The 57,303-nt window shown below is 65.8% G+C and carries 52 protein-coding genes and 2 riboswitches (2 of these 54 only partly in view); of the genes, 14 read left to right on the forward strand and 38 right to left on the reverse strand.

Annotated features, from left to right (window positions below; all coding sequences use genetic code 11):
• Positions 1-734, reverse strand: the 5' portion of a protein-coding gene (locus tag IVB46_RS22895; RefSeq protein ID WP_028147172.1) for a LysR family transcriptional regulator. The gene continues 190 nt to the left of window position 1, outside the view; the window shows 734 of its 924 coding nt (coding positions 1-734); the start codon lies at positions 732-734; its stop codon lies off the left edge, out of view.
• 108 nt (positions 735-842) lie between these two features.
• Between IVB46_RS22895 and IVB46_RS22900 the strand changes: the two genes are divergently transcribed.
• From IVB46_RS22900 to IVB46_RS22950, 11 genes are all read left to right on the forward strand, one after another.
• Positions 843-1,166: a Dabb family protein gene (locus tag IVB46_RS22900; RefSeq protein ID WP_028147171.1), complete on the forward strand. Its 324-nt coding sequence runs from the start codon at positions 843-845 to the stop codon at positions 1,164-1,166.
• Positions 1,163-2,242: a maleylacetate reductase gene (locus tag IVB46_RS22905; RefSeq protein WP_247343520.1), complete on the forward strand. Its 1,080-nt coding sequence runs from the start codon at positions 1,163-1,165 to the stop codon at positions 2,240-2,242. Before IVB46_RS22900 ends, IVB46_RS22905 begins: the two co-directional genes overlap by 4 nt.
• Positions 2,243-2,246: 4 nt before the next feature.
• On the forward strand, positions 2,247-3,620 hold the full coding sequence (locus tag IVB46_RS22910) for an amidohydrolase family protein (RefSeq protein WP_247308811.1): 1,374 nt from the start codon (positions 2,247-2,249) through the stop codon (positions 3,618-3,620).
• Positions 3,621-3,641: 21 nt separating this feature from the next.
• Positions 3,642-4,544, forward strand: a complete 903-nt coding sequence (locus IVB46_RS22915; RefSeq protein ID WP_247343523.1) for an NAD(P)-dependent oxidoreductase — start codon at positions 3,642-3,644, stop codon at positions 4,542-4,544.
• A gap of 14 nt (positions 4,545-4,558) precedes the next feature.
• On the forward strand, positions 4,559-5,443 hold the full coding sequence (locus IVB46_RS22920; RefSeq protein ID WP_247308807.1) for an intradiol ring-cleavage dioxygenase: 885 nt from the start codon (positions 4,559-4,561) through the stop codon (positions 5,441-5,443).
• 52 nt (positions 5,444-5,495) lie between these two features.
• Positions 5,496-6,890, forward strand: coding sequence for an FAD-linked oxidase C-terminal domain-containing protein (locus IVB46_RS22925; protein WP_247308805.1), 1,395 nt, complete (start codon positions 5,496-5,498; stop codon positions 6,888-6,890).
• The gene (locus IVB46_RS22930; RefSeq protein ID WP_247308802.1) at positions 6,887-8,413 is read left to right on the forward strand and encodes a sugar ABC transporter ATP-binding protein; all 1,527 of its coding nucleotides are present in this window, start codon (positions 6,887-6,889) and stop codon (positions 8,411-8,413) included. Before IVB46_RS22925 ends, IVB46_RS22930 begins: the two co-directional genes overlap by 4 nt.
• Entirely contained in the window at positions 8,406-9,356 is a 951-nt protein-coding gene (locus tag IVB46_RS22935; RefSeq protein WP_063984397.1) for an ABC transporter permease, read from the forward strand. Before IVB46_RS22930 ends, IVB46_RS22935 begins: the two co-directional genes overlap by 8 nt.
• Complete coding sequence (locus IVB46_RS22940; protein WP_247308800.1) at positions 9,353-10,330, forward strand: ABC transporter permease; 978 nt, start codon at positions 9,353-9,355, stop codon at positions 10,328-10,330. The genes IVB46_RS22935 and IVB46_RS22940 overlap by 4 nt, the downstream gene beginning before the upstream one ends.
• Positions 10,331-10,372: 42 nt before the next feature.
• On the forward strand, positions 10,373-11,347 hold the full coding sequence (locus IVB46_RS22945) for a sugar ABC transporter substrate-binding protein (RefSeq protein ID WP_247308791.1): 975 nt from the start codon (positions 10,373-10,375) through the stop codon (positions 11,345-11,347).
• Between the two features lie 88 nt (positions 11,348-11,435).
• Positions 11,436-11,723, forward strand: a complete 288-nt coding sequence (locus IVB46_RS22950) for a YciI family protein (RefSeq protein WP_247308789.1) — start codon at positions 11,436-11,438, stop codon at positions 11,721-11,723.
• Between the two features lie 5 nt (positions 11,724-11,728).
• On the opposite strand, the gene IVB46_RS22955 is transcribed toward IVB46_RS22950, so the two are convergent.
• The 13 genes from IVB46_RS22955 to hydA (IVB46_RS23015) form a co-directional block, all read right to left on the reverse strand.
• On the reverse strand, positions 11,729-12,706 hold the full coding sequence (locus IVB46_RS22955) for an oligopeptide/dipeptide ABC transporter ATP-binding protein (protein ID WP_071915428.1): 978 nt from the start codon (positions 12,704-12,706) through the stop codon (positions 11,729-11,731).
• Positions 12,703-13,692, reverse strand: a complete 990-nt coding sequence (locus IVB46_RS22960; RefSeq protein ID WP_063984401.1) for an ABC transporter ATP-binding protein — start codon at positions 13,690-13,692, stop codon at positions 12,703-12,705. The genes IVB46_RS22955 and IVB46_RS22960 overlap by 4 nt, the downstream gene beginning before the upstream one ends.
• Before the next feature lie 19 nt (positions 13,693-13,711).
• Positions 13,712-14,635, reverse strand: a complete 924-nt coding sequence (locus IVB46_RS22965; RefSeq protein WP_135215851.1) for an ABC transporter permease — start codon at positions 14,633-14,635, stop codon at positions 13,712-13,714.
• Positions 14,632-15,573, reverse strand: a complete 942-nt coding sequence (locus IVB46_RS22970; RefSeq protein WP_071915430.1) for an ABC transporter permease — start codon at positions 15,571-15,573, stop codon at positions 14,632-14,634. The genes IVB46_RS22965 and IVB46_RS22970 overlap by 4 nt, the downstream gene beginning before the upstream one ends.
• Positions 15,574-15,590: 17 nt before the next feature.
• A complete protein-coding gene (locus IVB46_RS22975) occupies positions 15,591-17,192 on the reverse strand; it encodes an ABC transporter substrate-binding protein (RefSeq protein WP_247308787.1) in 1,602 nt (533 codons plus the stop codon).
• Positions 17,193-17,333: 141 nt separating this feature from the next.
• Positions 17,334-19,004, reverse strand: a complete 1,671-nt coding sequence (locus IVB46_RS22980; protein WP_247308785.1) for an ABC transporter ATP-binding protein — start codon at positions 19,002-19,004, stop codon at positions 17,334-17,336.
• Entirely contained in the window at positions 19,001-19,849 is an 849-nt protein-coding gene (locus tag IVB46_RS22985; protein WP_008131147.1) for an ABC transporter permease, read from the reverse strand. The genes IVB46_RS22980 and IVB46_RS22985 overlap by 4 nt, the downstream gene beginning before the upstream one ends.
• Positions 19,846-20,880 carry an ABC transporter permease gene (locus tag IVB46_RS22990; RefSeq protein WP_247308783.1) on the reverse strand — a complete coding sequence of 345 codons (1,035 nt, stop codon included), beginning with the start codon at positions 20,878-20,880 and terminating at the stop codon, positions 19,846-19,848. The genes IVB46_RS22985 and IVB46_RS22990 overlap by 4 nt, the downstream gene beginning before the upstream one ends.
• Before the next feature lie 28 nt (positions 20,881-20,908).
• Positions 20,909-22,528, reverse strand: coding sequence for an ABC transporter substrate-binding protein (locus tag IVB46_RS22995; RefSeq protein ID WP_247308781.1), 1,620 nt, complete (start codon positions 22,526-22,528; stop codon positions 20,909-20,911).
• A 107-nt stretch (positions 22,529-22,635) separates the two neighbouring features.
• Positions 22,636-24,072 carry an NAD(P)/FAD-dependent oxidoreductase gene (locus tag IVB46_RS23000; RefSeq protein WP_247308780.1) on the reverse strand — a complete coding sequence of 479 codons (1,437 nt, stop codon included), beginning with the start codon at positions 24,070-24,072 and terminating at the stop codon, positions 22,636-22,638.
• Positions 24,069-24,818, reverse strand: coding sequence for an SDR family oxidoreductase (locus IVB46_RS23005; protein WP_247308779.1), 750 nt, complete (start codon positions 24,816-24,818; stop codon positions 24,069-24,071). The genes IVB46_RS23000 and IVB46_RS23005 overlap by 4 nt, the downstream gene beginning before the upstream one ends.
• A gap of 1 nt (position 24,819) precedes the next feature.
• A complete protein-coding gene (locus IVB46_RS23010; RefSeq protein ID WP_247308778.1) occupies positions 24,820-25,794 on the reverse strand; it encodes an NAD(P)-dependent oxidoreductase in 975 nt (324 codons plus the stop codon).
• Between the two features lie 16 nt (positions 25,795-25,810).
• Positions 25,811-27,280, reverse strand: a complete 1,470-nt coding sequence (gene hydA, locus IVB46_RS23015) for a dihydropyrimidinase (protein ID WP_247343526.1) — start codon at positions 27,278-27,280, stop codon at positions 25,811-25,813.
• A 56-nt stretch (positions 27,281-27,336) separates the two neighbouring features.
• On the opposite strand from hydA (IVB46_RS23015), the gene IVB46_RS23020 reads away from it, so the two are divergent.
• Entirely contained in the window at positions 27,337-27,999 is a 663-nt protein-coding gene (locus IVB46_RS23020; RefSeq protein ID WP_247308776.1) for an aspartate/glutamate racemase family protein, read from the forward strand.
• On the opposite strand, the gene IVB46_RS23025 is transcribed toward IVB46_RS23020, so the two are convergent.
• The 12 genes from IVB46_RS23025 to IVB46_RS23080 form a co-directional block, all read right to left on the reverse strand.
• Positions 27,996-28,673 carry a flavin reductase family protein gene (locus IVB46_RS23025; RefSeq protein ID WP_247343528.1) on the reverse strand — a complete coding sequence of 226 codons (678 nt, stop codon included), beginning with the start codon at positions 28,671-28,673 and terminating at the stop codon, positions 27,996-27,998. The genes IVB46_RS23020 and IVB46_RS23025 overlap by 4 nt on opposite strands.
• A complete protein-coding gene (locus IVB46_RS23030) occupies positions 28,670-29,602 on the reverse strand; it encodes an N-carbamoyl-D-amino-acid hydrolase (protein ID WP_135215861.1) in 933 nt (310 codons plus the stop codon). The genes IVB46_RS23025 and IVB46_RS23030 overlap by 4 nt, the downstream gene beginning before the upstream one ends.
• Positions 29,603-29,717: 115 nt before the next feature.
• The gene (locus IVB46_RS23035) at positions 29,718-31,400 is read right to left on the reverse strand and encodes a long-chain-fatty-acid--CoA ligase (protein ID WP_247308774.1); all 1,683 of its coding nucleotides are present in this window, start codon (positions 31,398-31,400) and stop codon (positions 29,718-29,720) included.
• On the reverse strand, positions 31,397-32,692 hold the full coding sequence (locus IVB46_RS23040) for an aspartate aminotransferase family protein (protein ID WP_247308773.1): 1,296 nt from the start codon (positions 32,690-32,692) through the stop codon (positions 31,397-31,399). The genes IVB46_RS23035 and IVB46_RS23040 overlap by 4 nt, the downstream gene beginning before the upstream one ends.
• Positions 32,693-32,702: 10 nt before the next feature.
• Positions 32,703-34,283: a hydantoinase B/oxoprolinase family protein gene (locus tag IVB46_RS23045; RefSeq protein WP_247308771.1), complete on the reverse strand. Its 1,581-nt coding sequence runs from the start codon at positions 34,281-34,283 to the stop codon at positions 32,703-32,705.
• Positions 34,280-36,289, reverse strand: a complete 2,010-nt coding sequence (locus tag IVB46_RS23050) for a hydantoinase/oxoprolinase family protein (RefSeq protein ID WP_247308769.1) — start codon at positions 36,287-36,289, stop codon at positions 34,280-34,282. The genes IVB46_RS23045 and IVB46_RS23050 overlap by 4 nt, the downstream gene beginning before the upstream one ends.
• Before the next feature lie 425 nt (positions 36,290-36,714).
• Positions 36,715-38,262: a PLP-dependent aminotransferase family protein gene (locus IVB46_RS23055; protein ID WP_247308768.1), complete on the reverse strand. Its 1,548-nt coding sequence runs from the start codon at positions 38,260-38,262 to the stop codon at positions 36,715-36,717.
• A 152-nt stretch (positions 38,263-38,414) separates the two neighbouring features.
• Positions 38,415-39,848, reverse strand: coding sequence for an NAD-dependent succinate-semialdehyde dehydrogenase (locus IVB46_RS23060; RefSeq protein WP_038934240.1), 1,434 nt, complete (start codon positions 39,846-39,848; stop codon positions 38,415-38,417).
• Positions 39,849-40,027: 179 nt separating this feature from the next.
• Positions 40,028-41,437 (reverse strand): dihydropyrimidinase, encoded by a 1,410-nt coding sequence (gene hydA, locus IVB46_RS23065; RefSeq protein WP_247309118.1) that lies wholly within the window; start codon positions 41,435-41,437, stop codon positions 40,028-40,030.
• Positions 41,438-41,448: 11 nt separating this feature from the next.
• The gene (locus IVB46_RS23070; protein WP_247308766.1) at positions 41,449-42,189 is read right to left on the reverse strand and encodes an aspartate/glutamate racemase family protein; all 741 of its coding nucleotides are present in this window, start codon (positions 42,187-42,189) and stop codon (positions 41,449-41,451) included.
• Positions 42,190-42,309: 120 nt separating this feature from the next.
• Positions 42,310-43,731 carry a PepSY domain-containing protein gene (locus tag IVB46_RS23075; RefSeq protein WP_247308764.1) on the reverse strand — a complete coding sequence of 474 codons (1,422 nt, stop codon included), beginning with the start codon at positions 43,729-43,731 and terminating at the stop codon, positions 42,310-42,312.
• Positions 43,732-43,743: 12 nt separating this feature from the next.
• Entirely contained in the window at positions 43,744-46,116 is a 2,373-nt protein-coding gene (locus IVB46_RS23080; protein WP_247308762.1) for a TonB-dependent receptor, read from the reverse strand.
• Positions 46,117-46,230: 114 nt separating this feature from the next.
• Positions 46,231-46,433, reverse strand: a riboswitch (cobalamin riboswitch).
• 71 nt (positions 46,434-46,504) lie between these two features.
• On the opposite strand from IVB46_RS23080, the gene IVB46_RS23085 reads away from it, so the two are divergent.
• Positions 46,505-47,077 (forward strand): histidine phosphatase family protein, encoded by a 573-nt coding sequence (locus tag IVB46_RS23085; RefSeq protein WP_247308760.1) that lies wholly within the window; start codon positions 46,505-46,507, stop codon positions 47,075-47,077.
• A 6-nt stretch (positions 47,078-47,083) separates the two neighbouring features.
• Here IVB46_RS23085 and cobT read toward each other — a convergent pair whose 3' ends face one another.
• The 8 genes from cobT to cbiE all read right to left on the reverse strand — a co-directional run bounded on the left by cobT (position 47,084) and on the right by cbiE (position 54,284).
• The gene (cobT, locus tag IVB46_RS23090) at positions 47,084-48,136 is read right to left on the reverse strand and encodes a nicotinate-nucleotide--dimethylbenzimidazole phosphoribosyltransferase (protein ID WP_247343529.1); all 1,053 of its coding nucleotides are present in this window, start codon (positions 48,134-48,136) and stop codon (positions 47,084-47,086) included.
• Positions 48,137-48,146: 10 nt separating this feature from the next.
• A complete protein-coding gene (gene cobF, locus IVB46_RS23095) occupies positions 48,147-48,896 on the reverse strand; it encodes a precorrin-6A synthase (deacetylating) (protein ID WP_247308756.1) in 750 nt (249 codons plus the stop codon).
• A gap of 46 nt (positions 48,897-48,942) precedes the next feature.
• Entirely contained in the window at positions 48,943-49,620 is a 678-nt protein-coding gene (locus IVB46_RS23100; protein WP_063984424.1) for an energy-coupling factor ABC transporter permease, read from the reverse strand.
• Between the two features lie 36 nt (positions 49,621-49,656).
• A riboswitch (cobalamin riboswitch) is annotated at positions 49,657-49,875 on the reverse strand.
• A 45-nt stretch (positions 49,876-49,920) separates the two neighbouring features.
• Complete coding sequence (cobA, locus tag IVB46_RS23105) at positions 49,921-50,652, reverse strand: uroporphyrinogen-III C-methyltransferase (RefSeq protein WP_247308754.1); 732 nt, start codon at positions 50,650-50,652, stop codon at positions 49,921-49,923.
• On the reverse strand, positions 50,649-51,959 hold the full coding sequence (locus IVB46_RS23110) for a cobyrinate a,c-diamide synthase (protein ID WP_247308753.1): 1,311 nt from the start codon (positions 51,957-51,959) through the stop codon (positions 50,649-50,651). Before IVB46_RS23110 ends, cobA begins: the two co-directional genes overlap by 4 nt.
• Positions 51,959-52,741: a precorrin-4 C(11)-methyltransferase gene (cobM, locus tag IVB46_RS23115; protein WP_247308752.1), complete on the reverse strand. Its 783-nt coding sequence runs from the start codon at positions 52,739-52,741 to the stop codon at positions 51,959-51,961. The genes IVB46_RS23110 and cobM overlap by 1 nt, the downstream gene beginning before the upstream one ends.
• Positions 52,738-53,106, reverse strand: coding sequence for a cobalamin biosynthesis protein (locus IVB46_RS23120; protein ID WP_247308751.1), 369 nt, complete (start codon positions 53,104-53,106; stop codon positions 52,738-52,740). Before IVB46_RS23120 ends, cobM begins: the two co-directional genes overlap by 4 nt.
• Complete coding sequence (cbiE, locus tag IVB46_RS23125; RefSeq protein WP_247308750.1) at positions 53,103-54,284, reverse strand: precorrin-6y C5,15-methyltransferase (decarboxylating) subunit CbiE; 1,182 nt, start codon at positions 54,282-54,284, stop codon at positions 53,103-53,105. Before cbiE ends, IVB46_RS23120 begins: the two co-directional genes overlap by 4 nt.
• Between cbiE and IVB46_RS23130 the strand changes: the two genes are divergently transcribed.
• Entirely contained in the window at positions 54,283-55,029 is a 747-nt protein-coding gene (locus tag IVB46_RS23130) for a cobalt-precorrin-6A reductase (protein ID WP_247308749.1), read from the forward strand. The genes cbiE and IVB46_RS23130 overlap by 2 nt on opposite strands.
• Here IVB46_RS23130 and cobJ read toward each other — a convergent pair.
• The 4 genes in view from cobJ to cobG are tightly spaced (at most 2 nt apart) and all read right to left on the reverse strand, a layout consistent with a single transcriptional unit that may run on beyond the window.
• Positions 55,005-55,739 carry a precorrin-3B C(17)-methyltransferase gene (gene cobJ, locus IVB46_RS23135; protein ID WP_247308748.1) on the reverse strand — a complete coding sequence of 245 codons (735 nt, stop codon included), beginning with the start codon at positions 55,737-55,739 and terminating at the stop codon, positions 55,005-55,007. The genes IVB46_RS23130 and cobJ overlap by 25 nt on opposite strands.
• On the reverse strand, positions 55,736-56,467 hold the full coding sequence (locus IVB46_RS23140) for a precorrin-2 C(20)-methyltransferase (protein ID WP_247308747.1): 732 nt from the start codon (positions 56,465-56,467) through the stop codon (positions 55,736-55,738). The genes cobJ and IVB46_RS23140 overlap by 4 nt, the downstream gene beginning before the upstream one ends.
• 2 nt (positions 56,468-56,469) lie before the next feature.
• Positions 56,470-57,099, reverse strand: a complete 630-nt coding sequence (locus IVB46_RS23145) for a precorrin-8X methylmutase (RefSeq protein ID WP_247308739.1) — start codon at positions 57,097-57,099, stop codon at positions 56,470-56,472.
• On the reverse strand, positions 57,099-57,303 hold the final stretch of the coding sequence (cobG, locus tag IVB46_RS23150; RefSeq protein WP_247308737.1) for a precorrin-3B synthase. It continues 959 nt past the right edge of the window; only the last 205 of its 1,164 coding nucleotides appear in the window; the start codon falls outside the window, past its right edge; it ends in the stop codon at positions 57,099-57,101. The genes IVB46_RS23145 and cobG overlap by 1 nt, the downstream gene beginning before the upstream one ends.

Genomic DNA, 57,303 nt, shown 5'->3' on the forward strand with positions numbered 1-57,303 from the left:
ACGATGTAGAGCGGTTGGATGAGGATGCCGAGCCCTGCCAGCGCCGCGCCGCGAATGACCTGGCCGTCATTGCTGTCGAGCGTCGGCGTGATGCGGACGGTCTGCGCGCCATGGCTTTTGCGCAGGCGCAGCGAATAGGGATCGTTCGCGAGATTGTAGACCAGCATGTTGTGACGCGCGAGATCGGCGGGCTGCTCCGGCTCACCGGCGCTTGCGAGATAGGAGGGCGCGGCGGCAAGCACGCGCCGCATCTGGCCGATGCGGCGGACGATGATGTTCGAATCCGGCTCCTGCTCGCGCGTCCGGATCGCCACGTCGATGCCGGCCTCGATGAAATCGGGATAGCGGTTGGCGGTCGTGATCTGCATGTTGAGCTTCGGATAGCGCGCGCGGAAGGCCGGCAGCATCGGCGCCAGGTAGATCACCGCGAAGGACAGCGAGCTCGTGACCCGCAGCGTGCCCTGCGGCGACAGCGCGCGATCGCTGACGATGTCCTCGGCCTCCGCCAGTTCGCTCAGGACCCGGCTGGAGCGCTCCAGCAGCTCCTGCCCCGCCTCCGTCAACCACAGCCTGCGTGTGTTGCGCTCGATCAGCCTGACCGCAAGGCGCTCCTCGAGCGCGCTGAGATGGCGGCTCGCCGCCGCATTCGACATGCGCAAGGCCTCGGCGGCTTTTGACAGGCTGCCGAGCTCGGCCGTCTTGGAGAACACCTCCAATTGCAGCAGGCGATCCATTTTTCCACTTTTAGAAAAAGAGACTTACAAATATTGACCTTTATTTCCACATCCCGCAAGTCAAAATGGCCAGAACACAAGCAAGATAGCAGGCGAGGAAACTGGGAAATGTCGGGCCCGATCAGGCACATCGTGATGTGGCGGCTGCGCGGGGAGACGCCCGCGGAGCGCTCAGCGGCCCGTTCCAAGGTCAAGACCCTGTTCGAGGGACTGCGGGGCCGGATTGAGGGCCTCACCCATATCGAGGTCGGCGTCGACGTCAGCGATGTCGATTACGCCTGCGACGTGGTGCTGTTCTCCGAATTTGCCGACCAGGCCGCACTCGCCGCCTATGCCACCCACCCCGAACATTTGCGCGTCCGCGAAGCGCTGGGCGACTTGCGGATCGGGCGCTTCCAGGTCGATTATCCCATCAAAGAGACCGGCGCATGATCGGTTCGTTCACCTTTGAAAACCTGCCCTGCCGCGTCGTGTTCGGCAGCGGAACGCTGGCCTCGGCCAAAGCCGAGGTCGAGCGGCTCGGCGGCAAGCGCGCGCTGGTGCTGACGACGCCGCAGCAGGAGGCGCAAGGCAAGAGCCTCGGCGCAGCCCTCGGCCCGCTCTACGCCGGCATCTTTCCCGGCGCGACCATGCACACCCCGGTCGAGGTCACCGAGCGCGCGCTCGCGGCGATGAAGGCATGCGAGGCCGATTGCGTCGTCTCGCTCGGCGGCGGCTCGACCACCGGCCTTGGCAAGGCGCTGGCCTTGCGCACCGGCGTCAACCAGCTCTGCATTCCCACCACCTATGCCGGCTCGGAGATGACGCCGATCGTCGGCCAGACCGAGAACGGCCTGAAGACCACGGTGCGCGACGCAGCCGTGCTGCCCGAGACCGTGATCTACGATGTCGACCTCACCCTGACGGTGCCGGCGAGCCTGGCTGCGACATCCGGCATCAACGCGATCGCACATGCCGTGGAGGCGCTCTATGCGCGCGACACCAATCCCGTGACATCGCTGATGGCGGAGGAAGGCATCCGCGCGATCGCTCGCGCCCTCCCCGCCATTGCGGCCAAAAGCGATGACCGCGAGGCGCGCACCGAAGCACTCTACGGCGCCTGGCTGTGCGGCGTCTGCCTCGGCACCGTCGGCATGGCGCTGCATCACAAGCTCTGCCACACGCTCGGCGGCACCTTCGATCTGCCGCATGCCGAAACCCACACCATCGTGCTTTCGCATGCGCTGGCCTACAACGCACCGGCGGTGCCCGATGCGATGGCGCGGATCTCGCGCGCGATCGGCGCGGCCGATGCGTCTCAAGGGCTCTACGACCTCGCGAAGCGGCTGGGCGCGAAGCTGGCATTGCGCGACATCGGCATGCCCGAGAGCGGCATCGACAAGGCGGCCGATCTCGCCGTCACCAACGCCTACTGGAACCCGCGCCCGCTCGAGCGCAATGCCATCCGCGAGCTGATCGCCCGCGCCTGGGCCGGCGAGCCGCCTGTTACCATCAAAGCGGCGGCTTGAAGCGATGCGGCGCACGCTGATCAAATCCGCTGTCATCATCAGCATGGATGATGCGATTGGCGACCTCAACACCGGCGATGTGCTGGTCGAAGGCAGCCGCATCCTCGACGTGCGCCCATCGATCGACCTCGGCAGCGGCGCTTCCGAAACCGCGATCGTGGACGGCAACGGCCGGATCGTCATCCCCGGCCTGATCAACGCGCATATGCACACCTGGCAAACCGCGTTGCGCGGCTATGCCGCCAATTGGACGCTGCTGGAATATTTCCGCCGCATGCATGCCGGGCTCGCGACCGTGTTCCGGCCCGACGACATCCACATTGCGACCCTCGTCGGTGCGCTGAACCAGATCAATTGCGGCACCACCACGCTGGTCGACTGGTGCCACAACAATCCGACGCCTGATCATACCGATGCCGCCGTGCGCGGCCTGATCGAGAGCGGCATCCGTGCCGCCTTCTTCCACGGCTCGCCCAAGCCAGAGCCGAAGCCCGGCGAGCCGCATTTCTCCGAGATTCCGCATCCGCGCCGCGAGGTCGAGCGGCTGCTGGCCGGTCCCCTTGCCGACCGCGACGGCCTCGTCACGCTCGGGCTTGCCATTCTCGGTCCGCATTATTCGACGCTCGACGTCGCGATGCACGACTTTCGCCTGGCGCGCGAGCTCAACCTGATCGCATCAATGCATCAGGGCGGCGGTCCGGCCAAGACGCCCGGCGGCTGGGAGAAGCTGATCGAGGCCGGCCTCGTCGGCGCCGGCATCAACATCGTTCATGGCAACGATCTGCCCGACGATCTCCTCGACAAGATGGTCGACCTCGGCGTCTCCTTCTCGGTGACGCCGGAGAACGAGATGATCCAGGGCCACGGTTTTCCGATCACCGGACGGCTGCTCAAGCGCGGCGTTCGCCCGACCATCGGGATCGACCTGGAATCCGTGCTGGCCGGCGACCTCTTCTCCGTCGCCCGCGTCGCGCTGTCGATGCAGCGAGCGCTCGACAATGCGGAGTCGCGTCAAGTGAGCGGCACCATTCCGGCAACGACCACGATCCCCGTCCGCGAGGCGCTGCGCTGGATCACGACCGAAGGCGCCCGCATGCTCGGCCGCGATAGTCAGATCGGCTCGCTGACGCCGGGCAAGCTTGCCGACCTCGTCATTATCAACGCGACCGATCTCAATCTTTTCCCGGTGCACGATCCCGTCGCGACGGTCGTGATGCAGACGAGCCTCGCCAATATCGAGGCTGTGATGATCGGAGGCACCTGGAAGAAGCGGGACGGCCGGCTGCTGGTCGAGGGACTGGAGACGAAGAAGGACCTGCTGGCCCAATCCGGCCGGCGGCTGGTGCAGGACATCGAACGACAGGGACGCGCCGCCTGAAGGCGCCAATGGATGAGATCAATGACCGACGCTTCAAGGAATGTCGCTTTCATCGGGATCGGCAAGATGGGCCTGCCGATGTCGGCGCTCGTCGCCAAGGCCGGCTACGCCGTGACCGCATTCGATCAGAGCGCTGCCCGGATCAACGAGGCGCGTGCGCAAGGCATTTCGATTGCCGCTTCGCCGGCCGAGGCCGTGAGCGGCAAGGCGGCGGTCATCACGTCCCTGCCGGATGACGCTGCCTTGCGCGGCGCGCTGCTCGGCCCCGCTGGTCTGATCGCCGCGATGGCGGCTGGATCTGTTCTGATCGAGACCAGCACCGTGAGCGTCGAGGCCTCCACTGAAGTTGCGGCCGTGGCTCAAGCCCGCGGCATCGCCTATCTGCGTTCGCCGGTCTCCGGCAATGCCAGCATCGTTCACACGGGTGCCCTGACCTGCTTCGTCTCCGGGCCGAAGGACGCCTTCGACAACGCAAAGCCGCTGTTCGCAGCCTTCACCCGCGCCCAGACCTATCTCGGGCCGGCCGAGGAAGCCCGCTACGCAAAGCTCTCGGTCAATCTGATGATCGCGGTCTCGGCGGCGATGATGGCCGAGAGCCTGGCGCTGGCGCGCAAGGGCGGCATCGCCTGGCAGGACATTTTGAAGGTGCTCGACGATAGCGCGGTGGCCTCGCCGATGGTGAAGTACAAGACCGCGCCGCTGCGGACACGCGACTTCGAGTCGACTTTCTCGTGCAAGCAGATGGCCAAGGATCTCGATCTCATCCTCGGCGCCGGCCACGCCGTGGGTGTGCCGCTGCAGCTCGCCGCGCAGGTGCGCGAAACCTATGGCTCACTGGTCGCGCAAGGCGACGGCGACACCGACTTCATCGCGACCGTCAAGCACCTGGAACGTCTGTCCGGGCTTGGCGAACCCAAACTCTGATCGCGGAGACAGCTATGCGTAACTTCAACGAGACCACGATCACGGACGCGGTGCTGGAGCGGATCAAGGACGCGACCGATCCGCGCATCAAGGAGGTCAGCGAAGCGCTGGTGCGCCACCTTCATGCCTTCGTCCGCGAGATCCGCCCGACCCAGAAGGAATGGGAATACGGCATCGATTTCCTGACCCGCACCGGGCACATGTGCGACGACAAGCGGCAGGAGTTCATCCTGCTGTCCGACACGCTCGGCGTCTCCATGCTGGTCGACGCGATCAATCATCCGGTGCCGGAAGGCGCGACCGAGACGACGGTGCTCGGCCCGTTCTTCGTCCAGGCCGCGCCGGAGAAGGACAGCGGCGCCGATATCTCCGGCCCGATGGAAGGCGATCCCATGCTGGTCACCGGCTCGGTCTCGACCGTCGACGGACAACCGCTCGCGGGCGCCATCGTCGATGTCTGGCATTCCGACGATGACGGCTATTACGACGTGCAGCAGCTCGACGACATCGGCGATCTCGCGATGCGCGCGCGCTTCCATACCGACGCCAATGGCCGCTTCCATTTCTGGTCGATCAAGCCGGCCGCCTATCCGATCCCGCATGACGGCCCTGTCGGCGAGATGCTGGAGGTGCAGGGCCGCCATCCCTGGCGTCCGGCGCATGTGCATTTCATGATCTCGGCGCCCGGTTTCGAGCAGCTCGTAACCCATGTGTTCGTCGCCGGTGACAAATATCTCGACTCTGACGTGGTGTTCGGCGTCAAGGACAGCCTGATCCGCGAATTCATTGGCCACCCTGCCGGCCGTGCGCCGGATGGTCGCATGGTGGAGCGCGACTATTTCCACCTCAATTACGATTTCGGCCTGAAGCAGGTCGCGAGCAACGCGAGAGCCGCCTAGGCTAAACGAAGGACCAACAAGAGTCCGACAAGGGAGCAGACGGGAGCTAAGGATGGGACCGCGGGTCAGCACGAGCATATTGGCCGATCGCCTCACCGGCATGATCGGCCCGCGCGCGAGCGTCGCGCGCGGCGTGCTCGATCAGCACGGGCAGAGCGAATCGCATTATCGCAATTTTCCGCCGGACATCGTCGTCTTCCCTGAAACCACGCAGGAGGTCGCCGAGATCGTGAAGCTCTGCGCCAGTGCGGGCATGCCGATCGTCCCGTTCGGCGCCGGCACCTCGCTCGAAGGCAATGCGGCCGCGGTCGCCGGCGGCGTCTGCTTCGACTTCGCGCGCATGAACAAGGTGCTAACGGTGCACGACAGCGACATGGATGTCGTCGTGCAGCCCGGCATCACGCGAAAGCAGCTCAATGCGGAGCTGCGCGGCACCGGACTTTTCTTTCCGATCGACCCCGGCGCCGACGCCTCGATCGGCGGCATGACCTCCACCCGTGCGTCCGGCACCATGGCGGTGCGCTACGGCACCATGAAGGACAATGTCATGGCGCTCGAGGTAGTGCTGGCCGACGGGCGCGTGATCCGCACCGCGAAGCGCGCGCGCAAATCGGCCGCCGGTTATGACCTGACGCGGATGTTCGTCGGCGCCGAAGGCACGCTCGGCGTCATCACCGAAGTCACATTGAAGGTGCATCCCGTGCCGCAGGCGATCTCGGCTGCGGTCTGCAGCTTCGACACCCTGCACGATGCCGTGGACACCGCGATCTCCGTGATCCAGTCCGCGATCCCCGTCGCACGCATCGAGCTGCTCGACGACGTCATGATGCGCGGCATCAATGCGTACGCGAAGCTCGGCTATCGCGAGGCCCCCACTTTGTTCTTCGAATTCCACGGCTCCGAGACTTCCGTGGCCGAGCAGGCCGAAGCCGCGCAGGCGATCGCCGCCGACCATGGCGGCCATGGTTTTGCCTGGGCGAAGGCGCAGGAGGACCGCAGCAGGCTCTGGCACGCCCGCGACAACACGCTCTATGCGGGCCTGGGCTTGCGGCCCGGCGCGCGCGCCGTGATCACCGATGTCTGCGTGCCGATCTCGCGGCTGGCGGAATGCCTGACCGAGACCCGGCGCGACGCCGACGAGCACGGTTTTACCGCCCCGATCGTCGGCCATGTCGGCGACGGCAATTTCCACATGCTGATCCTGATCGACCCGGCCAAGCCGGATGAGGCCGAGGGCGCCAAGGCGCTTCAGGCCCGCATGGTCGCCCGGGCCATCGCGATGGACGGCACCTGCACCGGCGAGCATGGCATCGGGCTCGGCAAGATCGATTATCTCACTGACGAACTCGGCGAGGCCGTCGACGTGATGAAGTCGATCAAGACCGCGCTCGATCCTGATGGATTGATGAATCCCGGAAAGATCTTTGCGAGCGGAGTGCACGCATGAGCAGCGCCGCATTGGCCATCGAGCCCGCCTCACCCACGCCGCTGCTGGAGCTGCGCGGCATCAGCAAGGAGTTTCCCGGCGTCAAGGCGCTGGATGATGTTTCCTTTGCCGTCTTCCCCGGCGAAGTCCATATGCTGTTGGGGGAGAACGGCGCCGGCAAGTCGAGCCTGATGAAGGTGCTGTGCGGCGCCTACCGCGCCGACGCCGGCGAGTTCTACTACAAGGGCGACAAGGTCGCGATCTCCTCGACCGCGGATGCGCAGAAGCTCGGCATTGCCGTGATCTTCCAGGAATTCTCGCTCGTCCCCCATCTCGATATCGCCCAGAACATCTTCCTCGGCCGCGAGCCGAAGGGCCGCATTCCCGGCACCATCGACCGCCGCAAGATCCTGGCCGACGCAAGGCGCGTGCTTGGCACGATCGGGTTCGAGATCGATCCCTCCACCACCGTCGACAAGTTAGGGGTGGCGCAGCAGCAGATGGTTGAGATCGCAAAGGCGATCAGCCAAAACGCGCGCATCCTCGTGATGGACGAGCCGACGGCGGCGCTGTCCGACCGAGAGACCGAGCTGCTGTTCGCTTTGATCGCCCGGCTGAAGGCCGATGGCGTGTCGATCGTCTACATCTCGCACCGCATGGCCGAGGTGTTTGCGCTCGGCGACCGCATCACGGTGATGCGCGACGGCCGCCGCATCGACGGCGTTCGCCCCGCCGACGTCACGCCGGACCAGCTCGTCCGCATGATGGTCGGCCGCAACGTCGACATGACCTATCCGCGCAATTTTGCCGACAAGCCCGGCGAGCTGCTGCTCGAGGTCAAGGGCTTGAGCTCGTCGACCGGCATCTCCGATATCAACATCGAGGTGCGCCGGGGCGAGATCGTCGGCCTGTGCGGCCTGGTCGGTTCCGGCCGCAGCGAGGTCGCCCGCGCCATCTTCGGCGCCGATGCCGTGACGTCGGGAGAGATCATTTTCGACGGCAAGGCCATCTCCGGCGAGCCTGATCTTGCCGCCCGCCGCGGCATCGCGCTGATCCCGGAGAGCCGCAAGAGCGAGGGCCTCGCGCTGCTGCGGTCGGTGAGCGACAATCTGGTGGTGTCCGCGCTGCGAAAACTGTTCCCGAGCGGCCTGTTCGACCAGCGCAGCGCGCAGCGCACGTCCGACGGCCTGATCCGGCAGCTCCGCATCGCAACCCCGAGCGCGCGCCAGACCGTCGGCCTGCTCTCGGGCGGCAACCAGCAGAAGGTCGTGATCGGGAAGTGGCTGGCGGCCGGCTCGAAGCTCTTCATCTTCGACGAGCCGACGCGGGGCATCGACATCGGCGCCAAGTCCGAGATCTTTGCGCTGATCGACCGACTGGTCGCCGAAGGCGCGGCGGCCTTGATGATCTCGTCCGAGCAGGTCGAGATCTGCCATGTCTGCGACCGTGCCTATGTGATGCGGGAGGGTCGCATCGCCGGACACCTGACCCGCAGCGAACTGACCGAGGAGAACATCGTGCGACTGGGGATGCATCATGCGTGAAGCCGCGGTCGTCTCTCAACCCAATCCGCTGCAGCGCATTCCCGGCGTTGCCATCGTCTTGGTGCTCCTGATCGCCCTGTTCAGCGCGATCGCGCCCGGCTTCCTGTCGGTCGCCAACCTCTCCAACGTGCTGGTGCAGTCGACCATTCTGACCATGCTGGCGCTGCCGATGACCTTGATCATCATGACGGAGGGGCTGGACCTGTCGATGGGCGCGGTGCTGACGCTGACTTCGCTCTGCGTTGCCATCGTGTCGCTCGCGACCAAGTCGATGCTGCTGGGCCTCGGCGCCGGGCTTCTCGTCGGCGCAGCCTTCGGCTTCGCCAACGGCTGGCTGGTCGCCATCGTCGGCATTCCGCCCTTCGTCGCGACGCTCGGCACGCTCGGCATGGCGCAGGGCCTGTCGCTGATCGTCAGCGACGGCCAGAGCGTGGTCGGCATCCCCCACAGCGTGCGCGACATCTATTCGGCGACGCTTCTGGGCGTGCCCGTGCCCATCGTGATGGCGCTGGTGACCTATGCGGCCTTCCACGGACTGCTCTACCACACCCGCTTCGGCACCTACATCTTCGCGCTCGGCGGCAACCGCGAGGCGCTGCGCTATGCCGGCCTCTCGCCGAACAAGCTGCTGATCGCGGTCTACGCGATCGGCGGCGCCATGGCCGGCATTGCCGGCCTGCTGATGACCGCGCGGATGAATTCCGGCCACCCGACCGCCGGCCTCGGTCTCGAATTCGACGCCATCGCCGCGGTCGCGGTCGGCGGTACCTCGTTCGAGCGCGGCAATGGCTGGCTGCTCGGCACGTTGCTCGGCGTGATCGCGGTCGGCGTGCTTCGCAACGGGCTCAACCTGATCTCGATGCCCTCTTCGGTGCAGGTCGCAAGCGTCGGCGTCCTCGTCATCGTCGCCCTCTTCCTCGACGGCCTGCGGAGCCGCGCATGACCGACATCTCCAAAGAGGCCCTCTCGCCGCCCCGCTCGTTCCTGTCGCAGGACGCAATCCAGGTGTTCTACCGCCTGCTCGCGGCGCTGCTGATCTGCGCGGTGCTCGCCGTGCTCAACGACTCCTTCCTGAGCCTCGGCAACATCCTCAACGTGCTGAGACAGGCGAGCCTGACCTTCTTCATCGCCTCCGGCCTGACGCTGGTGGTGCTCACCGCCGGCCTCGATCTCTCCGTCGGCGCCAATGTCGCGCTGTCCGCCTGCATCGCCGGGACCGTGATCCACAAGACCGGCTCGCCGGCGCTCGGCATCCTCACGGGGCTCGCCTGCGGCGGCATCGTTGGCCTGCTCAACGGCATCATGGTCACCGCTCTGCGCATCCCCTCCTTCATCGCCACCTACGGCATGCTCTGGGTGCTGAACGGCCTCACCTACTGGTACATGGCGGGCGAAACCCTTCACGGCTTCCCCGCAGGATTCCGCCAGATCGGCAGCGGCTATCTGTTCGGCCTGCCGATCCCGGTCTACCTGCTGCTGGTGTTCCTCGGGATCGGAACGCTGTTTGCGCAGCGCACGATCTGGGGCCAGGAGATCTATGCGATCGGCGCCAATCCGGTCGCCGCCCGCCTCTCCGGCATTCCGGTCGCACGGCGCCTGCTGCTGGTCTATGCGGTATCAGGCACCATGGCAGGACTGGCCTCGATCATCTTCCTGTCGCGACTCAATTCAGCCGAAGCCGACATCGGCGAAAGCCTGACGCTTCCCGCGATCGCAGCCGTGCTGATCGGCGGCACCTCGCTGTTCGGAGGGGTTGGCACCGTGTTCGGCACCTTCATCGGCGCGCTGATCCTGACGCTGGTGCTGAACGGCATGAACCTGTTGTCGGTCAGCGCCAACTGGCAGCCGCTCGTCACCGGCATCATCGTCATTCTCGCGGTCTGGCTCGACATGAAGACCCGCCGCCGCGCGCAATGAGCTCTTAGAAATCCAACAAGCAAAATGAGGGATGGAGGCTACATGAAACAGACACTGGGTTATTTGGCGCTGCCGCTGCTGATGGCGGCCGCGTTCACCACGCAAGCGCGCGCCGACGGCGAGACCATCGCCGTGTTCACCAAGAACCAGACCAATCCGTTCTTCCAGACTGTACGGGTCGGTGCCGACAACATGGCGAAAGCGCTGAACGCGAAGACACTGCAGTACATCCCGACCAAGCCGGACTCGATCCCCGAGCAGCTCAGCCAGATCGAGGACGTCGTGGTGAAGAAGCCGAGCGCGATCGTCTTCACGCCGGTCGACTACAAGGCGATGGTGCCGGGCGTCGAGAAGATCAACGAGGCCAAGATCCCCGTCGTCAACATCACGGACCGTTCCGCCGGCGGCAAGTTCCTCTCCTTCGTCGGCGCCGACGATTACAGCCTCGGACTGGAAACCGCGCGCTTCCTGCTCAAGACCTTGGGCGGCAAGGGCAACATCGTCATCATCGAGGGCGTCAAGGGCTCGCTGACCAATGTCGACCGCGTCCGCGGCTTCAACGACGCGCTGAAGGAAAATTCGGGCGCCAAGCTGCTCGCCTCACAGCCCGGCAACTACCAGCGGCTCCAGGCGCTCCAGGTCATGGAGAATTTGATGCAGTCGAACCCGCAGATCGACGGCGTGCTGGCGGCCAACGACGCCATGGCGGTCGGCGCGATCGAGGCCCTCGACGGTGCCAACCGCAAGGCCCAGGTGATCGGCATCAACGGCACCAAGGAGGCGATCGACGCGATCAAGTCTGGCAAGCTGCTTGCCAGCGGCGACTACAACGGATTTGCGCAAGGGTGTCTCGGCACCATGATGGCGATCCGCAGCTTGCGCAACCAGCCGGTCATTGCCGAGATCGTGCTGAAGCCGACCGTCATCACCAAGGACAATTACCAGCCGTTCGACGTGCCGCTGGAGCAGCGGACCTGCCCGACCTTCGAGGACGCCGGCAAGCTCGGCGCCAAGTAGCCCAACCGCTCATCACAAGCACGGACGGCCGCCTTCGCGGCCGTCCCAAGAAACGTCCCAAGAAAACCGAAACGTCAACGGAGACACCATGCTGTTCGCCATTCACGCCCTCGATCGCGTCGGCGCGCTGCCGACCCGGCTCGCCAATTACGACGCCCACAAGGCCTTCCTGAGCGACACCTCGCGCTTCGGCGTCAAGATCGTGATGTCGGGCCCGCTCGTCTCCGACGACGGCGCGAACATGATCGGCAGCCTGTTCCTGATCGAGGCGCCCGGCCGCGCCGAGGTCGAAGCCTTCAACCGCGCCGATCCCTTCGCCGCAGCCGGCATCTGGGAGAAAGTCACGATCACAGGCTTCCTGCGCCGCCAGGGCTGATGGGGCTACGGCGCCTCTTCGAGGTGACAAGCCACCCATTGCTCGGGTCCGGTCGAGCGCAGCGTCGGCTCCTCCGTCCGGCAGCGATCGAAGACGTATGGGCAACGGGTGTGGAAGCGGCACCCGCTCGGCGGGTTGATCGGGCTCGGCACGTCCCCCTTGAGGATGATGGGATTGCGCTGGGCGCCGGGCTCGGGCAGCGGGACCGCGGAGAGCAGCGCCTTGGTATAGGGATGCCTTGGCGCGGCAAAGATCTCGCGGCGCGGCGCGACCTCGACGATCTTGCCGAGATACATCACCGCGACACGATGGGTCATGTGCTCGACGATGGCGAGGTCATGGCTGATGAACAGCAGCGCCAGGCCGAACTCGCGCTGGAGGTCCTGCAAGAGATTGACGATCTGCGCCTTGACCGAGACGTCGAGCGCGGAGACCGCCTCGTCGCAGACGATCAGCTCGGGCTCCGCCGCGAGCGCCCGCGCGATACCGATGCGCTGACGCTGGCCGCCGGAGAATTCGTGCGGCCGGCGGTTGAGCGCCTCGCGCGGCAGCCGAACGGTATCCATCAGCGCCGTCACGCGGGTTTCGAGATCGATGGCGGATTTGGCGAGGCCGAAATTGCGGATCGGCTCGGCCAGGATGTCGCGCACGCGCATGCGCGGATTGAGGCTCGAGAACGGATCCTGGAACACCACCTGCACGCGGCGGCGCATCTGGCGCATTGTGCTCGGATGTGCGTCGTCGATGCGCTGGCCGTCGAGGATCACCTGGCCCGCGGTGATGTCGAACAGCCGCAGGATGGCGCGGCCGACCGTCGACTTGCCGCAACCGGACTCGCCGACCAGCGACAGCGTTTCGCCCTTCGCGATCTCGAAGGACACACCGTCGACGGCATAGACATATTCGGACTTGCGGCCGAACAGGCCCTTTTTGACCGGAAAATGCTTCTTGAGGTCGTTGACCTGGAGCAGCGGAGGACTCATGCCGCGATGGCCCCCTTGGCGGAATAGTGGCAGGCGGCGACGTGGCGAGGCGCCTTCTCTTCGAGCCCAGGTGCATATTGGCGGCAGAGATCGGTCGCGAGCGCGCACCGGCCGGCGAAGACGCAGCCGATGATGGGCTTGCGCAGATCAGGCACCTGCCCCGGGATTTCGGCCAGCCGCCGCGCGGTGCCTGTTAGCGAGGAGCCGAGCCGCGGCACTGCGCCGAGCAGGCCCTGCGTATAGGGATGGCGCGGCGAGCGGAACAGCTCGGCCACCGGCGCCTCCTCGACCTTGCGGCCGGCATACATCACCATGACGCGTTCGGCGATCTCGGCGACGACACCGAGATCGTGAGTGATCAGGATGATCGCCGCGCCCACCCGGCGCTTGAGATCAAGCATCAGCTTCAGGATCTGCGCCTGGATGGTCACGTCGAGCGCGGTGGTCGGCTCGTCCGCGATCAGGAGCTTTGGATTGCAGGCCAGCGCGATCGCGATCATCACGCGCTGGCGCATGCCGCCGGAAAGCTGATGCGGATATTCGCGCACGCGCCGCTTCGGCTCGGGAATGCCGACCAACGTCAGCATCTCGATCGCATGCGCCTCGGCCGCCTGCTTGTCCAGGCCCTGATGGATCATCAGCGTCTCGCGGATCTGGCGGCCGACCGTCAGAACCGGGTTGAGGCTCGTCATCGGCTCCTGAAAGATCATCGAGATGTCGTTGCCGCGGATGGCGCGCATCTCGCGGTCGGATAGTTGCAGCAGGTCCCTGCCCGCAAAGCGGACAGCGCCTGCGATCCTGCCCGGCGGCTCCGGAATCAGCCGCATCAGCGACATCGAGGTCACCGACTTGCCGCAGCCGGATTCGCCGACGATGGCGAGCGTCTCGCCTTCGTTGACATGAAAGGACACGCCGTCGACCGCTCGGTTGATGCCGCCGGGCGTGCGAAAGTGGGTCTGGAGGTTCTCGACTTCGAGCAAGGCCATCGCGATCAACCCCTCGACATCAGAGGCTCTTGGCCATGCGCGGATCGAGCGCATCGCGAAGGCCGTCGCCGAGCAGGTTCACGGCGAGCACGGTGACGGAGAGGAATGCCGCCGGGAAGAACACGATGTAGGGCTTGACCTGCCACAGCGCGCGGCCCTCGGCCATGATGTTGCCCCAGGACGGAATGGTGGGCGGTGTGCCGGCCCCGATGAAGGACAGGATCGCCTCCGTGATCATGGCGCTGGCGCAGATGTAAGTCGCCTGAACCAGCATCGGCGCCAACGTGTTGGGCAGGATGTGGCGCAGGATGATCATCGGCGTGCGCGTGCCGCAGGCGACCGCGGCGTCCACATAGGGCTGCTCGCGCAGCGACAGCACCACGCTACGGACAAGACGGGAAACCCGCGGGATCTCGGCGATGGTGATGGCCAGGATGACGTTGCCGACGCTGCCGCGCGTCAGCGCCATCAGCGCGATTGCGAGCAGGATCGGCGGGATCGACATCAATCCGTCCATGAAGCGCATCAAGATGCCGTCCGCCCAGCGGATGAAGCCGGAGACGATGCCGATGGCGAGGCCCGCCGCGGATGCGAGGATCGCAACCGACAGGCCGACCGTGAGCGAGACCCGCGCGCCAAAGAGCACGCGCGAATAGATGTCGCGGCCCAGCACGTCGGAGCCAAACCAGAACGCGGCGGACGGCGCGCGGGTGCGCTTGGCGGGCGCAAGTGCCGTCGGATCGACCGTCCCGAGATAGGGCGCGAAGATCGCGATCAGAACCAGCGTCAGCAGCAGCGCGCCGCCGATCGCGACCGTGGGATGGCCACGCAAGAGGCCGATGAAGCCGCGCCGGATCCTAACCGGCCGCAGGATTTCAGGCAGTTGCGGCGCGAGAACGAAGCCCGCCGGCAGCGCTTGCGGATTGACGGTCGTATCGGTCAATAGCGGATCCTCGGGTCAACGAGCGTGTAGACGACGTCGATCATCAGATTGACGAGGACGTAGACGAAGCTGAAGAGGAGCACGATGCCCTGGATGACGGGATAGTCGCGGCGCAGGATGGCATCGATCGTGAGCCGGCCGAGGCCGGGGATCGCGAACACGCTTTCCGTGACGACGGCGCCGCCGATCAGGAGTGCGATGCCGATCCCGATCACCGTGACGATCGGCACCGCGGCGTTCTTCAGCGCGTGAACGAAGAGGATGCCGCCTTGCCCGAGGCCCTTGGCCCGCGCGGTGCGGATATAGTCCTGCTGCAAGACTTCAAGCATGGTGGCACGCGTGATGCGCGCGATCAGCGCGATGTAGACGCAGCCGAGCGCGATCGATGGCAGGATCAGGTTTTGCAGCCACGGCCAGAAGCCTTCCGTGAGCGGCGTATAGCCCTGCACCGGAAGCCATTCGAGCTCGAGTGCGAAGACATAGGCGAGGATATAGCCGACGACGAAGACGGGCAGCGAGAAGCCGAACACGGCGAATGCCATGATGACGCGGTCGATCAGGCTCCCCGCCTTCCACGCGGCCACGACGCCAAGCGGCACCGCGACCACGATGGTGAGTAGCAGCGTGACCATCATCAGCGACAGTGTCGGCCCGAGACGCTGTCCGATCATCGTCGAGACCGGAAGGTTGGTGAAGATCGAGGTGCCGAGATCGCCGTGCAGAATGCGCCAGACCCAGCTTCCGAACTGGATCAGGAAAGGACGGTCGAGACCCAGACTCTGGCGAATGCGCTCCACATCCTCCGGGCTCGCCTGGTCGCCCGCGATCACCACGGCGGGATCACCCGGCGCGATGTAGAGCAGGCTGAACACGAACAGCGCGACGATTGCCATCACCGGCAAGGTCGAGACGATGCGACGGAGGATGTAAGAGAGCATCTGGCTTCAGCGTACCATCATGCGGATTTCGACACGTTCCAGAAGAACGGCAGCGGCCCCTTGGTGATGCCGGAGACGTTCTTGCGCCATGCCGTGTAGGTCAGGAAGAAGCCGGTCGGCGCGTAGACGACATCCTCGAGCGCCGCCTTGTTGACCTGCCCGATCGCGGCCTTCTCTTCCTCGAGATTCTTGGCGTCGAACCAGGCCGTGATCTCCTTCTCGGTATTCGGGCTGTTGGGCCAGCCGAACCAGGCCTTGTCGCCATTGGCGCGGATGGCGGTGTAGGCGGCCGGATTGATGCAATCGGCGCCGGCGTGCCAGCTGTGGAACATATTCCAGCCGCCCTGCCCCGGCAGTGTCTTCATCGCGCGGCGCGCGCCCACCGTGCCCCAATCGGTCGCGACGAAATCGACATTCATGCCGAGCTTCTTGAGCAGATCCGCGGTGACGTCGCCCTGCGCCTTCGTGATCGACTGGTCCTGCGCGACCACGCAAGTGACCGGCTGGCCGGAATAGCCGCTCTCGGCGAGCAGCTTCTTGGCCGCATCGAAATCGCGCTTTCCTTTCAGGATCTCGCCGCCCAACTCGGTGTAGAGCGGTGTGTCCGGCGTAAAAAAGCCGGGCAGCGGCTTCCACAACGTATCGTCGTCGCCGACCAGCGCACGCATATAGTCTTCCTGGCTCAACGCCATCAGCACCGCGCGCCGCGCCTTCACATTGTTGAAGGGTGGGTGCAGATGGTTCATCCGGAAGGAGCCGATATTGCCGAGGGGATCGCCGATATCGACGCTGATGTTCTTGTTCTTCTTCAGCACGGGTACGAGATCGGAGATCGGGTTCTCCCACCAGTCGACCTCACCGTTCTGCAAGGCGGCCGCAGCGGTGGCCGGATCCGGCATCACCAGCCACTCGACGCGATCGACCAGGATGTTCTTGCCGCCGGCAAGCCACGACGCCTTCTCCTGCCGCGGCACGTAATCGGTGAACTTCTCGAACACCGACTTGGCGCCGGGCACCCATTCGCTCTTGGCGAACTTCATCGGACCCGAGCCGACATATTCGGTGATCTGCTTGAACGGATCGGTCTTCGCGATGCGCTCGGGCATGATGAAGGAGCACGGCGCGTTGTTCTTGGCCAGCGCGTACAGCATTTTCGGGAAAGGCTGCTTCAGGACCCATTTGAAGGTGCGGTCGTCGACCGGAGTCAATTCCTGCTGGATAGCGAGGATCATCAGACCCATTGGATCGCGCGCGGCCCAGCGCGACAGGCTCGCGACGACATCCTTGCTCAGCACCGGCTCGCCGTCATGGAACTTGAGACCCGGGCGCAGCTTGAAGGTCCAGGTCTTGCCGTCGTCGGTGGTCTCCTCGGACTCGACCATCTGACGCTGCGGCTGGAGCTTGGCATCGACGCCGTAGAGCGTGTCCCAGACCAGCGCCGCCGCGTTGCGCACGACATATTGCGTGCCCCAGATGGGATCGAAATTGGCGAGGTTGGCTTGCGGCACGAAGCGCAGGGTGCGCGCAGAGGCGCCTTGTGCGATCGCCGGGGCCGAGAGGCCGGTCAATGCCAGACCGCCCGCGCCGGCCAGTCCCTTCAAAACGGTCCTGCGATCCATGAAATCCTCCCAGTAGTGCCGTGATGCCGGCCATCGTTGGCCAAAGGCAGGTGAAACCAGAACCCATTGGCGTGCAAATGGTATGCCACTAACCGGGCCTTCGCCAGCGGGATCTCATCTGGATTACGACCGGTTCAGGCGTCAAAGCGCGGCCGCCAGTGCCGGTCCGGTCTCGATATGCGGAATCGCCTCGACCAGCTTGCGCGTGTAGTCGGTCTTGGGATTGTCGAACAGCGCCCGGCTCTCCCCCTGCTCCACGATGCCGCCATTGCGCAGCACGATGGTGCGGTCGCAGAGCATGCGCACGACATTGAGATCGTGGCTGACGAACAGCAGCGCGATGTCATTCTCGCGGCGCAAGCGATCGAGCAATTGCAGCACCACCGCCTGCACCGAGACGTCGAGCGCGGCAGTCGGCTCGTCCAGCACCAGCAGCCGCGGCCGGCAGGCGATGGCGCGGGCAATGCCGACGCGCGCCTTCTGGCCGCCGGAGAGCTGGTGCGGAAAACGCGGCAGCAGATCGAGCGGCAAGCCCACCCGCTCCGCACACTCTTCCACCCGCTTGCGCAGCGCATCGCCCGCACGCATGCCGTCGAGCCGCATCAAGGGATGGGCGATGCAGTCGAACGCCGTGAAACGCGGGTTGAGGCTCTCGTTCGGGTCCTGGAAGACCATCTGGATGTCTTTGCGCAAGGGCGAACGGTGAAAGTCGCGCGAGGCGACGTGGCCGATCGACTGCCCGTCGAACACGATATCGCCTTCGCTCGGATCGATAAGACGGCAGATCATCCGCGACGTCGTGCTCTTGCCGGAGCCGGACTCGCCAACGAGCCCGACGCTCTCGCCGCCGGCCATCGTCATCGAGAAATCCGCGACCGCCGCGGAGCCCTGGTCAAAACGCTTGGCGAGCTTGCGCACCTCGAGGAGCGGTGGCGTCCCGTGCGGGAGCTCCTGCCTTGGCTTGCTGACGATCGTCGCATGCCGTTCCCGCTCCTCCTCCGTCACGAGATCCTCGATCCGCGACGTCGCGGTCGGCGATGCCGCCACCAGGCGGCGGGTATAGGCGTGCTGCGGTGCGCTGAAGAGCTTTTTGGGGCTCGCTTCCTCGACGATGCGGCCGCGCTCCATCACGGCGATGCGGCGGCAATAGCGTGCGGCGAGACCGAGATCGTGCGTAATCAGGATCGTCGCCATGCCGCGCGCGGCGGCAATGTTTGCGAGCAGATCCATCACCACCTTCTGCGTGGTGACGTCGAGGCCGGTGGTCGGCTCGTCGGCGATCAGCAGCGCGGGATTGCAGGAAATCGCGATCGCGATCATCACGCGCTGGCACATGCCGCCGGAGAGCTCGTGCGGATAGGCGTTCATCCGCGTCTCGGGGTCGCGGATCTGAACCGCGCGCAGCAGCTCGAGCGCCTCTGCGCGCGCGGCGTCCTTCGATATCTTCTTATGCGTGAGGATCGCATCCGCGATCTGCAGGCCGATCGCGCGGATCGGGTTGAGGGCCGCCCGCGGATTCTGGAAGATCATCGACATCGCGGCGCCCTGGAGCTGACGAAGATCATCGCCCCTGAGTTTTGTGACGTCCTGCCCGCGAAACAGGATCTTGCCGCCGGTGACGCGCCCGGCCGCATCGAGCAGCCGCGTCGTTGCAAAGCCGGTGACTGATTTGCCCGAGCCGCTTTCGCCGACGAGGCCGAGCATCTCGCCCTTCTCGACCGAGAGCGTCACGCCGCGCACGGCCTCGACCATGCCACGCCGCGTCGAGAACGAGACGTGGAGGTCGTTGATCCCTAGCAGCTCCTCGCTCATGTGCGCATCCGCGGGTCGAGAATGTCCCGCATCCCGTCACCGAGGAGATTGAAGCACAGCACGGCCATCATCAGCGCAAGCCCCGGAAAGGCCACCAGCCACCATCGCCCGGTCGAGATGAAGCGCGCCCCTTCCGCGACCATGATGCCCCATTCCGGCGTCGGCGGCTTGACGCCGAGGCCGATGAAGGACAGGCCGGCCGCATTGAGAATGGCCCAGCCGAGATTGAGCGAGATCTGCACTGCCATCGCCGGCAGGATATTCGGCAGCAGGAAGCGCAGCACCACCGAGAAATGGCTCTCGCCGCAGGCGCGCGCGGCTTCAACCCAGCCGACATTGCGGCGGACGTTGACCTCGGCGCGCGCGAAGCGGATGTAGAACGGAAGATTGATGATCGCGGTCGCGATCACGATGTTCTCGATCCGGTTGCCCAAGGCGGCAACCATCGCCATCGCCAGCACGAACAGCGGAAAGGCCATCATCACATCGACAAAACGGCCGACGCCTCGGTCGAGCTTGCCGCCGGCATAGCCGCAGAACGCGCCGACGACGGCGCCGATCACGAAGGAGATGCCGACCGCAGAGACGGCAATGGCAAGATCGAGGCGCGCTGCGATGATGAGGCGGCTGAACACGTCGCGTCCGAGCTGGTCGGTGCCGGCGAGATGCGCCGCACTCGGCGGCAAAAGAGCCTCCGAGACATTGGAGACCACGGGATCATAGGGCACGATCCAGGGCCCGAAGATCGCAATCAGGACGAACAGCGCAACGCCGGCCGCGGCAACGGCGGTGAGCGGATTGCCGCGCAGGATCCAGACCGAATGGCGGAGAGTTGCGCTGGTCATTCGATCGACACCCTGGGATCGGCGATGCCGTAGCAGACGTCGACCACAAGATTCACCAGCACGAACAGGCTGGCCATCAGCAGCACGAAACCCTGCACCGGCGCATAGTCGGAGGATAGGAGCGCATCGAGCGCATAGGAGGCGACGCCCGGCCAGGAGAACACCTTCTCCACCAGGACATTGGCGCCCAGCATGGTCGAGAACACGATGCCGGCGATGGTGATGACGGGCAGGATCGCGTTCCGCAGCGCATAAGTGACGACCACCTTGTGCCAGGACAATCCGACCGAGCGCGCAGTGCGCACGAAATCGCTGCCGAGCGAAACCAGCATCGAGGCCCGCGTGATCCGCGCCAGCGGCGCGATCACGAACAGCGCCATGCTTACCGCCGGCAGGATCAGCTGCTTGCAGGCGGCCCACCAGCCCTCGATATCTCCTGTCAGCAGGAAATCGATCGACAGGAACCCGGTCCGTTGCGGCGGCAGCGAAGTGAACACGTCGATCCGCCCGGTGGGATCAGGCGCCAGCCCGAGCAGATAGTAGAAGACATAGATCAGCAGCAGGCCCGAGACGAAGGTCGGCACGCAGACGCCGAGCGCGCAGAACAGCCGCACGCCGTGATCGACGATCGAGCCAGGCTTCAAGGCTGCGACAACGCCAAGCGGTACCGCCGCGATCAGCGCGATCAGGAGCGCCGTGAAGGTGAGCTCCAGCGAGGCCGGCAGCCGCTCGCGCAGGTCCTTCAGCACCGGCTGCCCCGTCATCATGGAGCGGCCGAGATTGCCGTGGCCGATGTCGGAGAGATAGAACACGAGCTGCTCCGGCACCGACCTGTCGAGCCCCATCTGCTTGCGGATCTGCTCGATCTCCTCCTTGCCGGCATTAGGCCCCGAGGCGAAGAACACCGCGGGGTCGCCGGGCAGCACGCGCATCAGCAGAAAGGTGAACACCAGCACACCGAACAGCGCCGGCAGCGACGACAGAAGCCGCCTGCCCGCCCGCACCATGGTTGCACCAAGACCGGTCGTCACCTCTGAGAGCTCCTCTCGTTGTCCGACGTCACTTGCGGCTGACGTCGCGATAGTCGACCTGGCGGTGGAACTCGTAGGTGTAGCCTTCGACCGACGACGCCATCACCGCATCCTGGTTCGGCTGCCACAGCATGATCTGCGGCATCAGATCGACATGCATCGCGTTGAGCTTGCGGCCGGCTTCCTCATACTTCGCCTTGTCCGGCTCGAACCGTGCCTCCTGCGCGATTGCGGCAAGATCCGAGTTGTTGATCGAGCTGTAATTCCAGCGCTGATTGCCGGTGTAGAAGTTGCGGTAGAAGTAATCGGTCGACGGCAACCAGGCTACGATGCCCTCGGTGTAGAAGGGAAGCTTCTTCTCGTTGATCTGCGTCGACATCTGCGCGTCCGGCAGCTTCTGGATGTCGACCTTGATCCCGATCTTGCCGAGCGACTCCTTCACCAGCGCGGCCATCGGCTCCGCGGTCGAGGACTGGCCGACGTTGAAGCTGAAGGTAGTCGAGAAACCCTCGGGGAGCCCGGCCGCCTTGAGATATTCCCTTGCCTTGTCGAGGTCGACCTTCACGGGCTGCTGGAACGGATAGATGCCGTTCAGCGGCTTGCCGTCCGGCCAGGTCGCGCCGAACAGCGGCGCGCCGCGGCTGAACAGGGCGGCCTTGAACATGTCGTCGTAGGGCAGCGCGTAAGCGATGGCACGGCGGACATTGACGTTGTCGAAGGGCGGCATCTGGTTGTTCATCGAGACATAGGTGATCGCATTGTACTGCGGGGTCGAGACCACCTTGAGCTTGCCCTTGGCCTCGAGCGACTGCACGTCGCTGGCCTGGAGATCGACGACGAGGTCGGCATCGCCGCGCTCGACCAGGTTGGCGCGGGTCGCCGGCTCCGGCACGGACTGAATAATCACGCGCTTGAAGAATGCGGGCTTGTTGGCCGAACCGCGGTTCCAGGTCTCGTCGCGCTTGAGGATGACCTGCTCGCCCGGCTTGAAGGTCTCGACCACGTAAGCACCGCTGCCGGCGGTGTGCTCCTTCAGCCATGCGGTGGCCCAGGGATCATCCGGCGTCGCGTGCTCTTTTGCCACCTTCGAGTTGATGATCAGGGGATAGACGGTGGCGAGATTGGGCAGCGCGAGCTTGTCGGGTTTCGGCAGCGTCACCTCGATCGTCAGGGGATCGATCACCTTGAACTGGTCCGCCGACGTCAATGATCCCGTCAGGAGCTGGGCCTTGCCGAGGATCGGCGCGGTGACGCAGCGATCGAGCGACCATTTGACGTCCTCGGCCGTGACAGGCGAGCCATCCTGGAACTTGGCGTCCTTGCGCAGGCGGAAGGTCAGTTTCAGCCCATCGGGGCTGACGTCGTAGGATTCAGCGAGCTCGCCGGTGATCGTGTCGAGGTCGAACACCCATTTGCCGTTGAGCTGCTTGCGGCCGAATGCCACCAGTCGATCATAGGTGCTCATGCTCAGCGCGAAGGATTCGCGCGTCGACCCGGGGATGTTGGGATCGAGCGTGTTGACGGCCGAGCCGGTGACATAGCGCAACGTCTCCGCCCTGGTTTGTGCCTGCGAAGGCGCGGTGGCAATGAGCAACAGCGCAGTGGTGGCGAGGACTGAGGCCGCAGGCCTGAAAGACACAAAACGCATTCGTTTTCCCCAAAATTTCGGCAAGAACGCCAGCAAGGCAGGTCAAGAAAGAAGCAAGTTGCGCGCCAATCCCGCAGAGGCGCTTCGTCGCGGCGGTGCATGGATGATCATCGCGATTCCTCCATTTTTCGCGCGGGCCGCGCAACCACGGCCTGCGGCACGTCATAGGCGCTGAGCGAAGCCCAGTGACGTTCGACATCGCCGCGAAACAGGCCGCGCGTCAGGCCATTGACCAGCTTGGGAATGGCGGTCGTCATCGCATTGATCGACGATCCCGACGGACCAAAACTCATGGTGGAGGCAATGGCGAACAGATGGATGTCTGAGATCCACGGCGTCTCGCCCGGCACACGCTCGGTGAAGGCGTAATCGTCAGCGAGATAGGGAAAGCGGCCGAGCCGCGCGTTGTGCTCGCTCGCAGGCGGCTGATAGCGATCGGCCCAGGTCGCGATATTGCCGGCGAAGCGGCGCAGCTCGCCGCGGCCGGCAAAGTTCATGTCGATGCCGGTGCCGCAAATGACGAACTCCGCCGTGATCGTGCCGCGTGGCGTGTGCAATTCGACACCGCCATCGGTCTGCCTGGTGCCCTCGACCGGCGCGCCCTCGTGCAGTGTGAAATTGGCGTGACGCGCGCAGCGGTCGTAGGTCGGCTGCGGAAATCCTTCGCGCATCTCAAGGATCTTGCGCATGAAACGCCAGCGCCAGGCATCGTCGAGATCGCTGAGATGGCGCAGGAAGCCGCGAAAGGTGAGCCAGCGATAGGGCTGGATCACCTGGATCTGAGCACGGCGGCAGAGCAGATGCACTTCGGCGGCGCCCGCCTCCAATGCAGTTGCAGCATTGTCGAAGGCGGAGGCGCCGGCGCCAATCACCGCGACGCGCTTGCCGCGCAGGCTTTCGAAGTCGATGTCGTCGGCAACAGTTGCGACCGAACCTGCCGGCAGATCGCGCAGGGGCTCGGGAATCATCCAGTCGCCCATGCCCTCCTGCCCCGTCGCCAGCACGATCTTGCGGGCATAGAGCGTCTCGACGCCATCGGCGCGTCTCACACGCGCGGCGAGCAGACCGTCTGACGCAGGCGCAATCTCCAGAAGCTCGCAGCCGCTGCGCACGGGCAGACCGATCGTGCGCCGCAGCCAGAGCAGATAGTCCGCCCAGTGCTCTCTCAGGATCAGATTCAGCTCCTGCCAGCTCTCCTTGCCGAAACGGGCTTCGTGCCAGGACTGATAGGTCAGGCTCGGGATATCGAGGTCAGGTCCCGTATAGTCCTTCGGGCTGCGCAGCGTCGGCATGCGGGCATAGGTGAGCCACGGGCCCTCCTTCCCTTCCTCGGCCTTGTCGAGCAGCAGGATGTTGCCGACGCGCGAGCGCATCAGGCCGAAGCCGATCGCGATGCCCGACTGGCCGGCGCCGACAATTAGGACATCGAGCGCCGGCTTGCCATCCGGTCCCGTCTTCGGCTCGAGCCACGCGGCGCCCGGATGCGCGATCATCGCGAGATCGGCGCGCACGGTCGCTTTAAGCTTTGCCAGCGCGTCGCTCATGCCGCGAGCCAGCCTCCGTCGACCACCATCACGGTGCCGGTCGTGAACGAAGACGCATCACTGGCGAGATGCAGCGCGGTCTGAGCGATTTCTTCCGCCTGACCGAAGCGCTTCATGGCGTGGCGGTTGCGGGAGGCTTCGCGCACCTCGTCCGGATTGGAATGGCGGGCAAAGCTGCGGCGCAGCATCGGCGTGTCGATTGCGCCGGGCGCAATCGCATTGACGCGAATACCGTCGGTTGCGAAATCCACCGCCATCGTCCGCGTCAGGCTGACGATGGCGCCCTTGGCGGCGATATAGGCGCTGTTGCCCTTGCCGCCGGCAATCGCAAGCTGCGATGCCAGCGTGATGATCGAGCCGCCCTTCTGCCGCTGCATCTGCGGCACTGCGGCCCGCGCCCACAACCAGGTGCCGCCGACATTGGCGCGGAACACCGCATCCCAATCGTCCAGGCTCGTCGTCAGCACGGTACCGCCGCAAGAGAAGCCGGCAGCCGTCATCAGGATGTCGAGCCGGCCGAGCCGCGCCACGACGTCGCCGACAACAGTCTCGGCGAAACCGGCATCGCCGACGTCCCCGACATGCGTCGTGGCGTTGCCCACAAGGCTCAGCGTTTCCTGAAGGCCCGCGGCATCGCGATCGACCAAAGCTAGATGCGCGCCCTCCTCCGCAAACAGCTTCGCGCTTGCACGACCGATGCCCGAAGCTGCTCCCGTGATGATGGCCGTGCGCCCCCGCAGCCGCATTTCAGATCCACTCCTTGTGATGGGACAACCAGGCGCTCATCGCGGCGGCGGATTCAGCGCAGCCGAGCTGCGCGCGCCAACCGAACTCATCCGCCATCCGCGTCACCGACAGCGGCGCGCGATAGGATCCATGCAGCTTGATGGCCGTCTGCTCGCCGGGCGCCGCAAGCCGGCATTGCAGGCCGGGATGCAGCGCCGCAAAGGCCTCGCCCCATTGCAGCGCTGGCCATAGCCCACCGCGGGAGATGTTGTAGAGCCGATGGCGCGGCCGCTCCGCTTCGATGAGCAGTGCGACGGCTTCGGCCGCATCCGGCGCGTAGATCCAGTCTCTCATGCCTGCTTCAGGCATGACCGCCGGCTCGCCGCGCGCAAACGCAGCCAGGATCTGGTACTGGAGACTTGGCGTGTCGCGTACCGAGCCGGGCCGCTCCCATGGACCGAACACGGCGCTCAGACGCACGCTCAGGAAATCGCCGCCAAAGAGTTCGGCATGGCGCGCCACCGATCGCTCCGAGGTGAACTTGCTGATGGCGTAGAACGAGACCGGATCGCAGGGCGTTTCCTCGTCCAGAATCTCGACCCGTGCACCCGCGGCGCCATAAGCCGAGGCCGACGAGAGATTGACGACACGGCGAACTCCATGACGGATCGCCGCGAGCAGGATGGGGATTTGCGCCATCACGTTGATTTCGAGGACGCGCGAGGTCGACGCCCGCTCGAGTTCATCGCCGGCCGTCACCGCGGCGCCCAGCACGATCGCATCGCAACCCGCAGCAATGAGGGCGTCGATGGCGTCTGCGTCGGTGATATCGCCCTGCACGGCTTTGAGCCGTGCGCCGTAGTCAGCAAGCGATCGCCGCGCGGATGGCGGCAACTCTGCGCGGTCATACAGCGTGACGTCATGCCCGCGCGCGAGCAGCACCTCGGCAAGATTGAGGCCGACAAAGCCGGTGCCGCCGAAGATGACGATCTTCATCGCGCGCGATCCACCGTCACAGCAGCTTCGCCCCAAAATTCCGCTCGGGATCCATGTCGGCGACGAGCCGCCCCGTCGGCTTTGCCGCCTCGCCGCCGCTGCGCGCCAGGAATTTTCCGCTGCCGGCGGACGCGAGGCACTTGTTGCCGTCGATGATCACCCGGCCGCGCGAGAGAACGCTAACCGGCCAGCCCTTCAGCTTGCGACCTGCAAACGGCGTGTAGCCGGCGAGGTCGTGCATCATCTCGTCGGCGATCACAGTCTCGCGGTTGGGATCCCAGATCGCAATATCGGCATCAGCGCCGACCGCGATCGAGCCCTTGCGCGGATGCAGATTGTAGATTTTTGCCGGCGCGGTCGAAGTCAATTCGACGAACTTTTCCAGGCCGAGCCGACCCTTCGACACCATCACGTCGAACAGCAGCGGCAGCCGCAGCTCCAGTCCGGGCAGGCCGTTCGCGACCTGCTTGAAGTTCGGATTGGGTCCGGCGCGCAGCTTGCCGGTCTCGTCGTAGCGATACGGCGCATGATCGGACGAGATGGTCTGGAGATCGCCGAGCGACAGCGCCTGCCACAGCGCTTCCTGGTCGGCATGCGTGCGCGGCGGCGGACTGCACATCCACTTGGCGCCCTCGGCGCCCGGCTTGTCGAGATCGTTTGCGGTGAGGAACAGATATTGCGGACAGGTCTCGGCGTAGACCTTCAACCCCTGCCCGCGCGAATCGCGGATCACCTTGGCGCCTTCGGCCGTGGACACATGGAAGATCATGATGGGCTGGTCGATCAGCGCCGCCATGCCGATCAGTCGCGTAAAGGCTTCCGCTTCCGAGACGCGGGCATGGCTGACGGCGTGGTATTTCGGCATGGTGTAGCCGCGCGCAAGCAGGCGCTTCACCATCCAGGCGATGATGCCGTGATTTTCGGCATGGGCGCACAACATCGCGCCGGACTGGCGCGCGGCCAAGAGGATATCGAGCAATGGCTCGTCGTCGACCTTGAGCCGGTCATAGGTCATGAAGATCTTGATCGAGCCATGGCCCTGCTTCACCAGCGCAGGAATGTGCTCCTCGACCGTCTCCTTGGTCGCATCCGCGATGATCATGTGAAAGGCGTAGTCGATCACGGCGCCCTTCTTGGCCAGCGCGTGATAATCCTCCACCACCTGCGGCAGCTTCATGCCGACATGCTGTGCCGCGAACGGAATTACCGTGGTGGTGCCGCCGAAAGCGGCGGAGACGGTCGCGCTCTCGAAGGTGTCGGCATTCATGATGCCGGCCGCGGACAACTGCTCGATATGGGCGTGGCTGTCGACGCCGCCGGGCAGCACCAGCTTGCCGCGCGCATCGATCTCGCGTTTCGCCGCCGGAAGCCCGCGGCCGATCGCTGCGATGGTCTCACCGGAGATCGCGACATCGGCCTCGAACACATCGGTCGTGGTGGCGACGCGGCCGCCGCGGATGATCAGGTCGTATGTGGGTTCAGTCATGAGGCACTCCATGATATGCCTGAGCTACGTGATCGCCATTTCAAGGGAAGACCAACATGCCCCGGCCGCGCATTCTCGTCATCAATCCGAATTCCAACCCTGCGGTCACGCAAGGGCTGGAGGACGCCTTGAAGCCGCTCGGTTTCGAGGGTGGGCCGGAACTGGTCTGCCAGTCGCTGGCCGAGGGTCCGTTCGGCATTGAAAGCCAGGCCGATGTCGACGGCGTTGCGATGCCGCTGCGCCGGCTGGTCGAAGGCGACAACAGCTCGGCTGCGTTCGTCATCGCCTGCTACAGCGATCCCGGTCTTCAGGTCTGTCGCGAAGGCACCGACCGGCCGGTGTTCGGCATCGCCGAGTGCGGCGTGCTGACGGCGCTGGCCCGCGCCGAAACCTTCGGCGTCATCGCGATTGCCCAGCGCTCGATCCCGCGCCACATGCGCTACCTCAGGCAGATGGGATTGACCGACCGCCTCGCCGGCGAGCGGCCACTCAACATGAGCGTCGCCGAAACCGCCTCGGGCGAAGGCACGCTGGCCAGGATGATCGACATCGGCCGCGCGCTGCGCGACGAGGACGGCGCCCGCGCCATTGTGATGGGCTGCGCCGGCATGGCGCGCCATCGCCGTCCGCTGGAAGACGCGCTTGGCATTCCCGTGATCGACCCGACACAGGCGGCCGTCACCATGGCACTGGGTACGGTGCAGTTCTCGGCTCACTAGGCGTCCTTCAGCTCGTTGGCGTCCTGCCGCGCGAGCCATTGCGCGTGGCTCTCGCGCGCAAGCGCAAACGTATCCCGCTGCGTGGTATAGAGATTGCCGAACATGCGGCCGATCGGCCGGTAGGCCTCGAGATCGACATACATGTTGGCCTCGTCGACGAGGCCGTCCCGGGCATGAACCCTGAGCACCTCGCCGACCAATAGCTCGCGATCAGGCGAAAAATTCAGCACGACATGACGCCGGCATTCCAGCGCAAAGGGTGCCGCGGCCAAGCGCGGAACTTTCACATCGACCGAGGGAAGCGTCGCAAGCCCGGTCGCCGCGACCTCGCTGTCGCCAGAGGGAAAATCGACCGCGCAATCATTCATCGCGGCAGACAGCGCCTCGTCCACCATGTGAACCACGAACTCGCCATCGCGATGGATGTTGCGGGTGGTGTCCTTCGGGCTGTGATCCGGCTTGTGCTGGAGCCCGAGCACGATCAGTGCAGGGCTTTCGGAGAAGACATTGAAGAAGCTGAAGGGCGCGGCGTTCACCGCTCCGTTCGCGTCCAGCGTCGTTACCAGCGCGATCGGCCGCGGCACGACCACGCCGCAAAGCAGCTTGTAGCGATCGCGCGGATCGAGCTCGCGCAGGGAAATGCCGGATGTACTGTTGCCTGCCATCGGCGTCATTTCTCCGGCGGCGGCACCGCGCCGGTCTGGCTGGTGATCAGGCCGTAATGCTCGATGCGGCGATGCTGGGCAAAATTGAAGATCGTGGTCTTGCCGAAGGTGGTGGCGTCGAGGTCGCAGGCGTGAACCAGGACCTCGTCGCCCTCCGTCTTGGCCTCGGCGACGATCTCGCCATCGGGATCGACGATCAGGCTGCCGCCGAACAGCGGATGGCCGTCCTCGACGCCCGCCTTGGCCACCGCGACCACCCAGGTCGCGTTCTGATAGGCGCCGGCCTGCACCGAGAGGCGGTTGTGGAACAGGCGCTTCTCGACGCCTTCCTCGCTCTTCTCCGCATTCACCGACGGCGTGTTGTAGCCGATCAGCACCATCTCGACGCCCTGCAGGCCCATGACGCGATAGGTCTCGGGCCAGCGCCGGTCGTTGCAGATGGCCATGCCGATGATGCCGCCCAGCTCGCGCCAGACGTTGAATCCGAGATCGCCCGGCTCGAAATAGCGCTTCTCCAGATGCTGGTGCGACCGCTTGGTGTCGTAGTCCACATGGCCCGGCAAATGGACCTTGCGATATTTGCCGACGATCTTGCCGGACTTGTCGGTCAGGATCGCGGTGTTGAAGTGATGCCCGTCCGGCGTCAGCTCGGCGTAGCCGAAATTCATCGCCATCTGATGCTGCGCCGCACGCTCGAACAACGGCTTGGTCGCCGCATTCGGCATCTCACGCTCGAACCAGGTATCGAACTCGGCCCGGTCCTCCGAATACCAGCGCGGAAAGAACGTCGTCAGTGCCAGTTCCGGATAGACGATCAGGTCGGCGCCTTTGGCTTTCGCCTCGTCCATCAGCGCGATCATGCGCCTGACCACGGCCTCGCGGCTGTCGGCCTTCTGGATCGGGCCCATCTGGGCGGCGGCAACAGTGACGATACGCATCAGCGGGTTCCTGGTTTCTTGAATTTTTTGGTGAGGCTGGGGATCGTAGCTTGAGGGGCGTGCCGGCGCGCGCAGCATAACGCGGTCTTGCGCCGTTTTTCCAGCCAAGCAGCTTTCATGCCGTCCGCCCCCATTCGGCATCCTGCAAAAGCCGCCAGTTGATCTTGTTGCTGGCGGTGCGCGGCAGCTCATCGACGAGGACGACGGCGCGCGGCGCCTTGTAGCTCGCCATCGCGCCGCGAGCCCAACCGACGATGTCGTCCGCCGAAATCGTCGCGCGCGCGGCTTCGTCCAGCACCACCAGCGCCTTGACGGTCTCACCGCGGTAGTCGTCGGGGGTCGAGACGATGCAGCATTCCCGGATGGCGCGGTTCTGGTACATCGCGGCCTCGACCTCGGCCGGCCACACCTTGAAGCCGCTGACATTGATCATCCGCTTCGGGCGGTCGACCGCGAAGAAATAGCCTTGGGCATCGCGATAGCCGAGATCGCCCGTGCGCAGGAACCGCTTTCCCGAGAGCTCGATGAAGGACTCAGCGTCGGCCTGCGGCCTGTTCCAATAGCCTTGCAGCACCTGCGGCCCGTGCACGACGATCTCGCCGACGACATTGTCGTCGAGCTCGATCAAAGTCTCGGGATCGACGACCCTCGCATCGGTCTCGTGCACGGCAATGCCGAGACATTGGCGCTTCGGCGCAGCCATCGGATTGAGATGGGTCGGCGACATCGTCTCGGTCATGCCGTAGCCCTCGACGAAATCGAGGCCGAAGCGGCCTTTGAGCCGTTCGGCCACCGCGGTCGGCATTGCCGCACCACCTCCGGTCAGCACCTTGAGTTTTGCAAAGCACCGATCGCGGAACCGGACGCTGGCGAGCACATCGACGATCATGGTCGGCGCCGCGTTCCAGAATGTGACGCTATAGGTCTCGAACAGATCCGGCAGCAGATCCTTGTCCCAGCGCGCCATCAACAGCAGCGTGGCGCCTGTCACCACAGCGGCATTCATCGAGCCCTGCATGCCCGCGACGTGGAACAGGGGCATGAAGCCGGTCATCACATCGTCGCCGTCGAGCCCATACCAGCGTGCCTGCAAGACGGCCGTGAACAGCGCGCTGCGATGCGTATGCATGCAGGCCTTGGGATTGCCTGTTGTGCCCGAGGTGTAGGGCAGGATCATGAGATCGTCCGGCCCCGCGCTCATTGCGCCGGGCTGCAAACCTTGCGCGATCGCAGATGACCAGGAATGCCGGCCTGGCGACGGCGGCACCTCCGACGGCGCTTCAGTCACGCAGGACGGCAACGTGTAGGGCGTCGCGTCCGGGATCTCGTCGCGATACTGCACGACGATCGTATGAGTGATAGCTTCGCCCGCCAGCGGCGCAAATATGTCGTTGAGCTCGCTTCCGATGATCGCGACCTTGGCGCCGCTGTCTTCGGCGAGATAGTCGATCTCGGCCGTCTTGTTCATGGGATTGACCGGCACGATCACGGCGTCCGCCCGCATCACCGCGTAGTAAGCGATGACATATTGCGGCGAGTTTTGCAGCGCGATCATGACGCGATCGCCGCGCGTCACGCCGCAAGCGTTCTGCAGGAAGCCGGCTAAGGCATCGACCCGCTCGCGTAGCTCGGCATAGCTCAGGCTCGCACCATAAAACACCGTCGCCGGATGCGACGGCCGATCCATCGCCGCGCGTGCCAGCGCGTCGTAGAGCGTCCCCTCCGGCATCGCGAGATGCCAAGGCTCGTCCGCCGGCCAGGCCGGCGAGCGGTAGGACGCTGCGGGGTCTGCGCTCACCCGTGCTCCTCGTCTGCGATGTCGAGGCCGTGGTCGAGCGCATCCAGCAACCGCTCGGCTTCCTGCTCCGAGATCACCAGCGGCGGTGCCAGGAACAGCGAGGTCTGCTCACCGCTGGTGCCGATCACGGCGCCCGCCTCCAGTGCCCGCTCCGCCACCCGCGAGGCAATCGGCACTTCGGTCGTATCGGCATGCCAGCTGCGCCAATCCGGACCGTGCAGTTCCACCGTCCAGTGCAGCCCCTGCCCCGCCACGCGCTGCACGCTCGGATGCTTTTGCGCGATCGCGAGCAGGCGGCGGGTGAACAGCTTTTCGAGCTTCCGGACGTGCTCCAGAATCTTGTCGTCGCTGACGACTTTCAGGTACGCACTGACGGCAGCCATGCTGATGGGATGGCCGCGCAGCGTGCCGTAATTCTGCCAACTCGTGCCCTTGAGCCGCTCGACGATGTCCTTCGACACCACGACCGCAGCCACGGCCGCCGCCCCGCCGCCGAGAGATTTTCCGAGCGTCACGATGTCGGGGCGGCTTTGGGCGCCCTGGAACGCGAACCAGCGGCCCGCGCGGCCCGCGCCCGTGACGACCTCGTCCGCGATCCAGTACGATCCCGCTTGCCGGGCGTGGCGCGCCACCTCGTCCTGATAGGCGCCGTCGTAATAGATGCCACCCTGGGTGTAGTCGATGATCGTCGCGGCCGTGTCCGAAAGCAGGCGCGTGGCATCCGCCAGATATTCGCTGGGCGGGGTGTTGTTGGCCGGCGCGCCATAGATCGCGCCATCCGGCGCCCGGAGAATCCGCACCGGCGCCATCGGCGCCGGCAGCTTCGAGCCGCCTGCGTGCACCGCGAGGCCGCCGTGCCATTGCGGCTGCACCGTCATGGCACGGGAGAGGCCAGTGATGCCGTGATAGGCGCGCTCGCGCGTCGCCAGCGCAGACCGCTGCGTCAGCGCCTGACAGAGCGACAGCGCCATATCGTTGGCCTCGCTGCCGCTGATGCAGAAGCGCACCGCGCCGACCCAGTCGTCCTCGCCCTTGAATGCCGTCGCCATCAGATCGTCGGCCGCCTGCTCACGGCCGACCCAGGTCCAGCCTTCGTTGACAACAGGCGTATCGGCCGCGCGGCGGATCGCCTCCACCATCGCCGGGTGACGATGGCCGAGGCCGCCGCCGGTGTTGCTGCCGTCAATCAGCTTGCGGCCATCGGACAGGTGAAAATAGACGCCCTCGCCGCCGACGACGGCCATCGGCGCGGCTTCGCCCGCATTCAACCCGGTTCGCAACAATTTGCTCATCGCAATCCCCTCACTCCGCAGCCGCGGCGCCGTAGCCGCCGCCGCCGCACATCTCGATCGTGACGAGATCGTCTAGCTGCAACACCAGGTTCGATTTGCCGTCGATGGCGACGTTCGCGCCCTGCCTGACAAGCGAGATGCGGCAGGCCTTGCCGGCTTCGCCGCCCTGCATGCCGAATGGCGCAATCACCATGCGCTCGATGCAGGTGGTCAGGTGCATCGAAGGCGCGAGGATGCGATAGGTGCGAACGGAGCCGTCACCGCCGCGATACGCCCCCGCGCCGCCGGAATGCCGGCGAATGGCCTGCTGCTCCAGGCGGATCGCGTAGCTCGCCTCGATCACCTCGACCGGCGTGTTCGACGTATTGGAGAGATGCACACGGGTCGCCGACATGCCGGCCCGATCATGCCGCGCGCCCTCGCCGCCGCCGTGGACCTCGTAGAGCATTTTCCACGAACCGTTCTGCCGCGGCTCGGCGAAGAACAGCACGCCCGCAGTGGTTGCGCCACCGGCCGACAGTCGTTCGGGGATGGTGTCCTGCATCGCGCGAAAAATCGCATCGACGATGCGCATGGACGTCTCGTGGTTGCCGGCGGCAACGGACGCCATCCAGCCCGGCTCCAGGATCGAGCCCGGGCGCGTGATGATGGTCAAGGGCCGGAGCGCACCCGCATTCTGGTGCATGTCGCGCCCGCTCATGATGCGTGCCGCATAGGCGACCGCCGAGCGCGCCATGAACGGCGTCGTGTTGCAGAAGTTCGAGACGCGGTCGCAACTGCCGGAGAGGTCAAAGGTCGCCTCGTCGCCGCGAATGGTGATTTTCACATGGATGCGCGCAGGCGCGTTGTTGACGCCGCCGTCGTCGAGATAGTCTTCACCCTCGTAGACGCCATCAGGCAGATCGCGGAGCGCCTCCCGCATCTCAATTTCGGAGAGGTCGTGCAGGCGCGACTGCGTCGCCGTGAACACCGCCTTGCCGTGCTCGCGGCAAAGCTCGACGATGCGCTTCTCGCCGGCCTTGGTCGCCGCGATCTGCGCGAGCAGATCGCCCTCGCAGGACTCAGGATCGCGGACGTTGGCCTTGAGCAGCTGCACGATCGGCGTGTTGACGCCGGCTGACGTGGCGATCAGCACCGGCGGAATCCGCATCGCCTCCTGAAAAGTGTCGATCGCCTTGGCAAAATAGCTGCCCGGCCAGGTGCCGCCGATGTCGGGCCAGTGCGCCAGGCTCACCGCAAAGGCCACGATCTCGCCGTCGACGAAGACGGGGCGCACCACCTTGACGTCGTTGAGATGATTGCCGCCGAGCGCGCCGACATTGTAGATCAGCACGTCGCCGTCGTTCAGGCTCTCGACCGGCACGACCTTCAGGAGTTCCGGGATCGTGTAGGCCATCGCGCCGAGATGGATCGGGATGTCGCGGCCCTGCCCGACCAGGCCGCCGCGGCCATCCGTGATCGCGGACGACAGATCGCCGGCCTCGCGCAGCAGCGGCGAGCGCGCCGAGCGCGTCATCACCAGGCTCATTTCCTCGGCCGCGGCCGAGAGCCCGTGCCTGATGACCTCGACGACGAACGGATCGAGCTTCATGCCGCCCTCCGCGTCAGGAACAGGTTGCCTAATACATCGGGTTTAGCTTGCCAGCCCGGCGGGACCACCACCGTTGACCATGCGTCCTCGATGATCGCGGGGCCGCTGACGACATCGGTCAATTTGGCGCGATCGATGATCGCGGTCGGGATATCGTGGAGGCCGTCGAATGAGCAGGCGCGCTTGCCTGACGACACCGCCCTCACCGCAGTCGCCGGCCGGCTCACCACCGTCGTCGACGGGCGCCGTGCCTGCACGCGCACGGATTCGATGACGCAGGGCTCACTGGTCGCGTAGCCGAACAGTTCGTGGTGCCGCGCCAGAAAGTCCTTCTTCAGCGTGGTCACGTCGAGCGGCAACGTGAACGGCACCGGAATGGCATCATTCTGCGCCGCGTAGCGCATCAGCGCCACCAGCTCGACCTGGATCTCCGCCTCGGCGACACCGTTGGCGATCAGCGGCGCGGAAGCGTCGTCCATCAACGTCCCGATCCGCTCCGACACGCGCGCGAGATCGATACCGTCGAGGGCAGCGCGTAGCGTCTGCTGCTGGAGAAAGCTGAAATCGGCGGTGAGACAGCCCAGCGCCGAGAACGCGCTCGAGGCGCTCGGCACCACGACCTCTGCAATCCCGTAGAGATCGGCAAGGCCTGCGGCATGCATCGGACCGCCACCGCCGAAGGCGAGCAGCGTGCAGTCGCGGCCGTCGATGCCGCGCTCGACCGTGACGCGGCGAAGGGCACGGGCCATGGTCGCGTTGGCGACCTTGATGATGCCGAGCGCGGTTTCGGTCAGGCTCAGCCCCAGGGCGCGCGCAATCGGCTCGATGACGCGTTCCGCGGCCTTGATGTCGATGCCGATGCGGTCGCCAAGCTTGGTCTCGGGATTGAGATAGCCCAGCACGGCATTGGCGTCGGTGATGGTCGGCTCGGTGCCGCCGCGGCCATAGCAGGCCGGCCCGGGCTCGGAGCCGGCGCTCTCCGGCCCGACCGTGAGACCGCCCGGACCGTTGCGCACGATCGATCCGCCGCCTGCGCCGATCGAATGAACCGCAAGCATCGGCTGACGCAGCGGCTTGTCACCGAGCATACGGCCGTCGGTCATCTCGGCCTGGCCGTCGACGATCAGGCAGACGTCCGTCGTGGTGCCGCCCATGTCGAAGGTGAGCATGCGCGATGTGCCGAGCTGGCGCGCGATGCTGACGGAGGCAGAGACGCCGGCCGCCGGGCCCGACATCGCCATCACCAGCGGCCGCCGCTTCACGGCCGAGATCGGGACCATGGCTCCGGCCGAATGAAACACCTGCAAGCCGGCGCCGATCGGCAGCCGCTGCTCCAGCTCGCTGAGATATTCCACCGCGATCGGCATCGCGGCCGCGTTGAACACGGTCGCCGACGTCCGTTCGTATTCGCGCGCCTCGGGATTGACCTCATGCGACAGCGAGACGTGGGCGACGACGCCCTTGAGGCGCTCGCCCAGCATCTTTTCGTGCACGGGATTGGCGTAGGCGTGAAGCAGCGCCACGGCGACGCTCTGCACGCCGGTCTGCTTCAGCCAGGTCACCAGGCGCTCGATCTCGGTCTCATCCAGCGCCTTCAGCACCCGGCCCTCGTGATCGAGGCGCTCGGCGAGCCCAAAACATCGTTCGGGCGGCACCAGCGGCGGCGATTTCGGCGGAATGTCGAGACGATAGAGATCGCGGCGGCGATAGCGCGCGATCTCCAGCACATCGGCAAATCCGTCCGTAGCGACCAGCGCCACTTTCGGCAGCCGGTTCTCGACGATGGCGTTGGTGACGCGCGTGGTGCCGTGCACGAAGCGCTTAACCTCGCTCTTGCGCAAGCCGACCGCCTCGATCGCCTCCAGCATGGCCTGAACCGGCGCGTCGGGGCGCGACGGCACTTTTGCGATCCGCGCCTCCGCGGAGTCGCGCCTGATGGCGATGATGTCGGTGAAGGTGCCGCCGATATCGGTGCCGACTTCCCAGTGATTTTCAGAGGAACTCATGTGCGGGGTCAGTTACGGATGACGTCCGAACCGGACGCCGGGTGCTTGCCGGCCATCGCAACGTCCAATGCCGATCCGAGAGCGCTCATCATCATCCCCTGTCATGCCACCGCCTGCGAGCGTGCGACAGAGCGATGGGCTCGGGATAGGGCCAGAGTTGTCGCAAACCACTAGACCAGCGCAGGACCGACATCATGCAGCGCAACACCGGCTGCACGTTTTGGTGCAGCCATGCTCGCGCAGAGAGCACACGAACGCGAACCGTTCCACGCGAGGAACTTGCAGCGCACCATGGATTTCTCCGCGCAAATCGTGACGCCCGCTGCACTGCAATCGGAGCACTCAAAAACGTCTGTCTAATTTGCAGGCGATTGAACGGCGATGCGGGATAGCCGCATGCCTACGAGCTATGCACGACGGTCGGCTCAGCTTCTCTTTATTGTACGAACAGTAAGGGAGGATATTGCCGGGTCGGATGGTGCGTTGCGGCGACCGCTGCCGATGCAAGCCGCGATTCTCGCAAGCAGCGACGAGGCATCCTCGACCCGCAGCCGCCCGTAGCCGAACACCAGGCCCTGCCGCGTCGGCTGCTCCAGAAAATTTTGCGAGAGCGGCTGGACGTGGATGCCGGCCTGCTTCAGCACCGCCGCCGCTTCTCGGTCGCTCATGCGTGCATGCATTGCTTCAGTGAACAGCGCCACCAGGTGCAATCCGGTGACGGCGGAGGATACGGTGAGATCGTCAGGCATCAGCGCTGTGATCGCATCGATCAGTGCCTTCCGGCGCGCGGCGTAGATCCGCCGCATCCCGCGCAGATGCCGCAGCAGGTGCCCTTCCCGCATGAACTCGGCCAGAGCGAGCTGTCCGATGCCGGAGGTATGCACATCGATGCGCGCGCGGCCCCTGGAAAAGCCCTCGATGAAATGCCTGTTGGCAACGATGTAGCCGAGCCGCAAATTCGGCATCATGATCTTCGAGAAGGTGCCGAAATAGATCACCCGCCCCTCGCGATCGAGCGAGCGCAACGAGGCGATCATGCTGTCCTGGTGCCTGAACTCCGAATTGTAATCGTCCTCGATCACCCAGACGTCGTTCTTGTTGGCCCAATCGAGCAGCTCGAGCCGCCGCTCCGGCCCCATGCTGACGCCGAGCGGATACTGATGCGACGGCGTGACCACGATCAGCTTCGCGCCTGGCGCGCGCCGGATCCCTTCTGAGACGACAAGGCCCTTGTCATCGACCGGAATGGGAACGAGCTTCGCGCCGGCGGCCGTCAGCGCCCAGCGGGCCTCGACGAAGCCGGGCTCCTCGACCCAGACCTCGTCGCCGGGATCGAGGATCATGCGGCTGCAGAAATCAAGCGCGCCCGATGTGCCTGAGGTGACGACGACCTCTTCCGGCGAGCAGACGAGCCCGCGCACCGAGCCGAGGAAGTTCGCGATCTCGCTCCGCAAGCGCGGATGGCCTTCCGAGGGAAGATCGAGACACTCCTGCTCTCTTGGATTTTGCCAGGTCTGGCGCAGCAGGCGCGACCAGTCCTTGAATGGGAAGGTCGAGATGTCAGGCGCCCCCGGGCTGAATTCCGAGGGCCAGTTGGTCTCGTAGTCGAAGGCAAGCAGCGAGCGCCAGCGCTCCGACATATGGGCGGGCTTGGGCGCGCGCGATGTAGCGGATGCGGGCTCCACATGCGGTGTCGTAACGGACGCCACCATGACGCTGCCGCGCGGCATCGATTCAAGATAGCCCTCGGCGTAGAGCAGATCCCAGGCGGTCAACACCACCGTGCGCGAGCAGCCCAATTCGCGCGCGATCTCCCGGGATCCCAGAAATTGCGTTCCAGCCGGAAAGACGCCGCGCAAAATGCCGTCGCGGATGTGCGCCGCGATCTGCAGATGCAGCGGCACGGCCGAATTCCGGTCGATATGCATCCCGGCAAGGGACACGCGCTTGCTCGGGTGACGGCTGTTGTCCATGTCTCGCCCGTCAGGCAACGCAGGTCTATCCACCGTCATTCCGGGGCGCGCCGCTTGGCGCGAGCCCGGAATCCATTTGTCTGCATCACGTGTTGCGCGATGGATTCCGGGGTCGCGCTTCGCGCGCCCCGGAATGACAACGCGACTTTTCTTTACGCGCTCGCCTGCGTCACGAACTTCGTGTTGAGATAACCCTCGATCGCCTCGAGGCCGCCCTCGGAGCCGTAGCCAGAATCCTTGATGCCGCCGAACGGCACTTCCGGCAACGCGAGGCCATGGTGGTTGATCGAGACCATGCCGCTCTCGATGTCGGAGCCGATCGCCTGCATCGTCTTGGTCGAGGTCGTGTAGGCATAGGCCGCAAGGCCGTAAGGCAGGCGGTTCGCCTCGGCCACCACCTCGTCATAGCTGCGGAACGAGGTGATCGGGGCAAGCGGTCCGAACGGCTCCTCGTTCATGATGCGGGCATCGCGCGGCACGTCGGTGATCACAGTCGGCTCGAAGAAGAAGCCTTCGTTGCCGATGCGTTTGCCGCCGGCCTGGACCTTGGCGCCGCGCTGGACAGCATCGGAGACCAGACCTTCCATGGCGTCGACGCGTCGCGGGTTTGCCAGCGGGCCCATGCGGGTGTCCTTGTCGAGGCCGTTGCCGACCTTGAGGCTCTTGGCGGCCGCGACGAACTTGTCGACGAAGGGCTGATACACGCTCTCATGCACCAGGAAGCGCGTCGGCGAGACGCAGACCTGGCCGGCATTGCGGAACTTGTTGGCCGAGAGAATCTTGGCGGCGTTGTCGAGGTCCGCGTCCGCGAACACGATCGCCGGCGCGTGGCCGCCGAGCTCCATGGTGACGCGCTTCATGTGCAGGCCCGCGAGTGCGGCCAGATGCTTGCCGACCGCGGTCGAGCCCGTGAAACTGATCTTGCGGATGATCGGGTGCGGAATGAGATATTCCGACACTTCCGACGGCACGCCGAACACCAGCTGGACGACGCCGGCCGGAATGCCCGCGTCGGCATAGGCGCGCACCAGCTCCATGCAGCTTGCAGGCGTCTCTTCCGGGCCCTTGACGATGATCGAGCAGCCGGCGGCAAGCGCGGCCGAGATCTTGCGGACCGCCTGGTTGATCGGGAAATTCCAGGGCGTGAACGCGGCGACCGGGCCGACCGGCTCCTTGGTCACGAGCTGGGAGACGTTGCCCATCCGCGGCGGCACGATGCGGCCATAGGCGCGGCGGGCTTCTTCCGAGAACCAGTCGATGAGGTCGCCGGCGAGCATGGTCTCGCCCTGCGCTTCCACGACCGGCTTGCCCTGCTCCATGGTCATCACGGGTGCGATCTCGGCGGCGCGCGAGCGGATGATGTCGGCGGCCTTGCGCATCAGCTTGTAGCGGTCGAACGGCGAAGTCTTTCGCCAGATCTCGAAGCCGGCCTTGGCGGCCTCCAGCGCGCGGTCAAGGTCCTGGCGCGACGCGTGCGGGGTCTTGCCGATCGGCTGGCCGGTGGCGGGGTTGAGGATGTCCTCCGACTTGCCGGAGGTGCCGTCGGTCCACTCGCCGGCGATGAACATCTGAACTTTCGGGTACATCCCTGGTGTCTCCTGCATGATTTCGGCGGCGATCAGCATTGGCGCCCGGTCGCCTAACAAGTGGGCGCAGAGCTACACCGAAAGGCGGCCGGCGAAAAGGGATCAATGATGTCGCAGCAGCGCGAGGATGGTATGCGCAACAGACGACATGGCGTCGTCCCGATGCGATTATTTTTCCGTCACACCAGGCTCGACTTGCCGCGGCTGAGCACCTCGCCCGCACCCTTGTCGCCGACGATCCTGCCCTTCTCGTACACCACGCGGCCCCGCGCGATGGTGGTGACGGGCCAGCCGGTGACGTCGAAGCCTTCCCACGGCGTATAGTCCGCGCCGTGGTGCAGGTCGGCCTGCCGGATCGGCTTCTTCAATTTGGGATCCCATAGAACGACGTCGGCGTCGAAGCCGACGCCGATCGAGCCCTTGCGCGGATAGAGCCCGTAGATCCGCGCATGGTTGGTCGCGGTCAGCTCGACGAATTTCTGCAAGCTGATCCGTCCCTTCGAGACGCCCTCCGAGAACAGGATCGGCAGCCGGGTCTCGACGCCGGGAATGCCGTTCGGCACCCAGCGGAACGAGGTGCGGGAATTCGGCGCCAGCTTACCCTTGGGATCGTCGTAGCGGAACGGGCAGTGATCGGACGAGAAGGTCTGGAACACACCGGTGGTGATGCCTTCCCAGATCGCCTGCTGGCTTTCGGCATCGCGCGGCGGCGGCGAGCAGACATACTTTGCGCCTGACATGTCCATGTTCAGGCCCTTCATGTCGTCGGCCGTCAGCGTGATGTATTGCGGACAGGTCTCGGCATGCACCGGCAGTCCGCGCTGCTGGGCCCAGCGCACCTGCTCCATCGCCTCGCGCCCGGAGACGTGGACGATCATGATGGGAACGCCGATCACCTCGGCATGGCTGATGGCGCGATGCGTCGCCTCGCGCTCGACGGCCTGCGGCCGCGACACGCCGTGATAATAGGGCGCGATGTGGCCCTCGCGTTCGAGCTTGGCGGTGAGGAAACGGATCGCGTCGTAGCCCTCGCAATGGACCATGACCAGCGCCTCCTCGCGGCGCGCGACGTCGAACACTTCCAGCAACTGCTTGTCGCTGAGCACGAGGTCGTCATAGGTCATGAACACCTTGAACGAGGTGTAGCCGTCCTTGACGAGAGCCGGCAGCTCCTGCCCGAGCACGACCGCGGTGGGGTCGGAGATGATGAGGTGGAAGGCGGTATCGATGTAGCATTCGCCCTCGGCGAGCTTGCGGTAGTTCTCGACGCAGGTGCGCAGCGACGTCCCCTTCTCCTGGAGCGCGAAGGGCAGCACCATGGTGTTGCCGCCGGCCGCCGCCGCGCGCGTTGCCGAAGCAAAATCGTCGGCCATCACCACGTCGGAGCCGGAGGCCTGGGAGATGTGAACATGGCTGTCAATCCCGCCCGGCAGCGCCAGCAGACCTGTCGCGTCGATTTCGCGCGCCGCACCTTCAATGCGGTCGGCGATGTTGACGATGCGTCCGTCGCGAATGCCGATATCGGCGCGAAACTCGTCGCTGGCCGTCACGATGGTGCCGCCGCGAATGGCGAGATCGAGCTGCGTCACAGGCGTCTCCGTCACTTGATGATCGCTGATGTCTGGAAGATCCGGCCCCACGCCGCAAGGGCCGCGATGTCGCCACCGGCGAGTTCGAGCGTCCGCCACAACGTGACCGCGACCGAGTCCAGCACGGCGATGCCCAACTCCCGTTCGAGCGAGGCCGCCAGCGCGGCGCCGTCGAGATTGGTGCAGAGAATGACGACGGCATCGGCGCCGTCCGCCGCGACCGCGCGGATCATGTCGGCGATCGTCGCGGGCGTGACCTCACCGAAGGAAAAGTTATCGCGCAGGCCGAGATGCCGCTCGGCGTGAGGGGCGATCCCCTCCTCGACCCAGACATCGCCGATCCGCCGTTGCACGTCGTCCGTATAGGGTGGAACCAGGCCGACGCGTCCGGCGCCGAGCGCGCGGACGGCGTCGATGCAGGCGAGCGTCGAGGTCGTCGCCGGGATTCCGGTCCGCGCCGCGATCGCCTCGCACAGGCTCCGGTCGCGGCCGGTACCGAGCCAGCTCGCCGACGTGCCGTTCCAGGCAATGGCATCGACCCTGGCATCCGCCAGCAGATCCGCCGCCGGCAGCATCACCGAGGCGTCGAACTGATTCAGCGCCGCGGCATCGAGCGCGATCTCGGTAACGCGGAAGCGCGAGAAATGAGCGGTGACGCCGGCCACGCCATGCAGCATGGAATTGGTGACGGGCTCCAGCACCGAGTTGGACGATGGGGTCATCATGCCGAGGCGCTTGCGCTGAATTGACATCGATCACGATCGCCCCATTGAGAGAGCGCACCGCTGCGCCCCTCGGACGATCATCCGCGCCTGCCATCGCCCGCGCAACCCGCAATTTGCATGGCGCATATGATTTGTTCGATACGCAGCTCAAGCCGCGAAGGTCGACCGCAAGCGCCGCCAGCCGATGACAATGCCAGTGACGGAAAATGCCAGCCCTAGCAAGCAGAGCCCGACGACCAGGATATCGCGCAGACGCGGATGCGCCATGAGAACGGGAAAATCGAGCGTGTGAAGCGCGCTATAGAACCAGCGATAGGCCCGCCGCGAGGCATCCAGTCTTTGCAGCACGCGGCCGTCGGCACCGTCGATGTCGAACCAGAGGTCGCCGCATCGGGAGCGATAGACGGGCGCTCCGGGGACAACGGAGTGCGCGGGATAGTCGTCATTGTCGGCCAGAACGGATGGGTCGCCACAGCCCGGCGCAAGGCGCGTCGTCAGGTCATGGACATCCTTCTCGCCGAGGAATGCCACCTGCCGGCTGCGGATCGCCTCCCCCGTTTTGGTCAAGGTCTGACTGGCAAGGCCAGTCCGGTCGCGCCGGTAGACAACACCGTTGACTGCGAACCATTCGACTTCGCGAGCCGACGGCTGACCGACCGGTGGGGCCGTCGTCCAGTCAGGCGCGGCATACACCACGCCCGCTTCGGTCGGGGTCAGCTCCCCGCGCGAGAACAGCCGGCCGTGATCCATCGAGAGCCAGCCACTGAAACTCCAGGTCAGCACGAAAACGGTCGCGACGAGACCAATGATGTGATGCAGTGCGTGCCAGCCGCGATAAGGCGACGAGACCCGACGCCCTCGAATCCTGATCCTGATAATTCCGAGCACCGCGCCGAACGTCGCGGCGATAAAAGCCACCAGCGACAATGTCGAGACCACCTGATCCCAAAGGGACCAGTTGCTCCTCAGGACCGTCGGATAGATCCAGTGCAGGACGCTGCCGGCCCAATTCCACCCGCGCTCGCTGCGGGTCGTATCCAGCACGACTTCGCCGCTGCGCGAGGAGACATAGACCTCGGTTCCGGCCGCATCGCCAAGAGCGACGCGCAACAGAGGCCGGTGTCGATCAAAGCCGTTGGGTACGCTCCATTGATCATAATCCGCGCCCGAAATCATCGCCGCCCGCGCGGCATCGAGCGCGCGTTGCCGGGCATGATCCCGCGCGATACCGACCGCGACGTCGGCGGACGTCACCGATGCACCCCGTCCGTCGGAGGCATGGACCGCGCCCACACGCGACCGGTCCGACACGACATAGACCGGCCCGTCGCTCCGCTGGACCAGGCGAACGCGCGTGGCGTCCGCGATCTCGCTCGCGGCGACGGCATCCGCGACCGTAATCCTCACCTCTCCGCGATCAACCGGCGTAAGTCCGGAAAAGCGCTCCGCCTCCGTCAATGACGGAAACGGGACGAAGTGCATCACGATTCCGCTCGCGAACCACATCGCGAACAGCAGGCAGAACGCGATCCCGAGCCAGCGATGCAGCAGCACGATCGCGTTCATCATGTGGTCAGCGCCCTACCATTTGAACGCGGCCGAGAGCTCATAGGTCCTGGGCGCGCCGAGCAGGATCTGGTCGGGATAGAACGGATCGCCCCAGATCGCGTAGCGCTTGTCGGTGATGTTGCGCACGCGGAAGCCCAGACGGGCCTGGTCGACCGCGTTGAACACCGTCTTCGGGATGTCGACGAAGGCGTAGACGTCGGCGACGGTGTAGGCCTTCATCGTCACGACGTTGGCATCGGTGTTGTAGCGGTCACCGACATAGCGGCCCGTGATGCCGAGCTCCACCGGCCAGGGCGTGAAGAACCGGTACGACGCACCGGCATTGGCCACGACACGCGGCACGTTCGGCGGCGTGTTGCCGGAGAACGAACCACCGGCAAAATTGTAGTCGGCATAGCGTGCATCGACATAGGCGATGTTGCCCCAGAGCCGCAGGGGCTCGATCGGGCGCACGGCCGCGGCGAGCTCGACGCCCTTCGACTCCTGCCGTCCCGCGATGTTGAGCTGCATGCCGCCAGCCGCCGCATAGACGTTCTTGCGCTGGATATCGTAGGCCGAGAACGACCATTCCGCCCTGTTGTTCCACAACAGATGCTTGACGCCCGTCTCATAGGTGCGCGAGGTCGTCAGGTCGAGCGGCTGGGCTGGCCCAAGCAGGAAGATGTTGTTGGCTGAGACGTCGGCGCCGGTGGCGTACTGGCTGAAGAAGGTCACGCCGGGAACGGCGTCCCAGGTGTAGCCGATGCGCCCCGTCACTGGTGCCCAGGACTTCGAGAACGGGAAGTTCGCCTTTTCCAGCCCGGCGGCGTCGGTCGAGTTGCGGTCAAGCCCGATATGCTCGACGCGGAGGCCGCCGACCAGCGCGAAGGTTCGCGTGAGCTTCACCCGGTCCTCGAACGACAGCGCCTCGTTGTCGATGCGCGCGGTCTGCTGCTGCGTCGTGAGCAGGCCGTAAAGGCCACGGTCGGGATTGACGAGCGAAACGTAATCGTCCGGGAAGTTGGCCGCGCCTGGCCTGACGAAATCGAGATAGCTGGACGAAAGTGTCGTGACCAGGCGGTTGTCGAAGCCTGCGATATTAGCGTCCCAAATCAGGTCGGTAATGTTGCCGACAAGGCGTTGGCTATGTGCAACATAGAAGCGCTCGCGATCGACCATGTTCGAGTTGGGCAGGCCCGTACTGGCATTGAAAGCCTCGATCTCGTTGTTGAACCAGGTACGCTCCGCGCCATAGGCATAGGCTTGGCTCTTCAGCGTCAGGTCAGGCGCCAGCTTCAGTTCGAAGCCGCCGCGCAGCCACACCTCTTGTGCCACGTTGCGGTTGTCGAGAACGTTGTAATTGGTGTTGAAGGTACGATCGTCGATCGTGATCGCACCGAGATTCGTTTTGTTGAAGTTCGAGACGTAATTGCCCGAAACAATGCCGCTCGTCGCATGCGAACCGCTGAAGGCGATCGGTACTAGCGGTGCGCCCCAATAGGCCTTCGAGCGATCTTCCCGGTACTCGATCGCGCCCCATATCTTGAGGCTGTCGGAGATGCGGTAATTGAGCTGACCGGACACATCCAGCGTCTTGGTATTGGTGTCGTCGGCAAAGCCATTGAGCGAGGCGCGGCTGATGTCGAAGCGGTAGTCCAGCCCCTGCAAATTGGTGCTGCCGCCCGAACCGTAGTGGACGCCGAACGAGTTGAGCGAATCCCAGGAAAAGTCAGCCTCATTCCGGATCGGCCCGGTGTGTGGCTGCTTCGTGATCAAGTTGATTGCGCCACCGGCGGCACCTTCGCCCGACATCAGCGAGGCCGGACCTTTCAAAAATTCCACGGCTGCGAGATTGGCCGTATCCGTGATCCGCGAGGTCATGTTCTGCGGACCGATCTTGATGCCGTTGTAGAGCATGTTGATCTGGCTGTTGGTGAAGCCACGCATGGAGAAAGCCGCGGGCTCGGCCGGATTGTCGCCCGAGGTGACACCGACCGCGCCCTGCGCAACCTCCGACACGGTGCGATAGCCCTGCTCCCGCATGGTCGCGGCCGAGATGACTTCGACGGTCGCGGGTGTCTCCTGCACGGTCAGGCCGAGGCGCGAGGCGCTCTCGGCAACCACATTGGTGTTGAGCGGCGTCTGCGCCGCCGCGGTCGGCACGACGGGCTTGGCCGCGGCCGATGCGGCCGCGGGCCTGCGCGATGCTGCGCGGCGTGGGCTCTGCGCGTCCCGGGCCGCCGGCTTTGCCGGTTTGCGGGATTGGGCGGGCGACACCTCGACCGGCGGCAGCGGCTCGCGGGCCTGCTGCGCCAGCGCTGCGGGCAGATCGGCGACTGCAAATGAAGTAAGCGCGGCGGAAGCGAGCAGGAAGCAACGCGGTCGTACAAGACGAATGGAAGACACAGTTCGGGACCTCGGTATGACGTCAGTGGCACGTCACAGCGAACCAGGTCCCACCTCCGGCCTTTGAGCCTTCCGATGAAGCCGAATGTCTGTACTCCCCGACCGACATCTTCGCGTGTGACCACGGCTGACGGCAGGTCTCCTGGCTCGCGGGTCAGTACCTTGCATCGCCTTCCCGGGACCGAGATACCCAGTGGCTCGTGACGCAAGATTCGCCGCTTACAGTTGCGGGGGCAGCCGCGGCATTGGGGACAAAATCCCCGCACCGCATTCCCTTTTCATCCCCACTCGGGGAAACCGTCAAAGCCATCTAGGATTACCGACAAGACAGAGTCAATGTGCCGGTGCGACGTTATTACCACAGCGACCAACTTCCTTGGAGATAGGCATGGAAGGCGAGACCTTCCTCTGGCTGATACGGCATGCGCCCGTCGACGGCGTCAAAGGGACGATCCACGCGGCCGACGCGCCCGCCGATCTCGGCGATCGCGTGCAACTGGAGGCGTTGCGGCAGAGGCTTCCGCCAGATGCTGCGAGCTTGGTGAGCCCGGCGCGACGTACGGTTGAGACGGCGCGCGCGCTGGGACTCGAACCCGCGTTGGTGCCCGAATTTGGCGAGCAGGATTTTGGCGACTGGACCGGCCGGCGGCATGACGAACTCGCTGCGACCGGCGGGGAGACCTATGCGCAGTTCTGGAGCGATCCGGCGCACGCGCGGCCGCCGGGCGGCGAAAGTTTTGAGGATCAGGTCGCGCGCGTCCGACTGGGTCTCGCGCAAATCGGCGCCGGCTCCGCAACGCTCGTCGTTCACTCCGGCACCATCCGCGCCGCGCTCTGCATTGCGCTGGATCTGACACCACAAGCGGCCCTACGCTTCGTGATCGATCCGTTGTCACTGACCCGGATCGACCGGCTCGCCACGGGCTGGCGCGTCATCGCGGTCAATCAGCGCGCGGCTTGAGCCGGATCAGGCCGGGCGATCCGGCACATTGGCCTGCGCGAAGGTCGCCATGTCGTTGTGAAGGCTGCACGCGAGCCGCACCAGTGGCAGCGAGATGGCCGCACCCGATCCTTCGCCGAGCCTGAGATCGAGGCTGATCAACGGCTGCACGTTCAGCGCACGCAGCACCAGCCGATGCCCCTGCTCCGCCGATTGATGCGACGGCAGCAGGAATGGCTGGCACGACGGGTTCAGCCGCACCGCCGCCAGCGCTGCCACCGATACGATGAAGCCATCGATCAACACGGGAATGCGGGCTTGCGCAGCCGCAATGATGGCGCCGCAAATCGCCGCGATTTCGAGGCCGCCGACGGCGCACAGGATCTTTTCCGGCGAAGCGCCTGCAACGCCGCGACGCGCGATCGCAGCGTCGATCACGCGCGCCTTGTGCGCGCGGCCGGCCGCGTCGACGCCGGTACCGCAGCCCGCGATCTCCTCGGCACTGATGCCGAGCAGGCTCGCCGCAATCGCGGCCGACGTCGTGGTATTGCCGATGCCCATCTCGCCGAAGATCAGAAGATCGGGCCTGCTGGCTTCTGCGCGCGCGACTGCGCGCTGACCGGCTTCGAAGGCGAATGCCAGCTCCGTGGGGGTGAGCGCTGCTTCCACGCTGAAGTCGCGCGTGCCGCTGCGCGGCTTGTCGGTGACGATTCCTGCCATCGCCTCCTGCGCCAGCGTACCGGCGTCGACGACCTCAAGGTTTGAGCCAAGCTCACGCGCCAGCACCGAGATCGCGGCACCGCCCGAGGCAAAATTCGCCATCATCGCGATGGTCACTCCTTGCGGATAGGCCGACACGCCCTGCGCGACGATGCCGTGATCGCCGGCGAAGACGATGATCGGCACTCGCGCGGCGCGCGGCTGCTCGGTCGCCTGCAGGCCCGCAAGCTCGACCGCAAGCTGCTCCAGCCGGCCGAGCGCGCCGGCCGGTTTTGTGAGTTGCGCCTGACGCGCGAGCGCCGCCTCGCGATGGACGGCGGAGACATCGGGGCATTTCCGGGTGACCCAATCGGGGAGCATGCTGCCTCGCTTACGGCCTGCGCTTGAGAATGTAGCTGTCCATGATCCAGCCATGCCGTTCGCGCGCATCCTGTCGCGCGGCGACGATGCGCGGGCCGATCTCGGCCAGAACGCCCGACATGACGATCTGATCGGGCATGCCGAGATAAGCGCCCCACCAGATGTTCAGCCCGGCCGGATCGAGCGACTGGAATGCCGTGCTGCCGTCGAGCATCACCACCACGGTATCGACGCCCTGCGGCCAGCCGCCTTCGCGCAAGCGGCGTCCCGTCGTGACCAGGAAAGGCTCGCCGATGTCGTTGAGCGGCAGCGCATGCGCCGCGCACAGCGCCTGGATCGAGGTGATGCCGGGCACGACCTCGATATCAGGCAAGGGATCGAGCCGCCGCGCGATGCGCAGCGAGGAATCATACAGTGAGGGATCGCCCCAGATCAGCAGCGCGACCTTGCCATCATCACCGAGATGGCTGGCGATCGTCTGCGACCAGGCCGCGGCCACGGCCTCGTGCCAATCGTCCACGCCCTTGTGATAATCCGCTTCACCGGCATCGCGCACGGGAAGATCGAACTCGGCAATGCGCGTCGTTTGATTGGTGAGCACATCCGCGCAGATCGTCCGCCTGAGATCTGCGAGATCGGACTTCGCCGTCCCCTTGCGCGGGATCAGGATGAGATCGGCCGCGTTGATGGCTTGAACGGCGGCGCGCGTAAGCTGCCCGGGATCGCCGCAACCGATGCCTATCAGGGAGAGTGTCAGCATCGTGAGTGCGAAGGGCGGCCATCACGGCCGCCCGTTCGCTTGTCTCTCAAGCCGCGTTATGCAAACGCGGGGTAACGAGGCCGGGCGCGGTGACGCCGCGCAGCGACTTCGCCAGCGCCAGCACACCGAGGTCGGCCAGCGGCTCGATCACGATGACGAGCGCGTAGGAGGCCGCGAAGGTCGCGATGTTGACGAGGTTGGTCGCACCGAAGCCGGAGCCATAGAGCGCCCAGAACGCAACCCAGGCGATGACGCCGGCCTGATACGTGGTCGACAGCGCCAGCGCCTGGCGATACCTGAGATCGACATAGGCGGTGTTGCGGGCAATGATCCGCGCGGCGATCGCCTGGATCCCGAACAGCGGCACCAGCAGCGTGGTGACGTTCATGCCGAATTGCGGCAGATCGGGCGGCTCGAAGAAGATGCCCTGGAACAACAGTCCGAACGCAAGGCCGAAGGCCGCCGGCGCCGCCCCAAACAGCAGGAACAGGGTCGAGCCAAGGATGAAGTGCACCTCGGAGACGCCGACCGGGAAGTGCGGCAGGATCTCGAAGAAGACGAACACGAGGCCCGTGGTGGCGAGCGTCCGCGCCGCGAACGACGTGATGCCCTGCTCGCGCACGGTCTCGACCGCGAGCTTCAGCGCAACGCCGCCGACGGCGATGCCGGTTGCGTAACTCAACACGAGCTTGGCGCCCGATACGACTCCGGGTTCGATATGCATGGTTCAGTTCCTTCCTGCCGTCACACCCGACGGCCTTGGCCACAAAACATGCACGGCCGGTCTCCTGGCTCGCGGTTCACTGGGGTTCTCCGGCCTTCCCGGGCCTTGCGGCCCAGTGGCTGATCGGAGCCCCTCACCGCTTACAGTCGCGGGGGCGGCTGGGGTTTTGGGCGGCGCAACTGTCCGCCCACCCCCATTCCCGATTATGCTCCGGCGGTTTGCGCCGCCTCGAGCACCATGCCTCTCCTGTGTGCCCCTTTCGCCAGCCGGGCGTCAAGGGGCGAAGGGCGGCCGGGACGGTCATGACGGATAATCGCCCGCCAGCGCGCCGAACAGGATCACGGCGGCCGTCGAGGCAGCGCCACCCCGCGCAAGCTGTTCGGCCAGCTCGGCAATGGTGGTGCGGACCAGCCGCTCGTCGGGACGACCGAGGGATTCGGCGAACAGCGCCGAGGTATCCGGCGCGAGGCCGTGCTCGATCAATTTTGCGACAAGCGCCGGAAAGGTGCGCCGGCCCATATAGACCACGGTGGTCGCTTCGGGATCCGCCAGCGCCGCCCAGTTCAAATTCTGCGGCAGCTCGCCGGTGACATCGGCCCCGGTCACGAACTGCACCCGGCGCGAGGTGTGGCGCCGGGTCAGGGGAATGCCGGCTTGCGCGGCGGCGACACAGGCCGAGGTGATTCCGGGAATGATCTCGTAGCCGATGCCGGCTTCGCGCAGCGCCTCCAGCTCCTCCTCGAGCCGGCCAAAGATACCGGCATCGCCCGATTTCAGCCGCACCACACGGACGCCGGCCGCGGCGTAGTCGATCAGCAGGCGGTTGACGTGGTGCTGCTTGGTCGAGGGCCGCCCTGCCCGCTTCCCGACCGCGACGAGATTGGCGCCGGGCCGGGCCAGATCGAGGATCGCGCCCGAGGCGAGGTCGTCATAGAGTACGACGTCGGCATCGCGCAGCCGCGCGGCGCCTTTGAGCGTGAGGAGCTCGGGGTCGCCGGGGCCGGCCGAGATGAAAGTGACAAAACCGCTCACCGGTCCTCCGCGATCAGGTGGAAGAACGTGCCGGTGGCATGACCGCGGCGCGAGCCGGTCTCGGCGATGATCGCGCCTGTTGCATCGTGCACGACCGCGAGCGGCGTATCCGGCTGTGCGACAATCGTCGAATAGTGGAACTCATGACCGCGCAGGCGCGCGCCGGCCTGATGCCCCGGCATCGGCGCGGCGAGTGCAGCGAGACGATAGCCGAGATGCATGCGGCGCTTGGCAAAGCTCGTCTCCAGTCCGAGCAGGCCCGTCATCTCATGACGGACGCCGTCGGCATCGGTCAGTGCGGTTCCCAGCACCATATAGCCTCCGCATTCGCCGTGCACCGGCCGTGTGTCAGCGAAGGCGCGCAAGCCGCTGCGAAAGCGGGCATTGGCCGCGATCTTCCCCGCGTGTAGCTCGGGATAGCCGCCGGGCAGCCAGCAGACATCGGCGCTGGCATCGGGCGCTTCATCGGCAAGCGGCGAGAATGTCGAGATCTCGGCGCCCGCCGCGCGCCAGGCTTCCAGCATGTGCGGATAGATGAAGGAGAACGCGGCATCGCGGGCAAGCGCAATGCGCTGGCCGGGCGGCGTCACATTCATGCCGTTTGCCGCCGGTTGCGGCGACCAGGCGGCGGCCGCCCGCAGCACCGCGTCGAGATCGACGTGTTCGGCGACGAAGCGCGCGGCTTCGTCGATCAGCTTGCCGATCTCGGCCTGCTCCTCGGCCTGCACCAGGCCGAGATGCCGTTTCGGCAGGCTGATCTCGGCATGACGCGGCAGCGCGCCGAACACGGCGATGCCGGCGTCGTTGAGTGCACGCCGCACAAGATCTTCATGACGTGGGCTGGCGACGCGGTTGAGCACCACGCCGGCAAGGCGCACACCGGCGCGATAGTCACGAAGGCCTGCGGCGATCGCCGCCGCCGTCTGCGCCTGTCCGGAGGGATCGATCACCAGCAGCACCGGCCAGCCCAGCATCTCCGCAATGTCGGCGGTGGCGCCGGTGCCGGAGACGCCGCGCGCGGCGACGCCGTCGAACAGGCCCATCGAGCCCTCCGCGAGCACGACATCGGCATCAGTGCCGCGACCGACGAGATGAGCAATCGTCTCGCGATCCATTGCCCAGCTATCGACGTTGACGGAAGCGCGCCCCGTCGCAGCGGCATGGAAGGCGGGATCGATATAGTCGGGTCCGCTCTTGAAACACTGCACGTTCAATCCGCGATTGCGCCAGGCGCGCGCCAGCGCCAGCGTCAGCGTGGTCTTGCCGACGCCGGAGGCCGGCGCAGAGATGACGAGCCCTGCCGGCATCACGATGCCTCCGGAAAGCGCGGTTCGGCACCGACCGGCCGATAGCGGCGGTCGTAGTCGACGGCATAGAGGCGGCTCTCGTCAAAATCCGCAGCGCCGAGCGTCTTGCCAACCAAAATGAGTGCGGTGCGCTCCATCTCGGTGCCGACGGCGGCATCGAGCGTCGCCAGCGTGGCGCGAACGATGCGCTGGTCCGGCCAGCTCGCGCGCCAGACGATCGCGACGGGGCAATCCGCGCCGTAATGCGGCGTCAGCTCGGCGATGACCTTGTCGAGCAGATGGATCGACAGATGGATCGCGAGCACCGCACCGGTGGCGGCAAACGCTGCGAGCTTTTCGCCCTCAGGCATTGCGCTGGCGCGGCCCGGCGTGCGCGTCAGCACGACTGACTGGGCAAGACCGGGCAGCGTCAGCTCGGTCTCCAGCGCGGCTGCGGCGGCCGAGAAGGACGGCACGCCCGGCGTGACCGTGTAGGGAATGCCGAGCGCGCGCAGACGTCGCAGCTGCTCGCCCATCGCCGACCAGATCGCGAGATCGCCGGAATGCAAGCGGGCAACATCCTTGCCGGCGGCATGCGCGGCCGCGATCTCCGCGATGATCTCGTCGAGCGACAGCGGCGCGGTGTTGACGATGCGCGCACCGGGCGGGCAATGCGCCAGCACGCCCTCGGGCACCAGCGAGCCCGCATAGAGGCAGACCGGACAGACCGCGATCAGGTCGCGTCCGCGCAACGTCAGCAAATCCGGAGCGCCCGGCCCTGCACCGATGAAGTGCACCGTCATGCGCCGTCTCCTTCCGCGATCGCGGCGGTCGCGGTGCGATCCCGCGAGATCGCCCGCGTCGCAATCAATCGCGCGCGAGGGCCAGCCGCAACGAGCGCAGCGGCTTCAGCGACCGAGCCGGTGCCGAACCTTTCCGCGACGAGTTTTGACTGCGTCGGCGTATGGATGTTGGCCAACGCTTCAGCCGAGACCGCCTTGATCGGCACACCGCATTCGCGCGCGAGCTGCTTTAGCGCTTCCGCGTCGGCCTTGTCGCTGACAGTCGCGACCGCTGCAAGGCCTTCAGGACCACCCGCCGCCAGCAGCGCCTCGCGCAGCGAAGCCAGCGTGACATCCTTCTTGAATCCGAGTCCGGCGACTTTCATCGAACCGCACTCCATTGCACCACGGGCCGCGACGCTTCCCAGGACCGGTAGCGGCCGAGCGGCGCGGCATGGGCAATCTCGACCCGCATCAATTCGCCGCCGTGGCGCTGGTGCAGTTCGCCGAGCAGTGCCTCCGTCTCCAGCGTCACCGCATGCGCGACGAGCCGCGCACCCGGCGAGAGCCGTGACCAGATGGCATCGAACATTGCGATATCGAGACCGCCACCGATGAAGACGGCATCCGGCGCTTCCAGTCCGGCGAGAGCGCCCGGCGCGGCCCCCGTTACGATCGTGATCCGATGCGCCAATCCGAACGCTGCCGCATTGCCGCGGATATTCGCGGCACGATCCTCGCGCGCCTCGATGGCGCTCGCCGTCCCGCCGCACAGCGCCCATTCGACCGAGATCGAACCCGAGCCGGCGCCGATATCCCACAGCCGCTCGCCGTGACGCGGCGCCAGCGCCGAGAGCGCCAGCGCGCGCACCGGCCGCTTGGTGATCTGGCCGTCGTGAGCAAAGAGATCGTCTGACAGGCCGGAGCTGCTGGGAATGCCTTGCCCGCCCCTCGCCTCGACCGCTACTGCGACCAGGTTTTCGCCCAGATCGCCCGCAAAGCTGTCGGCACGATGCTCAGCGATACTTTCGCGCGGCCCGCCGAGCGCGGCGAGGGTCCAGAACGCCGAGGCGCCCCACCCGCGCTCGCTCAGCCATTTGGCGAGCTCACCGGCCGCCTTGCCGTCGCGCACGAGGCAAATGATGCGCGCACCTCGGACCAGATGCGGCACGAGACGCTCGAACGGCGCGGCATGAAGCCCGAGACAGGCGATGGCTTCGAGGCGCCAGCCGAGCCGCGCGGCGGCGAGCGAGAAGGTCGATGGCGCCGAATGCGCGATCCACTCGTTGGCATCGAGCTTCTCGGCGAGACTTGCACCCGCGCCGTGCCAGAACGGATCGCCGGAGGCGAGCACCACCGTCGGCCGGCCGCGGCAGCTCACCACGATGTCTGCGTCGAACGGCACCGGCCACGGGCGACCGCGCCCCTCCACGTCAGCAAGCGCGAGATGACGCTCGCCACCAAAAACAGTTTCTGCCCTGGCGAGCGCCTTTCGGCTTGCTTCGGACAGCCCGGCAAGGCCATCTTCGCCGATACCGATGATGGTCAGCCAGGGATCAGCCATGACGCGCGCCCTCATTCTGGGCGGAACCGCCGATGCGAGCTTGCTCGCCTCGGAAGTCGCACGCGCGCGCATCGACGCCGTGTATTCCTATGGCGGCCGAACGCGCGCGCCCGCCGATCAGCCGCTGCCGACCCGCATCGGTGGCTTCGGCGGCGTGAGCGGGCTGGCCGACTATATTCGCCGTGAGCGCATCACGCATGTGATCGACGCCACGCATCCCTTCGCTGCCGAGATGAGCCGCCACGCGGTCCAGGCGTGCGCGCAAACGGGCACGCCGCTGATCGCGCTCGAGCGCGCGCCTTGGACGAGGGCGCCCGGCGACAACTGGATCGAAGTCGCCGACGTCACCGCCGCAGCCGCCGCGCTGCCCGAGTCGCCCGCAAACGTGTTCCTCGCCATCGGCCGGCAGCACATCGCGCCATTCGCGAGCAAGCCACAGCACACCTACACGCTGCGGTTCGTCGATCCGCCCGAAGCACCGCTGCCCTTCGCTGCGGACGTGATCGTCTCGCGCGGGCCGTTCACGTTCGACGGCGAGCTCGACATGATGCGCGCGCGCAGCATCGCGTGGATCGTCGCCCGCAATTCCGGCGGCGATGGCGCACGCGCCAAGATCGACGCGGCCCGCATGCTCGGCCTGCCCGTGATCATGATCGAGCGACCGGAGCTGCCCGATCGCCAGCGGGTTGAGAGCGTGACCGAGATCATGCAGTGGCTCGGTCATCGCGCCTGCCTCGGGGCATAGACCCAGCGGCCGACGCGGCGCGTCTGCGAATTGCCGACGATCACCAGCGTGCGCATGTCGGCCATCTCGGGCCGCGCGTCGTTCAGCGCGACAGTTTCGATCCGCTCGTCCGACGTGCTGATCGCGCGCGCGAAAATCACGAGGCGCTCGCCGCAGCCGGCTTCTTTCAAAACTGTGAGCGCGCGGCCAAATCCCTCCGGCCGGCTTGCCGAGCGCGGATTGTACATCGCAATCGAGAAGTCGGCTTCGGCGGCGAGCCGCAGGCGATTCTCGATCACCGCCCACGGCTTGAGATTGTCGGAGAGATTGATCGCGCAGAAATCATGGCCGAGCGGCGCACCAGCGCGCGCGGCCGCCGCCAGCATCGCGGTGATGCCAGGCAAAACGCGAATGGGAAGCTCGCGCCATTGCGGCGCCTGTTCGAGCGCCTCGAACACGGCCGACGCCATCGCGAAGACGCCGGGATCGCCGGAGGAGACGACGACGACCTGCCCGCCTTCGGCCGCAAGCCGCAGGGCCTCGCCCGCGCGCTGCAGTTCTTCGCGATTGTCGGAAGGATGCAAGGCGAGCCCTGCCCGCGGCGGCACGCGCGCAACATAGGGCGCATAGCCCAGAATATCCGTCGCGGCGGCAAGCGCGGCGGAGACCTCAGGCGTCACCAGCGCATCGCTGCCCGGCCCGAGGCCCGCGATGGTCAGCGTGCCCGTCATTCGGCGGCGTCCAGATGCCGGCCTTTACCGTGCACGAGTACGATCGCAAAATAAGGACACTCGGCGGCATCGATCTCGGCAAGCCGGACCACGCGCTCGCCCGGCATGGTGCCACGCTCGACCAGCCAGGCATCGTCCAGCCGGCCGGCGGAAGCCAGCGCGCGGCGCACCTTTGCGAGATTGCGGCCGGTCTTCATGATGACCAGCGCATCGGAATCGCGCATGCGCCGTTCGAGCTCGTCTTCCGCGAGCGTGCCCATCAGCACCGTCGTCACGTCGTCACCAAGCGCGATCGGCCGGCCGACGCCGTTCCAGCAGCCGACCATGCCGGGAATGCCCGCGATCACCTCGATCTCGACACGGCCTTGCAGGCGCGTGTGCAGATGCATGAAGGAGCCGTAAAAGTAGGGATCGCCCTCGCAGAGCACGACGACGTCGACCGCCCGCGAAAGCCGCGCCAGCCGTTCCGCCCATTCGTCGTAGAAGCCGGCCAGCAGCTGCACATATTCCGGGCTATCGAAAGCGAGCTCCGTCGTAACCGGATATTCCATTGCGTATTCGGTGACGTCGGAGGACAACATGCCTTCGACGATCCGCCGCGCCTGGCCGGGCCGACCCTTCTTGCGAAAATAGGCGACATGTTTCGCGCCGCGCACCGTCCGGTCGGCGCGCACGCTCATCATATCAGGGGCACCGGGGCCGAGACCGCAGCAGATGATGCGTCCCATGGCTATTCGCTCCGGCTCGCGAGCGCATTCACGGCGGCGACCGTGATCGCGGAGCCGCCGAGACGGCCCTCGACCGTCAGTGCCGGCACCGGCGGATCGGCCATCAGCGCAGCCTTGGATTCAGCCGCGCCGACGAAGCCGACCGGGCAGCCGATGATCGCCGCGGGCCGCGGGCAGCCCGGGTCTTCAAGCATGTTGAGGAGATGAAACAGCGCGGTCGGCGCGTTACCTATCGCAACGATTGCGCCGTCGAGATGCGGCCGCCACAACTCCAGCGCCGCTGCGGACCGCGTATTGCGCATGGACTGCGCGAGCGCGGGAACGGCCTCGTCGCCGAGCGTGCAGATCACGGCGTTGGCCGCAGGCAGTCTCGCGCGCGTAATTCCTTCCGAGACCATGCGCGCGTCGCACAGGATTGGGGCGCCCTTCTGCAACGCCGCGCGCGCAGCAGTCGCCATGCCTGATGTGAAGCGGATATGCGCCTCAAGGCCCACCATGCCGGCGGCGTGGATCATCCGCACCACGACCTGCTCCTCGTCCGGCGTGAAGCGGGCAAGATCGGCCTCGGCACGGATCGTCGCGAAGGATTGCCGGTAGATCGCCGCGCCGTCGGTCTCGTAGGTGTGCGGCATCAGTGGCCTCCGACCAGGATGGAGGGATCGCTGACGATGTCGGCGCCATTCAGGCCGCGCAGAACCGGCTCATCGCGGGTCGAGCCGTCGCGGACGAGATCGAAGCCGGCGCTGGTCGCAACCAGCGTCACCGCGGACGCGCCGGAACGCGCGCAGCCCTTGGCGCAGCCCGAGACGTGAAGGCGCGTATCGAGGGCGATACGC

Source organism: Bradyrhizobium sp. 61 (assembly GCF_023073075.1).
Taxonomy (GTDB): domain Bacteria; phylum Pseudomonadota; class Alphaproteobacteria; order Rhizobiales; family Xanthobacteraceae; genus Bradyrhizobium; species Bradyrhizobium barranii.

Bases quoted from the DNA above. Each gene is read 5' to 3' on its own strand.
- IVB46_RS22900 (WP_028147171.1), top strand. From the start codon at position 843: ATGTCGGGCCCGATCAGGCACATCGTGATGTGGCGGCTGCGCGGGGAG.
- IVB46_RS22905 (WP_247343520.1), top strand. From the start codon at position 1,163: ATGATCGGTTCGTTCACCTTTGAAAACCTGCCCTGCCGCGTCGTGTTC.
- IVB46_RS22910 (WP_247308811.1), top strand. From the start codon at position 2,247: ATGCGGCGCACGCTGATCAAATCCGCTGTCATCATCAGCATGGATGAT.
- IVB46_RS22915 (WP_247343523.1), top strand. From the start codon at position 3,642: ATGACCGACGCTTCAAGGAATGTCGCTTTCATCGGGATCGGCAAGATG.
- IVB46_RS22920 (WP_247308807.1), top strand. From the start codon at position 4,559: ATGCGTAACTTCAACGAGACCACGATCACGGACGCGGTGCTGGAGCGG.
- IVB46_RS22925 (WP_247308805.1), top strand. From the start codon at position 5,496: ATGGGACCGCGGGTCAGCACGAGCATATTGGCCGATCGCCTCACCGGC.
- IVB46_RS22930 (WP_247308802.1), top strand. From the start codon at position 6,887: ATGAGCAGCGCCGCATTGGCCATCGAGCCCGCCTCACCCACGCCGCTG.
- IVB46_RS22935 (WP_063984397.1), top strand. From the start codon at position 8,406: ATGCGTGAAGCCGCGGTCGTCTCTCAACCCAATCCGCTGCAGCGCATT.
- IVB46_RS22940 (WP_247308800.1), top strand. From the start codon at position 9,353: ATGACCGACATCTCCAAAGAGGCCCTCTCGCCGCCCCGCTCGTTCCTG.
- IVB46_RS22945 (WP_247308791.1), top strand. From the start codon at position 10,373: ATGAAACAGACACTGGGTTATTTGGCGCTGCCGCTGCTGATGGCGGCC.
- IVB46_RS22950 (WP_247308789.1), top strand. From the start codon at position 11,436: ATGCTGTTCGCCATTCACGCCCTCGATCGCGTCGGCGCGCTGCCGACC.
- IVB46_RS22955 (WP_071915428.1), bottom strand. From the start codon at position 12,706: ATGAGTCCTCCGCTGCTCCAGGTCAACGACCTCAAGAAGCATTTTCCG.
- IVB46_RS22960 (WP_063984401.1), bottom strand. From the start codon at position 13,692: ATGGCCTTGCTCGAAGTCGAGAACCTCCAGACCCACTTTCGCACGCCC.
- IVB46_RS22970 (WP_071915430.1), bottom strand. From the start codon at position 15,573: ATGCTCTCTTACATCCTCCGTCGCATCGTCTCGACCTTGCCGGTGATG.
- IVB46_RS22975 (WP_247308787.1), bottom strand. From the start codon at position 17,192: ATGGATCGCAGGACCGTTTTGAAGGGACTGGCCGGCGCGGGCGGTCTG.
- IVB46_RS22980 (WP_247308785.1), bottom strand. From the start codon at position 19,004: ATGAGCGAGGAGCTGCTAGGGATCAACGACCTCCACGTCTCGTTCTCG.
- IVB46_RS22985 (WP_008131147.1), bottom strand. From the start codon at position 19,849: ATGACCAGCGCAACTCTCCGCCATTCGGTCTGGATCCTGCGCGGCAAT.
- IVB46_RS22995 (WP_247308781.1), bottom strand. From the start codon at position 22,528: ATGCGTTTTGTGTCTTTCAGGCCTGCGGCCTCAGTCCTCGCCACCACT.
- IVB46_RS23000 (WP_247308780.1), bottom strand. From the start codon at position 24,072: ATGAGCGACGCGCTGGCAAAGCTTAAAGCGACCGTGCGCGCCGATCTC.
- IVB46_RS23005 (WP_247308779.1), bottom strand. From the start codon at position 24,818: ATGCGGCTGCGGGGGCGCACGGCCATCATCACGGGAGCAGCTTCGGGC.
- IVB46_RS23010 (WP_247308778.1), bottom strand. From the start codon at position 25,794: ATGAAGATCGTCATCTTCGGCGGCACCGGCTTTGTCGGCCTCAATCTT.
- hydA (WP_247343526.1), bottom strand. From the start codon at position 27,280: ATGACTGAACCCACATACGACCTGATCATCCGCGGCGGCCGCGTCGCC.
- IVB46_RS23020 (WP_247308776.1), top strand. From the start codon at position 27,337: ATGCCCCGGCCGCGCATTCTCGTCATCAATCCGAATTCCAACCCTGCG.
- IVB46_RS23025 (WP_247343528.1), bottom strand. From the start codon at position 28,673: ATGACGCCGATGGCAGGCAACAGTACATCCGGCATTTCCCTGCGCGAG.
- IVB46_RS23030 (WP_135215861.1), bottom strand. From the start codon at position 29,602: ATGCGTATCGTCACTGTTGCCGCCGCCCAGATGGGCCCGATCCAGAAG.
- IVB46_RS23040 (WP_247308773.1), bottom strand. From the start codon at position 32,692: ATGAGCAAATTGTTGCGAACCGGGTTGAATGCGGGCGAAGCCGCGCCG.
- IVB46_RS23045 (WP_247308771.1), bottom strand. From the start codon at position 34,283: ATGAAGCTCGATCCGTTCGTCGTCGAGGTCATCAGGCACGGGCTCTCG.
- IVB46_RS23050 (WP_247308769.1), bottom strand. From the start codon at position 36,289: ATGAGTTCCTCTGAAAATCACTGGGAAGTCGGCACCGATATCGGCGGC.
- IVB46_RS23055 (WP_247308768.1), bottom strand. From the start codon at position 38,262: ATGGACAACAGCCGTCACCCGAGCAAGCGCGTGTCCCTTGCCGGGATG.
- IVB46_RS23060 (WP_038934240.1), bottom strand. From the start codon at position 39,848: ATGTACCCGAAAGTTCAGATGTTCATCGCCGGCGAGTGGACCGACGGC.
- IVB46_RS23070 (WP_247308766.1), bottom strand. From the start codon at position 42,189: ATGTCAATTCAGCGCAAGCGCCTCGGCATGATGACCCCATCGTCCAAC.
- IVB46_RS23075 (WP_247308764.1), bottom strand. From the start codon at position 43,731: ATGATGAACGCGATCGTGCTGCTGCATCGCTGGCTCGGGATCGCGTTC.
- IVB46_RS23085 (WP_247308760.1), top strand. From the start codon at position 46,505: ATGGAAGGCGAGACCTTCCTCTGGCTGATACGGCATGCGCCCGTCGAC.
- cobT (WP_247343529.1), bottom strand. From the start codon at position 48,136: ATGCTCCCCGATTGGGTCACCCGGAAATGCCCCGATGTCTCCGCCGTC.
- cobF (WP_247308756.1), bottom strand. From the start codon at position 48,896: ATGCTGACACTCTCCCTGATAGGCATCGGTTGCGGCGATCCCGGGCAG.
- IVB46_RS23100 (WP_063984424.1), bottom strand. From the start codon at position 49,620: ATGCATATCGAACCCGGAGTCGTATCGGGCGCCAAGCTCGTGTTGAGT.
- IVB46_RS23110 (WP_247308753.1), bottom strand. From the start codon at position 51,959: ATGCCGGCAGGGCTCGTCATCTCTGCGCCGGCCTCCGGCGTCGGCAAG.
- cobM (WP_247308752.1), bottom strand. From the start codon at position 52,741: ATGACGGTGCACTTCATCGGTGCAGGGCCGGGCGCTCCGGATTTGCTG.
- IVB46_RS23120 (WP_247308751.1), bottom strand. From the start codon at position 53,106: ATGAAAGTCGCCGGACTCGGATTCAAGAAGGATGTCACGCTGGCTTCG.
- IVB46_RS23130 (WP_247308749.1), top strand. From the start codon at position 54,283: ATGACGCGCGCCCTCATTCTGGGCGGAACCGCCGATGCGAGCTTGCTC.
- cbiE (WP_247308750.1), bottom strand. From the start codon at position 54,284: ATGGCTGATCCCTGGCTGACCATCATCGGTATCGGCGAAGATGGCCTT.
- cobJ (WP_247308748.1), bottom strand. From the start codon at position 55,739: ATGACGGGCACGCTGACCATCGCGGGCCTCGGGCCGGGCAGCGATGCG.
- IVB46_RS23140 (WP_247308747.1), bottom strand. From the start codon at position 56,467: ATGGGACGCATCATCTGCTGCGGTCTCGGCCCCGGTGCCCCTGATATG.
- IVB46_RS23145 (WP_247308739.1), bottom strand. From the start codon at position 57,099: ATGCCGCACACCTACGAGACCGACGGCGCGGCGATCTACCGGCAATCC.